Below are 43,440 nucleotides of genomic sequence, written 5' to 3'. Positions count from 1 at the left end.
GGGTTTTACCGCCATTATGAGCCAGAGACTGCATGGCAGCATCGTCCCCGCTTCTTTCCATGGACGGCATCACCAAGAGTTTTGGCGGTGTCAAAGTCCTGCATGGTGCGACCCTCGACATCGCCCCCGCCGAGGTTATGGCCCTGGTCGGCCAGAACGGGGCCGGCAAGTCGACCATGATCAAGATCCTCAACGGTGCCCATTCGCATGATGGCGGCACCATCACCTTCGGGGGAGCGCCCTGGCAGGCGAGCTCTCCGCAGCAGGCCCAGCGCCTGGGGGTGAGCACCATCTTTCAGGAACTCAATCTGATCGGCTATCGCTCGGTCGCCGAGAACATCTATCTCGGGCGCGAGCCCAAGCGTGCCGGTCTGTTCATCGACTGGAAGGCGATGAATGCCGGTGCACGGGAACTCCTGGCCCGTTTCGACGTGAATATCGACGTCACCCAGCCCCTGGGAGGATTCCCCACCGCCATCCAGCAGATGGTGGCGATCGCCCGCGCGGTATCCTTCAAGGCCCGCCTGGTTATCATGGACGAGCCGACCTCCTCCCTGGATGAGGCCGAGGTGGCGGTGCTGCTGCGCACCATCCGGCAATTGAAGAGCGATGGGGTCTCGGTGCTGTTCGTCACCCACAAGCTCGACGAGCTCTATGCGGTCTGCGACCGCGTGACCATCATGCGGGACGGGCGTACGGTCGCCGTCTCGACCATGCAGGAGATGCCCAAGCTCACTTTGGTCACCACCATGCTCGGCAAGGCTCTGGCCGAGGTGATGGCAGGCCCCACCGCCGCCGAGCGTGACGAAGCGCCGTCACGCCGGGAGGAACTGCTCGGCGTGCGTTCGCTCGCAATCGGCCGCCGGGTCAGCGACGCCACGCTTTCGATCGACAAGGGCGAGATTGTCGGACTTGCCGGCCTGCTCGGTTCGGGCCGAACCGAAACCGCCCGCGCCATCTTTGCCGCCGATCGCCGGGCCAAGGGAGAGATCGCCTTCGGTGGCGCCAGGACGGATTTCCGTTCACCTGCCGAGGCGATCAAGGCCGGCATGGGGTTCTGCTCCGAGGATCGTAAGGTCGAAGGCATCATCCCCGACATGTCGGTTGCCGACAATCTCACTCTTGCACTGATGCCGGCCCTCTCGCGTTCCGGCCGCTTCGACCTCGCGGAGCAGAGGCGGATCGTCGAGCGCTTCATCAAGGAAATCGGCATCAAATGCTCGAGCCCGGATCAGAAGATCCGCGAGTTGTCCGGTGGCAACCAGCAAAAGGTCCTGCTCGCCCGCTGGCTGTGCATGAATCCTAAACTTCTCATCCTGGATGAACCCACGCGTGGCATCGATGTCGGTGCCAAGGCGGAAATTCTCAACCTGATCCGGCGCTTTTCTGCCGAGGGACTCGGTGTGCTGGTGATTTCGTCGGAACTTGAGGAAATCATCGAGGCTGCGACCCGCGTCTTCGTGCTGCGCGACGGCTTGAGCGTGGCGGAGCTGCGGCCGCCCGATATCAGCGAGGACAGCATCATGGCCGCGATGGCCCACGGCGCCAGCCCTGTCGCCGACGAGACGGGGACGCCAGCCCACGGAAAACCCGGCCATGCGTGACGTTCCTGCGTTCCTGCAGCGCTACGGTGTCTTCATCGCGCTGCTGCTTCTGATCGGCTTCAATTTCGCCGTCACACCCAATTTCGCCACCACCCAGACCCTGCTGCTCAACCTCACGCAGGTCTGCACCATCGTGATTGTCGGCATCGGCATGACGCTGGTGATCGCAACCGGCGGCATCGACCTGTCGGTCGGTTCCTTGATGGCGATCGCCGGTGCGTTGTCGCCGATGATCTTCACCGGCAAGCTGGTGGATTTTCCCAACCTCTATGTCGCGATCGCCTTCGGCATCGTCATCCCGGTGCTGGTGGCCGGTCTGTTCGGCCTGTTCAACGGCTGGCTGATCACGCGCTACAACATCCAGCCGATCATCGCGACGCTGATCCTGTTCATCGCGGGCAGGGGACTTGCCCAGGTCTCCACCAATGGCGACCTGCAGGTCTTCAAGGTCCCCGAGTTCCAGGCGATCGCGCTCGGCAAGGTGCTGGGATTGCCGTTCCAGGTCTGGATCATGGCGGTCTTGGTGATCGCGGCCGCCTATGTGCTCAAGGGTACCGTCTTCGGCCGCCAGGTTCTGGCAGTCGGCGGCAATGAGTCGGCTGCCCGGCTCGCCGGCGTGCCGGCCGCCCGCGTCAAGGTGCTGGTCTATTTCATCTGCGGGCTGTGCGCCGGCATTGCGGGTCTCATCGAGATCGCCATGAACTCGGCGGCCGATGCCAATCTGATCGGCATGGGCAAGGAACTCGATGCCATCGCTGCGGTGGCCGTGGGTGGCACGCTGCTTTCGGGCGGCAGGGCCACCATCGTCGGCACCCTGTTCGGAGCCCTGATCATCCAGCTGGTGCGCTATACCTTGCTTGCCAACGGCGTGCCGGATGCGGCGGCCCTCATTGCCAAGGCGGTGCTGATCGTGCTCGCCGTCTGGCTCCAGCGGCAGGGAACGGCGTGATGAAGAAATTCCAGTTCACGCCGGTGATCGGCGTCCTGCTCGCCCTCGTGCTGCTCGCGGCCTTCGGTGCCTGGCGCTATGACGGTTTCCTCGGCACCTACAACATCCAGACCGTGCTGCGTTACAACTCGATGTTCATGCTGGTGGCCCTCGGCATGTGTTTCGTGATCATGACCGGCGGCATCGATTTGTCGGTCGGCACCACCGCCGCGCTGGCGAGCGTCGTGTCCGCCTATCTCAGCTCCTATGGCTTGCTTGCCGGTGTGGCCGGCGGGCTTGCGGCGGGGGCAATTGTCGGCCTCATCAATGCGCTGATCATCACCCGGTTGAAGATCCTGCCCTTCATCGCCACGCTTGCCACCATGCTGGCGGCGCAGGGCACCGCCCTGCTGCTCGCCAACAACCAGTCGGTGTCGGCCTCCTATGACACCGCCTTTACCGTGCTCGGGCAAGGTGATCTTCTCAGCTTCCTCAGGCCCGAATGGGTGGATGCCGAAAATGCCGGTATCGCGGCGACCATTCTCGGTTTCATCCTGAGCTTTCCGACACCGGCCTGGATCGCCCTGGCTGCCTATATCATTGGTGGCGTCACGCTGAATTCCACCTCTTTTGGGCGCCATGTGCTTGCCGTCGGCGGCGGTGCGGAAGCCTCCCGGCTGATGGGATTGCCAGTGAATCGCACCATCTTCGCCGTCTATGTGATCTCGGGCGTGACGGCCGGGATGTCGGGTGTGATCCTGGCTTCGCAATTCGGCGCGGGGCAACCGATCGAAGGCATTGGCTGGGAGCTGATCGCCATCGCCTCGGTGGTGGTGGGCGGCACGCTGCTGACGGGCGGCAAGGGCTCCATTGGCGGCACGCTGGCCGGCGCCTTGCTGCTCGGCCTGATCTACACCATCCTCAATTTCGAGAACGGCATGGGCTGGATCTCGCTCTCGGCCTATTGGCAGTCGGTGGTGCGCGGCGCCTTCCTGCTGGTCGTCGTCATCCTGCAGGCCAAACTCATGCAGACCAAGCCTGCGCAGATCGCAAAATAGGAAAGTATCATGCTCAAGAACATCGATCCGTTGCTGAATGCCGATGTGCTCTATGCCCTCCGGGCCATGGGCCATGGCGATACGCTGGTGATCTGCGACACCAATTTCCCGGCCGATTCGGTTGCCCGCGAAACGGTGCTGGGCGATCTCCTGCGTATCGACGGCGTAACGGCCGCGCGGGCGGTCGAGGCCGTGCTCTCGGTCGTGCCGCTCGACACCTTCGTCGACGACTCGGCCCGCCGCATGGAGATCGTCGGCTCGCCTGACGAGATCCCGGCGGTCCAGCAGGAGGTGCAGGCGGCCATTGACCGCGCGGAAGGCAAGTCCTGGCCGATGACCTCGATCGAGCGCATGGAATTCTACGAACACGCCAAGAAAGCCTATTGCGTCATCGCCACCGGCGAGCGCCGCTTCTATGGCTGCTTCATCTTCCGCAAGGGCGTGATCGCGCCGTAGGAGGTGTTGCACCCCTCATCCCCCTGCCGGTACCTCTCGTCAACTCAAGGGAGTTGACGGCACCCGCAAGGGGAGAAGGAGCCTTTGTGGGATGGGCCGCGCGATGTTGAAGCGGCCGGATGTGGCAAAAGCGAGCCCGATGAAATCCCTTCTCCCCTTGCGGGAGAAGGTGGCGGCAGCCGGATGAGGGGCGCGCGCTGTCCCTCCTCTTCAAACCCGATAAGCCTTGAGCCTGCCGAATGTCAGGCGATGGTGCGGGCAGGGGCCATGCGTGTCGATGGCGGCGGTATGTTCGGCTGTGCCGTAGCCCATATGGCGCTCGAAGCCATAGAGCGGATAGGTGACCGCCAGCTTGATCATCAGGCGGTCGCGGGTGACCTTGGCGATGATCGAGGCAGCGGAAATAGCCGGCACCAGGGCATCGCCGTCGATGATGGCGCGGGCCGGAAGCTGCAGGCCGTGCGGCACGTCCTTGCCGTCGATCTCCACCGACGAAGGGCGCAGGGACAGGCCCCTGACGGCTCGCCGCATGGCGTCGAGCGTGGCGCCGCGGATGTTGAGCCGGTCGATCAGGGCAGGGCTCGAAAAGGCAACCGACACCGAAAGCGCCGACGCCATGATCTCCTGATAGAGCTCTTCGCGTCGTGCCGCCGTGATGACCTTGGAATCGGCCAGGCCGACGGGCACTCTGTCAGGATCAAGGATGACGGCGGCTGCCGAAACCGGGCCCGCCAGCGGTCCCCGGCCAGCCTCGTCGACGCCAGCGAGAAGAAGTTTTGTCATGAACTGGCGTTAGAAGATTCCTGCCGACAGGTCCAGCGTGGAAGATGGCCCGAAACTGTACCGATACAAATCGTGACTTGCTTTGTGCCCCTGCCGTGTCAAGTTGAGCCGCAATATTTCACGGCATGTTGCCGACAACGGTAGCTAGCATCTGGGCAGATAGCGTTTGTTGCAGGGCAGGGTGGAATGCAAAAGAACGTGACCGATATCGAGGCAGTTGCGCCTTCTCAGGACCATCAATCCAAGAGCGAAGTGGCATCCGCCCCAAACCCGGCTCCGGCCAAGGCCGGCCTGCACTCCGACAATGTGTTCGATCGTCTGGTGCATGACGAGGAGGATGTCGTCGGCCTCCTCGCTTTCTCCCTTTCCATGCAGAACAAGCGTGACTGGCTGGCGGCGTTCAAGAAGGAGGTCGGTCGTGACCCGACGCCCCAGGAACTTGCCGCCTATGACATTGGCGAGCGGATCGATCGTCGCCTGGCGACCTATCGCAAGCTTGCCGAGCACGCCTTGGCCGGCAATTCCTTCTGGGCGTCGGCGACGCTCACACCGGTGAGCGAATTGCCCGGCCCGTCCGTGAGCGAGTCTTCCTCGGTGCCGGCCAAGCCTCAACGCTCATCCTGGTTCAGCGGTAGCAAGGGGTGATTGCCGGCAGTTCTTGAGATGGCGGAGTGGACAAGGACCGTTTCTTGGGCAATTTGACCGAGGGACGGAATATCCGCCCGCTCAGAACAGCGCCAACTGCTCGCCCATCCGCACCGGGCGGGTGAACAGGTCGGTGCGCAACTTCAGCCGCCTTGCGTTGATGCCGAGCCGCGCGGCGGCCAGTTCGAAGCGCCGGCCGATCATCCAGGCATAGGGTCCGGTTCCCGACATGCGCAGGCCCCAGCGTGAATCATAGTCCTTGCCGTCGCGGCTCGACCGCATCAGCGAGAAGACATGGTTCATGGCATCGGGGCGATGCTCGTTGAGCCAATCGCGCATCAGGCCCGAAATCTCCAGCGGCAGGCGCAGCATGACGTAACCTGCCTCGCGTGCGCCCGCCGCATGGGCCGCATCGAGGATGCGCTCGATTTCGGCATCGTTGATCTTGGGGATGATCGGCGCCACCATCACCGTCACGGGAATGCCGGCATCGGCTAGCTGGCGCATGGCCTTCAGGCGCAGGGACGGCGTCGCCGCGCGCGGTTCGAGCGAGCGCGAAAGCTTGGCGTCGAGGGTGGTCACCGACAAGGCGACCTTGACGAGACCGCGCCTGGCGAGGCGTGCGAGAATGTCGATGTCGCGCGTGATCAGGCCCGATTTGGTGACGATACCGACCGGATGGCTGGTTCTATCAAGGACTTCCAGAATGGAGCGGGTGATGCCGCGCTGGCGCTCGATCGGCTGGTAGGGATCGGTGTTGGTGCCCATCGCGATGGTGCGCGGCTGGTAGTTCTTCGCCGACAATTCCCTTTCCAGCAGTGCAGCGGCATTCGGCTTGGCGAACAGCTTGGTCTCGAAATCGAGTCCCGGCGAGAGGCCCATATGCGCGTGGGTCGGCCTGGCGAAGCAATAGACGCAGCCATGCTCGCAACCGCGATAGGGGTTGATCGAGCGGTCGAAGGAGATGTCCGGCGAGTCGTTGAAGGTGATGATCTTGCGGGCATGTTCCTCCTGGATCTCGGTGCGCAGGGTCGGCAGTTCCTCGATCGAGTTCCAGCCGTCATCCTCGATGAAGCGCGAGAGCCCCTCGAAGCGCCCGCTGGCATTGGAGCCGGCACCGCGCCCCCGTCGTCGCTCGATGTCGACCACGGTCGTGCCCACCGGCACCGCATCGGTAAGAGAGACCTTGCTTATCGGCACGCCCATGGCCGCCTCCGCGAATCAAATTTCTCTGTTCTCATTAGAACAAAAAGGGAACATTTGAGCAAGGGAAACGAAAATGCCAATCATTTGAGCAGGATCGCGCATTCGCGCCCCTCACGCCCGGCGGTGGCGCGTGATATGCGGACGCTTGAGAAAAGTGACCGTTCCAGACGGACCAGACCTGCCATGATCAGTGTCGTCATTGCCGCAAACGGCCAGGAAATCGCGCTGGCGGAAACGCTGGCTGCCCTCGTTCCGGCGGCGGCGGACGGTTTCGTGCGTGAGGTGGTGGTGGCGGAAGCCGGACCGTCGCAGGGCACACGGCTGGTGGCCGACGCGGTCGGTTGCGTCATCGTCGAAGGCGATGCCAGGGCCGGTCTGGAGGCCGCCCGCAGCGACTGGGTGCTCATGATGGCGCCAGGCGTCCGGCTGGAAAGCGATTGGTTCCGCGAAGCCGGCGCGATGATGCAGCGATTGCAAAGAGCCGACGACCACCCGGTCGCCATGCTGTTTCGGGGCGCGGTCGACGATTACGGCTGGCGGGCAAGGCTCCGCGAGATCGTGCTCAAGCTGTCACGCGGCCGCAGACGGAGGCAGGCCATGCTGGCACCGCGCAAGGCGTTGCTGGCGGGCGGGCGTTTGGGAACCCATGCCTTGCGCGCCCGCGCCTTTACAGGCGGGGTAGGGGCGGAGAGCTGAAATCCGGGATCGCAGGCTTCCAACCTGCTCTTGAGCGGTTCGTGTTTCCAAGAGCAGGCTGGAAGCCTGCGATCCCGGAGGAATTATCGCCGCAGCGAAGCGCCTTCCCGGTCGAAGACATGGCAGAGGGCAGGGTCGGCACGCAGAGGCACGGTTTCGCCATGGCGGACCCGCAACTGGCCGGGGGCCGAAATGGTCAGGTTCTCGCCACCTGCGGTGGCAGCGTAGAGCACCGTCTCTCCGCCGAGATGCTCCACCAGATGGACCTTGACCTCCCCGAGCGCCTCGCCGGCCTCGCCGCCGACCAGGATATGCTCGGGGCGGACGCCGAAGGTGACCGGGGTCGCCGCGTTGGCACCCGGCAGCGGCGTGCCGAGGCGAACGGATTGCCCGGCGACCTCGATGGCATCGCCAGTCCCGGCCAGGCGGCCGGCCAGGAAGTTCATCTTGGGCGAGCCGATGAAGCCGGCCACGAACTGGTTGGCCGGTGCATTGTAGAGGTCGAGCGGCGCGCCGACCTGCATCACCACGCCGTCGCGCAGCACCACGATCTTGTCGGCCATGGTCATCGCCTCGACCTGGTCATGGGTGACATAGATCATGGTGTTGCCGAGGTCCTGGTGCAGCTTGGCGATCTCGACGCGCATCTGCACGCGCAGTTCCGCGTCGAGATTGGAGAGCGGCTCGTCGAACAGGAAGATGCGGGGCTCGCGCACGATCGCCCGCCCGATGGCGACGCGCTGGCGCTGGCCGCCGGACAGGGCCTTGGGGCGGCGCTGCAGATAATCCTCGATCTTGAGGATCCTGGCCGCATGACGCACCCGTTTCTCGATTTCGGCACGCTTGTAGCCGGCTGTTTCCAGGCCGAAGGCGAGGTTCTTGTACACTGTCATGTGGGGGTAGAGGGCATAGGACTGGAACACCATGGCGATGCCCCGGCGCGAAGCAGGGACATTGTTCATGCGCTCGCCGTCGATGGTGAGGTCGCCGGCCGAAATCGGCTCGAGCCCAGCGATCATGCGCAGGAGGGTAGACTTGCCGCAGCCCGATGGGCCAACGAACACCGTGAACTCGCCCGGTTCGATGACGAGATCCACGCCATGAATGACGTCCAGAGATCCGTAGCGCTTCACCACCTTGTCGAGCCTGATGCTGGTCGCCATGTCGTCCTCCTTACGGCCGCCAACCGCGATATTTCGGGTGATCCGGTCCGATCGGCAGAACCACGTCACTGCCGGTCTGGGCCGAGTGGTAGAAGGCAGTCGCCAGTTCCAGCGCCCGACGTGCATCATCGACCGTGACCGGGACCGGCCCGCGTCCGTGCAAGGCCTCGTGAAAGGCATCCATCTGCCCGAGGAAGCGGCGGCCGACCGGCGGCAGGTCGGCGACGAGATCCTGGATGCGTGCGGCCACGGCCTCGTTGGCGGGCAGGATCGTCCAGGGCTCGTCGCCCGGCGAATAGGCCTCGCCGCCGCTCTCGAAGGTGACGTTCTCGAAGCACAGGCGCAGCCGGCTGATCTCGTTCTGCGAGCCCAGAGTGGCGCTGGCGGCCACCAGCGCGCCATTGGCCATTTCCCAGGAGGAAGAGACGCAGTCCTCCACCTCGATGGCGTTGACGCGGGTCGTCGCCCGCGCGAACAGGCGCCGAACCGGGCCCATCAGATAGGTCATCATGTCGTGCTGGTGAATGGCGTGGGTCATCAGCACGCCGCCGAGCTCGGTCTCCCATTTGCCGCGCCAGTAGACGGCATAATAGTCGGGCGTGCGCTTCCAATGGGTTTCGACCGTGCCGAGATAGGGCTTGCCGGCCAGCCCTGCTTCGATGATGCGCTTGGCTTTCTGTACTCCCTCGCCGAAGCGATACTGGAAGATCGGCATCAGGATCTGGCCGCTCTGGGCCTGGGCATTGGCCAGCAGATCGGCGTCGTGCAGCGAGCCGACCAGCGGTTTTTCGCAGACGACGTGCTTGCCGGCTGCCAGGGCCCGGCTGACCAGCTCGAAATGGGTGGCTGGCGGGGTGGCGATGTCGATCACGTCGATATCGTCGCGGGCAAGAAGCTCGTCGAAATGAAGGGTACGGTTCTCGGCCGAGAATTCGTTGGCCACCGCATCGAGGCGCTCCTGGTTGCGGTCGCAGACGGCGGCGAGGCGCCAGCGTTCGGGGCGCGGGGCATAGGCCTCGGCGATATGCGAGCGGCCGATGTTCAGCCCGACCACGGCGACGGATTTGATCTCGCCCATCACGCGGCCTCCTCGGCGCGCTGCTGGGCCTTGAGGGCGAGTTCCATCGCCTTGAAGCAACGGGCCTGCGGCATGGCCGTTTCGGTGCGCTCGAAGACGTCGGCGATGAACTGCCGGCCGAAGGGAAGCTCGACCGAAGAACAGTCGATATGCTGCATGCCCTTCCGGTCGGTGAGGAAAAGATGGTCGCCGCCGTCGCGGCCAGCGACGTCGACATATTTGCGCAGCTCGATCGTGCCTTGCGTACCGGTGATGAAGAGCCGCCCGTCGCCCCATACCGGCAGGCCGTCCGGCGTGAACCAGTCGACGCGGATATAGCCGGTGACGCCCTCAGGCGTGCGCAGATGGACATCGCCGACATCCTGCAGGCCCGGCCTGTCGGCATTGGCGCGATTGCCGACGGAGGCCGAGAGAATATCGGCATCCTCGGCGCCGGTGAAGAACAGGAACTGCTCGAACTGGTGGGCGCCGATATCGACGAGGATGCCGCCATAACGTTCGCGCTCGAAGAACCAGCCCGGCCGCTGCGGCTTGCGCAGGCGATGGGGCCCGAGCCCGGCCATGGTCACGACGTCGCCGATGGCGCCCGAGGCCACCAGTTCGCCCGCCTTCACCGTAGCGGGTACCTCGAAATGCTCCGAATAGAGGATGGAGAGGATGCGCCCGGTCTCCGCCTGCACCAGGCGCACGCTTTCGAGCTGATCGAGGCTGGTCATGCCAGGCTTGTCGAGCAGCACGTCCTTGCCGTGGCGCATGGCCTTGACGGCGATGTCGGCGCGATCGCCTGGAATGGCGGCGCTGACGATCACGTCGATCGCAGGATCCTCATAGAGCCTTGCCGCCTCCGCGACGCGCGGGACCTCGGGATAGGCGGCGGCAAAGGCGGCCGAAAGATCGTTCTCGACGGCATGAAAGCCGGTGCAGACGGCGCCTGCCTGCCGGAGCGCCCGGATCTGGCCATGGATATGGTCGTGATTGATGCCGATGACGGCGAATTTCAAAGGTTTCATATCAATGATCCGGGAAATTTTCAGCGTTTCATGCCCGTGGTGGCGATGCCTTCGATCAGAAGGCGCTGGAAGAACAGGAAGACCAGGAAGATCGGGATCAGGGAGAGCACCGACATGGCAAACAACGCACCCCAGTCGGAGGTGCCGCTGGCATCGACGAGGGAGCGCAGGCCGAGCTGCACGGTGTAGGTGTGGATGTCGCTCAGATAGATCAGCGGCCCGAAGAAATCCTCCCAGGTCCAGATGAAGGAGAAGATCGCGGCCGTGGCGAGCACGGGTGTCGAAAGCGGCAGCACGATCTTCCAGTAGATGCGCCAGGCGCTGCAGCCATCCATCATGGCGGCCTCGTCGAGCTCGCGCGGCAGGCCGCGGAAGAACTGCACCATCAGGAAGATGAAGAAGGCGTCGACGGCCAGGAATTTGGGCACCACCAGCGGCAGCCAGGTGTTGACCCAGCCCATGCTCAGAAACAGCACATATTGGGGAATGAGCGTGACGTGATAAGGCAGCATCAGCGTGCCCAGCATCAGGGCGAACCAGAAATTCTTGCCGAAGAACTGCAGCCGCGCGAAGGCATAGGCCGTCAGCGAGGCCGCCATGACGTTGCCGATGGTCGCCAGCACGGAAATCGCCAGCGAGTTGAGGAAGAAGGTGCCGAAGCTCACCTGCAGGCCGAACCAGCCGGTCTGATAGGCCCGGATCGAGATCTGGGAAGGGATCAGCGAGGTCTGGCCGCCGAAAATGTCGTCGGCCGGGCGCACCGAGCCGGCCAGCATCCAGAGCAGGGGATAGAGCATCACGAAGGAGGCGCCGATCAGGGCGGCGTGGATCAGGGCGGAACGCAGGATCGAGCGCTCCGGCGCGTGCACGGCGGCATCAGTCGTCATAATGCACCCAATAACGCGCGGTGAGGAAGGAGAAGGCGGTGAAGAAGGCGATGATCAGCACCAGGATCCAGGCCAGCGCCGAGGCATAGCCCATGCGGAAATAGCCAAAAGCCTCCTGGTAGAGATAGAGCGTGTAGAACAGGGTCGAGTTGATCGGGCCGCCATTGCCTTCGGAGATGATGAAGGCGGGCGTGAAGGCCTTGAAAGCCTCGATGGTCTGGATGACGAAATTGAAGAACACCACCGGGGTGAGCAGCGGCAAGGTGATCCTGAAGAACTGCCGGGCCTTGGAGGCGCCGTCCAGGCTTGCGGCCTCGTACATGTCCTGCGGAATTTGGCGCAGGCCCGCCAGGAAGATGATCATGGGCGAGCCGAACTGCCAGACCGAGAGCGCCACCAGCGTGTAGAGCGAATAGCGTGGATTGGAGATCCAGCTCGGCCCATCGATGCCGACGAGCGCAAGCAGCGAATTGACGAGGCCGTCGGCGGCGAAGAGCTGGCGCCAGAGCACCGCAATCGCCACGGAGGCACCGAGCAGCGAGGGCAGGTAGAAGATGGCGCGATAGAACGGCAATCCGCGAATGCCGCGATTGAAGGCCATGGCCAGGGCCAGGGCGAAGATCAGCTTGAGCGGCACCGACAGGAGCACATAGGTGAAAGTGACCTTCATTGCCGCCGCGAATTTCGGATCGGCGGTGGCGATGCGCACATAATTGGCAGTGCCGGCGAATTGCGGGCTCTGCAGCAGGTCGTAATTGGTGAAGGACAGATAGAGCGAGGCCAAGGCCGGCCCCAGCGTCAGGCCGAGAAAGCCGAGCAGCCAGGGGGCGAGGAACAGATAGCCGGCGGCGTTGCGGCGCAGGGCCTGCCGCAACCGGCTTTCGGAGATCTCGCTCGGACGGGCCAGAGTGGTCGAGGCCAGGGTCGTCGGGGCCATGGCGGTCAGCCCCGCTTCAGGATCGACTCGGCTTCCGTGACGAATTGTTCGCCCCCTTGCTCGGCTGTCGTGCCGAAGGCGACCTCCTGGCTGATGCGCAGCAGCACGAAGGAGATCTCGCCGGCGCCCTTGGGCGGGGCGGGGGGAAGGGGGCCGACATAGGGGTCGAGCTTGCCGACATAATCGACCATCTGCCTGCTGACCTCGTCGAGCGAGGCGGCCGCGAGGTCGCGCATGGCGGGCGAGGCAGGCACGCCCCGTTCCACGCCGAGGATCTTGACGCCGGCCGGATCATGTACCGTGAAGTTGGCCAGCTTGACGGCAAGCTCCGGCGCCTTGGTATCCGAGGAGACCGACCACATCTGCGAGGGCTTGAGATAGTGGCCGGGCTTGCCGCCGGTCGTGACGGGATAGGCCGTGATCGAGAGCTTGGCCTTGCTGAGCTGCTGGGCGCCGATGAACTGGTTGGAATGCAGGAAACTGGCAGCGGCATAGCCGAGGGCCAGCGGCGAAGTCTCCAGCGTCAGCTTGTCGAGAGCCTGGATGTCGGCGGTGACACAACCGCCGGAATCCCGCAGGGCGCCCCACAGCTTGAACCAGTCGGCCGCGTCCTTGGCATCGAAAGCAAGCGCGCCCTTGTCGTCATAGAGAGCCTTGCCCCGCTGCCGCAACCAGAGCTCGAAGGCCGGCTCGAGGCCGCTGGCATCGACGGAAGCGTAGAACTTCTTGCGCTTGTTGGCCTTGCCGAAGGCCTCGCATTTGCTGGCGAATTCTTCCCAGCTCGTCCCGAATTTCGGCGGCTCTACGCCCGTCTGCTGCCAGGCGGCCCCGTCAAGGGCCATGGCGGAGGAATTGACGCCGAGATTGATGCCGTAAAGCTTGCCGTCGACGCTGCAGGATCCCAGATTGGTCTTGCCGAAATCGGCGATGTCGAGAAGATTGCCCAGATATTGATCGAGCGGCACGATCGCGCCGCGGCGGGCATATTCGAACATATAGCGGTAATCCATCTGCACCAGGTCCGGTGCATTGCGCCCGGCGACCCGCGTGGCGAGGCGGGGCCAGTAGTCGCTCCATCCGGTGAATTCGGTCTTGGTGTCGATGCCGGCATTGGCGGCCCGGAAGGCGTCTACCGCCTTGTTGGTGCGATCGGCCCGCTCCTGCGAACCCCACCAGAACACCCTGAGCTGCTTGTCCTCGGCGCGGGCCGGGTTGCCTAGCATGGCGGAGGCGGCAAATCCGCAGCCTGCTCCGAGCAGGGCACGACGACTGACGAGATGGGCACTCATGGCTTCCCCCTTTTCCGGCCCGTTTGGCTGGTCGAAAGGCCGGTTCTTGCGCGTTCTTGTCTTTGTACTCGTGCGTTTCGATATCGATATGACGTTACGTGACACTGCACACCGCGGCGGTAGGCGATGTCAGAGCTTGTAGGCCCGCTTGGCGAGATTGTAGGCGAGGTCGACGGCGATCTCGGCTGCCTCCTCCTCCTCGAGGCGATGGTCGGCCACCAGGCGGGCAAGGCAGGCGCAGTCGACGCGGCGGGCCATGTCGTGCCGTGCCGGGATGGAGAGATAGGCCCGGGTATCGTCGTTGAAGCCGACCGTGTTGTAGAAGCCGGCCGTCTCCGTCGCGAGCTCGCGGAAGCGGCGCATGCCTTCCGGACTGTCGAGGAACCACCAGGGTGGCCCGAGCCTGAGCGCCGGGTAATGGCCCGCGAGGGGCGCAAGTTCGCGGCTGAAGGCCGTCTCGTCCAGGGTGAAGAGCACGAGGGTGAGGCCGGGCTCGTTGCCGACGGCGTCCAGGAGCGGCTTCAGTGCCTCGACATAGCCGGTTGGCCTGGGAATATCGGCGCCGACATCCGGGCCGAAACGGGTGAACAGGGCCGGATTATGGTTGCGGTGGGAACCTGGATGGATCTGCATGGTCAGCCCATCCGTGAGGCTCATCCGTGCCATTTCGGTCAGCATCTGGGCCCGGAACAGCTCGGCATCCGCCGGCGTGGCGGGGCCGGCAAGCAGGCGGGCGAACAGCCCCGCAGCATCGGCCCTGTCGAGATTGGCCGTGCGGGCGCTGGGGTGGCCATGATCGGTCGAGGTCGCGCCCAGAGACTTGAAGAAGGCGCGCCGCTCGCGATGCGCCGCCAGATAACCGTCCCAGCTCGTCGGTTGCCCGGTCATATCGAGGAGGCGGCGAACCTCGACTTGGAAATCGGCCCTGTCGGCATCGACGACCGCATCGGGGCGATAGGCCGGCAGGACGCGTCCCTTCCAGCCTGACGCGCGGATGGCCTGATGGGCTTTCAAGGCATCGGTGGCGGCGTCGGTTGTGGAAATCGCCTCGATGTTGAAGCGGTCATAGAGGGCGCGGGGGCGGAATTCAGGCCGTTCCAGCGCGGCGGCGATTTCGTCGTAAAGACGGTCGGCATTGGCCGGCGCCAGACGCTCGGTGATGCCGAAGCCGCTTTCCAGCGAATGCTCGAACCACAAGCGGCTCGGCGTGCCCCGGAAGAGATACCAGTGTTCTGCGAACAGCCGCCAGATCTTGCGGCCGTCGGTTTCGACATCGGTTCCATCCCGGCTGGGAATGCCGAGCGCCTCCAGCCGCACGCCCTGCGAATAGAGCATGCGGGTGATGTAGTGGTCGGGCTTGACGAACAGCGTGGCGGGGTCGGGAAAGGGCGCGTCCTCGGCGTACCAGCGCGGATCGGTATGGCCGTGCGGGGAGAGGATCGGCAGGCCTGCCACCTGCCCGTAGAGGCGGCGCGCGATGGTCCTGGCGTCCGGTTCGATCGGCAAAAGCCTGTCTGGATGAAGTGCCATGCGGGGCTCGGCCCTGTTCTGGTTGGCGTCTCCTCTTGACGTTGGCTTTAACACTAAGATACTAGTGTGTCAAAATCTGATCATCGTGATGCCGCAGGGCACATCAGGCCAGGGCCATGGAGAGCCAGGATACGAGCCATTCGCTGGAAATCCTGACGGCGCGAGGCAAGGCGGCGCAGTCCGGCGTTCGCCCCAGGCGGCCGCGCGTCACTACGGCAACCCTGATCTATGACGATCTGCGCGAGGCGATCCTCGGCATGCGCCTGGTGCCCGGCACTCCCTTGCAGGAAAAGGCGCTGACTCAGCGCTTCGGCGTGAGCAAGACGCCGGTGCGCGAGGCCCTGATCCGCCTGGCCGAGGACGGCCTGGTCGACATCTTCCCGCAATCGGGAACCTTCGTGTCGCGCGTGCCGGTGGCTGCCATTCCCGAGGCGGTGGTGATCCGCCAGTCCCTGGAGGATACGGCGGTGCGGCGCCTGATCGAGATCGCCACGGTTGCCGACATCGCCAGCATCGATGCCATCCTGGCGCGCCAGCGCCTTCTGGCCGATCTTGGCGACAAGGATGCCTTTCACGAGGCGGATGAAGCCTTTCACCAGGCCATTGCCCAGATCGCCGGCTATCCCAGCATTCCGCGCCTGCTGCGCCAGATCAAGGTCCAGATGGACCGGGCACGGCGGCTGACCCTGCCGGTGGCGGGGCGCATGCATCAGGTCATCGCCGAGCACAGCTTCATCCGCGATGCCATCGCCCGCCGCGATGTCGAGGTGGCCAGCAAGGCCATGAAGGCGCATCTGAGCGCCGTGGTTCCCGACATCGACAGGCTGAGGGTGCAGTATCCCGATTATTTCGTCTGAGCGTCCTGGAGAAAGATCCCGTTCCCGGGCGCCTCAACAGCCAGAACCGCATGAGGAAACGCTATGACGATGCAAGCGACGAGACATGAGGAGGGCGCCGAGCGGCATCGGGTGGCCCTGGTCGGCACCGGCCATCGCGGCGCGGGCATGTGGGGCAAGGAATTGCTGCAAGGCTGGCGGGACCGGGCCGAGTTCGTGGCAATCTGCGACATCAACGAGATGCGGGCCACGGCGGCGCGCACCGCGATCGGCACCAACGCGCCCGTCTATACCGATGTCGACGAGATGCTGGCGAGCGTGAAGCCGGAGATCGTCATCGTCTGCAGCCGTGACGACACCCATGACGAGATCATCGTCAAGGCGCTGGAGGCGGGTTGCCGGGTGATTACCGAGAAGCCGATGACCACCACGCCGGAAAAGTGCCGCCGCATCCTTGAAGCCGAGGCGCGCACCGGCCGGCCCGTCGACGTGACCTTCAACTACCGCTTCGCCCCCACGGCCGCTCGTATCAAGCAGCTGCTGCGCGAGGAAGCGGTGGGCACCGTGACCTCGGTCGACTTCCACTGGTATCTCGACACCCAGCATGGCGCCGACTACTTCCGGCGCTGGCACGCCAAGGAGGCCCATTCGGGCAGCCTGTTCGTGCACAAGGCCACCCATCATTTCGACCTGCTCAACTGGTATCTGGACTCGGTGCCGCGCGAGGTCTCGGCCTTCGGTACCCAGCGCAATTACGGCCGCAACGGGCCGTTTCGCGGCGAACGCTGCCAGACCTGCAGCCACGCCCAGGATTGCGATTTCTATTTCGACATGAGCGGGGATCCCTGGCTGACCCTGCTCTATGAGGACCCGTCGAGCGAGGACGGCTATGTGCGCGATGCTTGCGTCTATCGTGAGGACATCGACATCGCCGACACCATGACGGCGATGCTGCGCTTCGAGAACGAGGTGATCGTGTCCTATTCCCTCAATACCTTCATGCCGATCGAGGGCTACCACCTGGCCTTCAACGGGACCAAGGGACGCATCGAGGTCCGCCAATATGAGCGACAGGCCTTCGAGACACCCGACCATGACGAGATTCTGCTGATGCGCAATTTCGGCGATGTCGAGCGTATCAGCGTGCCGCATGCCGGCGGCGGGCATTTCGGCGGCGACGACCGCCTGCGCGACATGCTGCTGCGCCCCGGCATGACCGACCCGCTCGGCCAGCGTGCCGGCGCGCTGGCCGGCGCGATGTCGATGCTGTGCGGGGCGGCGGCTGTTGCCAGCATGAAATCGGGCCGTCCGGTCAGGTTGGCCGAGCTTGGCGGCTTGCCGGCCTGAACGGGGGGCTGCGACCCCTCATCCCCCTGCCGGGACCTCTAGCCAACTCAAGTGAGTTGGCGACACCCGCAAGGGGAGAAGAGGCCATTTTGAAAGGCGCTGAGCTAACCCGATCCCTTCTCCCCCTGCGGGAGAAGGTGGCGCGAAGCGTCGGATGAGGGGTCGTGATGTCCTATCCGAACTTCGCGATCCGCCCGATGCCGAACCGGCCAATGCGATGCTTCCAGGCGGCTCTGAAGAACCGCCCCCCAATTCCCTCAGATATTACCGGAGGTGTCGCAGGAGCGGATCTGGCCGCTCTTCAGGCCGGCGACGAACCAGCGCTGGCGCTGGGCCGCCGTGCCATGGGTGAAGCTGTCGGGCACGACATAGCCCTGCATCTTCTTCTGCAGCATGTCGTCGCCGATGGCCTGCGCCGTCTGCAGTGCGCCTTCGATGTCGCCCTGCTCGATGAACTTGAAATCCTGCTGGGTGCGGTTGGCCCAAACGCCGGCCAGGCAATCGGCCTGCAGTTCCTGGCGCACCGAGGCGCCGCCGGCACCGGCGCCACCTTCGCGCAGCAGGCCGAGTTCGTCCTGCACGTGGTGGCCGACTTCATGCGCGATCACATAGGCCTGCGCGAAGGCGCAGGCACCCTGGCCCGCCGGGCAGGCATTGAAGCGGTTGCGCATCTCGTCGAAGAAGGCGGTGTCGAGATAGACCTTCTTGTCATTCGGGCAATAGAAGGGACCCATCGCCGATTGGGCCGTGCCGCAGGCCGACCGTGTCACGCCGCTGAACAACACCAGCTCGGTCGGCTGGTAGCTTCTGCCTTTGACCTGTTCCTGAAACAGCTTGGTCCAGGTATCCTCGGTCGACCCCAGGATCTTGCGCACGAAGGTGCCCGAGGCGTCGGTGGCTCCGCCTGTCTGACTGGAGGGACGCGGCTGCTGCTGTTCCTGGATCTGCGGCTCGCCGCCGCCACTGAGGCCCTGCAGGGCATTGAAGGCCGCTTCGGGGCCGACGAGGAAATAGAGCGCGGCCACGATCACCAGGCCGCCCAGGCCGATGCCGCCTCGTCCGCCCGGGAAACCACCGCCGCCGCCACCGCCGCCGAAGCCACCGCCTTCGCCGCGACGATCGTCGACATTGTCGGAGGCGCGCATATCGTCGAGTTTCATCGCCCTGTCTCCTGCTCCCCGGATGCCGGCCGTCCATCGCTGTGAGGGCCGGCATGGTGATTTCAACTGCTCAAGCCATACCCAATAAATATGTCTTCGCAAAGCCCGTTACAGGGGCTCTAGCCGGTGCTTACGTAGGGAAATACAGTTTTGTCAAAATGCGTCGTGATTGCGCTCTCCCCATCTTCAAGGGAGAGGGGCTGCGTCCTCGTGCGCATTCAGGGGGCGTCTTGCTCGAGTGCCGTGCGGATGGCGCGGAAATCACGCCAGGCCAGGCGTTTTTGCACCGGCTGGCGCAACAGATAGGCCGGATGCAGCGTGGCGATCGCCCGGATACGCTGGCCGCCCAGATCGTAGTCCAACCAGCGGCCGCGCAGTTTCAGGATACCGTCGGTAACGCCGAGCAGCGCCTGGGCGCTGCGGGCGCCGAGGCAGACCAGGACCTTGGGCGCGACCAGTTCGATCTGCCTTTCGATGAAGGGACGGCAGATCGTGGTCTCCTGCGGGGTCGGATCGCGATTGCCGGGCGGGCGCCAGGGCACGACATTGGCGATATAGGCCTTGGTGCGGTCGAGCCCGATGGCGGTGAGCATGCGGTCGAGCAGCTGGCCGGAGCGGCCGACGAAGGGCTTGCCTTGGATGTCCTCGTCGCGTCCCGGCGCTTCGCCCACGAACATCACCTTGGCGTCGGGCGCGCCATCGGCAAAGACGAGACGGTTCGCCGTGGCCTTGAGGGCGCAGCCGTCGAAGCGCTCGAGCAGGTCCCGCAATTCGTCCAGCGTGCGGGCACTGCGTGCCTGTTCGCGCGCCGCCAGTTCCACCGCGTCCGGCGAGGTGGTCAACATGGAAGGGGCGGGGGAGGCCATGCGGGGCTGAGCCGTGGCGGTGGGCGTCCGACGTGCCGGTTCCGGTTCGGGAAGGGCGCGCGCGGGGGAGGCAGGCGGCAGGGCGCTTTCGGCGAAACGGTCGACGGGCTCGTCGCCGATCGCAATGTCCACGCCCATGTCGGCATACCATTGCAGCAGCGCGACGATCTGTTCGGGGGGCATTGGCGAGGACATCATGGCGCGAGGATAGAGCAATCCTTCCACGGTTGGAACAGGCTGGCCGCCTCTGTTAACTCCCCATCAAGGTTAATGCATCATCAATGAGTTCATCGGCCAGGCCGAAAATCTCGATACTGCCCACGAATGGGCAGTATCGAGATTGTCTGCAGATGTTTGAAATCTTGCAGGTTCTCCATGATCACGCCACGGGCGCGATCATGGAGAACCTGCATAGGCCGTGTTGGTTGAACCTGTGAGCCTCGTCCATGCTGCTGCGCCGGCCCGTCATCATCGCCCTTCTGCTCTGCGCTGGCGCTACCAGCACGATGATGTATCGCCGCTCGACCGCCGTGCAGGCGAGCCCGGCCGTTGCCGCCAGCATGCATGGCGCCCTGCAGGGCGGTGTGGGTGTGCTGGGTGCACGTCGCGCTTCGGTGATGCGGGCCGGGCTGTTCGCGATGCCGCAGCTCAGCCTTGCCGATATCGGTTCGGCGCCGCAGACGGCCTTCGGAGACGGCTTCACGCTGCGGGCCATGCCCGCCAGCCTGACGCTGACGCCGAGCCGAAGCGATTTCATGCCGCTTCCCGACGATGTCGGTCCGCCCAGCGCGCCGATCCGGGATGCCACCAAGAAGGGCATGACGATCTGGCCCGAGGTGATCCGGACCGCCAAGGGCGATCGCCGGCCAGACCGGGGTGCCGGAGAGAATGTCGCTTATATGGCATCGGGCGATCCGCATGTGCTGATGCCCAAGGTCGGTGCCAGGCCGATGGGGCGCCTGTCGCGCAAGCTCCAGCCGCCTGAGACCGCCGAGAGCCTGCAGCAATTCCAGCCCTCCCGACTCAGCGCCATCGTCGTCACCAAGCTTGCCGAGCGGCTCTCGATTGCTGACGCTGAGCTCGGCGGACATGACGGAGCCGTGCCTCTCGATCATTCGCTGGCCCCGGCTGGCGGCATGTCGCCGGCGGCCAGCCGCCCCGACCTTGCCAGCCTGACCAGCAGCACCACCCGTGCCGACGAGGCGCTACCGGTCGAACTCGCCATGGCCGAGCCGGGTGCTCTCCAGCCGGTGGTGGCTCTGGCGAACGTGCAGCCGGTGATGACGCCGGACGATGCCCAGACCATGCCCGAAATCGGCAGTGACGAGGGCTTGACCGATGCACAGAAGAAATCGCGCATCGCCGGCCTGCCCGGGCTGGACGATGGCAAGGCCCGCCCGCTCGACTTGCCGCCGGCCGCATTCACCAAGGCACAGACCTGCCTGGCGACGGCGATCTATTTCGAGGCGCGCGGCGAGAGCCGGGAAGGGCAGGTAGCCGTCGCCCAGGTCATCATCAACCGCCTGCGCTCCCCCTTCTATCCCAAGAATGTCTGCGACGTGGTCTATCAAGGCGCCAGCAACAAGCGCTATGGCGGTTGCCAGTTCTCCTTCGCCTGCGATCTCGTCGCCGACAAGGTGACCGAGAAGGAGCCCTGGGAACAGGCCCTGGTCCTCGCCGAGCGGGTGATGAACGCCAAGGACTGGATCCCCGAAGTCGGCAACGCCACGCATTATCACGCCAATTATGTCCGTCCGCGCTGGGTGCGCGACATGCGCGAGAAGGACAAGATCGGCAAGCACATCTTCTATCGCGTCAAATGGTGGGCGTGACTGGCAAGTCTCCCGGAGAGGACATCCACAGCTCCTGTATCCGGCGGGATACCCAAGATCCGGATTCCCGCGTATGGCTGGCATCGAAGTTGCGTTTGTGGACGGCATGATTATCGCATCGTCGATGCGAGCGTCGTGAAGCAAACCGAAGCTTACCGGTGCGGCAATTGTTGCTGCTGCATTGGCGCGCTACGCTTGTCGTGACGGCAAAGACCTTGTCCACAATCAAAGCAGCTTCGATTGCCGGGCCGATCGTCGGCGATCATAACCTGACTCCGCGCGGAGCCCGCGCTGTAATGACCTGCCACGGGTGAGCATGTCCGAAGAAAGCGCCTTCCTCCTCATCGGCCTGCTGGTGCTCGCCTTTCCGGTGCTGGCGATCGTCGCCTTTGTGATGACGCTTGGCCTCAGGCGCAGGGTGCAGGAACTGGAGGAAAGGGTTCGCCAGCTGGCGGGCCAGCGCCCGATGCTGGTTGACGCCGCCAGGCCGGTTACGTCGGCGGTAGCGGAAGGGAAAAAGGCCGCGGAACCCGTGCGGGAAGCGGTTGCACCGGTTCCCGCTGCCGTGCCTGTCGAGAAGTCGCCGGCCGTCGAGCCGGCGCCAGCCAGGCCGGAGCCGGTGCCGGCAGTTTCCGCGCAGGCCACACGCCGACCGGTACCCGACAAGCCCAAGGTCAGCCTGGAGGAGAAGCTCGGAACGCGCTGGGCCGTCTGGGTCGGCGGATTGGCGCTGGCACTCGGCGGTGCCTTCCTCGTGCGATATGCCATCGAGGAGGAACTCCTCGGTCCTGGCGCGCGCATCCTGGCCGGCCTCGTCTTCTCGCTGGTGCTCATCGCCGGCGGCGAATATCTGAGGCGTCGGCCCGTGGCGCCTACGACGGCGCAGGCGGCCTATATTCCCGGCGTGGTCACGGCCGCGGGCACGGTGGCCCTCTTCGCCACCGTCTATGCCGCCTATGCACTCTATGATTTCCTCAGCCCGGCCCAGGCTTTCGTGCTTCTCGGCCTGGTTGGCATCGCCACCATGTATGCGGCGGCGCTGCATGGCCCCTGGCTCGCAGGGCTTGGCCTTGTCGGCGCCTATGGCGCTCCGCTGCTGGTTTCCTCGAACCAGCCCAATCCCTGGGCTCTCGCCCTCTATGTCGTGGTGGTGACGGCGGCCGCCTTCATGCTGGCGCGCATTCGGCTCTGGCGCTGGCTCGCCATCGCCGCCGGTATCGGTGCCTTCTGCTATGGCTTCGTCCTGGGCAGCATCATGGGCGAGGACACCGGCGCCATGGTGTTCTACATCCTTGCGCTGTCGGCCTTGGTCGGCGCGGTGCTGATCTATGAGCCTCATCACGGCAAGACCTATCAACGCTTCGACCCCATAGGCCTCGGTGCGGTCGCGGGCCTTGCGGTCCTGGCCGTCTCCTTCGCCGGCGCCGATGTGTTCGGGCATGCCTCGCTTGCCACGCTGCTGATCGTGATGGCGCTGGCGCTGGCGGCCGCGCTCGCCTTCGATGCACTCGCCCCGGCGGCGGGGATCGCCGGCCTGGCGGGCCTGGCCTGCCTGTGGATCTGGCCGATCGATGGGCAGATCGCTGCCGAGCCGCTGGTGGTGGTGCCGGGCCATCTCTATCTGCCCTTCCTGATGCCGGATGCGCTCCAGGCCTATCTTGAGATCGCGATCATTCCGGCTGCCGTGCTGCTGCTGGCCACCACGATCAGCCTGATGCGCCATCCCAGGCCGCAATGGCCGGCATTGGCCCTGGCGCTGGCGGGGACGGGAACCCCGATCTTCGCGCTGGCCATCGCCTATCTGCGCATCGAGAGCCTGCGTGCCAGCCTGCCCTTCGGGGCGGTCGCAGCCGGGCTGGCGGTGCTTTTTGCCGCGACGACCGAGCGTTTCCTGCGGCTGGAGAGACAGGCGGTGGAGGACGGGACACCGGGGGCGGGTTCCTCCCTCCATGCCGTCGCGAGCGCCTCGGCAGTGGCGCTGACGCTCACCTTCCTGATTGCCGATTCCCCGCTCACACTGGCTTTCGGCCTGTCGGCACTCGGCGCGGCCTGGGTCTCGACCCTGCGGCCGCTGCCGGCCCTGCGCTGGTGCGCTGCCGGATTCGTCCTGCTGGTGCTGGCGCGCATGGGAGGAGCCTGGACCTTGGCCGGTGCCAGCCTCGAACGCTTCCCGGATTGGCAGGATATCGTGTTGCGCTATGCCGTGCCGGCGTCGTCGTTCTATTATGGCGGCATCCTCCTGCGCCGACGCAAGATCGATATTCCCGCCGCGATCCTCGATCTCGGCGCCATTCTGCTCGCCTGCGTGGCGGTGGTCTTTGCCATCCGCCTCGGCCTGCGCGGAGCGGAGGAAGCCGCTCATCCCGGCATGTCCCTCGCCGAGGCCGGGCTCTACACGGCGCTCGCCTTTGCCGCCTCGATGGCGTTGGTCTATCGCTCCGGGGCGACAACCAGCGCGGTCTACCGGGCGGCGGCGCCGATCAGCGTCATCATCGCGCTCTGCCTGACAGTCTCGGGGCCACTGATCACGGCCAATCCTGCGGTCAGCGGCGAGATGATCGGCGGCGGTGCCCTGTTCAACGCGTTGCTGCCGGGCTACGCCCTGCCGGCCCTGCTGGCGGGGACAGCGGCGCTGTTCTGGCACTGGTATGGCCGCGGGGCCGGCAAGAACGAACCGAAGAATCTGGGCATGGAGAACGCCCCCTTCGCCCTGCTAAGCGGGATCTGTGCCTTCGCGCTCGGCTTCGTCTATGTCACGCTGGAAGTGCGCAAGATCTTTGCCGACGGCGTGCCCGATTTCGCCTCGATCTCCTCTGCCGAAAACTGGGGCTATACCATCGCCTGGCTGATTTACGGCCTGGTGCTGCTCGCCCTCGGTATCTGGGCAAAGGCGCGGGCCATCCGCCTGGGCTCGGCCATCGTGATCATGCTGGCTGTCGCCAAGGCCTTCCTGTTCGACATGTCGGAGCTGGAAGGGATCTGGCGCGCCTTGTCCTTCATGGGGCTCGGTGTTGCCCTGATCGGCATCGGTCTCGTCTATCAGCGTCTGTTGTTCGGGCCCAAAAGCGGGTCCGCACAGGAACCGCGGCAATAGCAGTGAATGGCTGAAATCGAGTCCTGTCCCAACGATGTCTTGCAGCGCCTCAGGCCGGAAATCGTCCTGCTGAACTTTGCCGCGAACCGGCTCGCCCGACAGCCACAAAGCCATGGCAGGCTGGCCGACGACATCTGGCTCGACCGGACGCAGGGCAACCCGTCATCCGAGGAGGTCGCCCGGTTTGAGGCCGCGCATGAGGCAAGGCGCGCGGCCTGGATGGCCGATCCCGCCTTCGTTACGGCCGTCCGGCGGCTGCAGGGCGCTGGCGTGGATTGGGCGTTCGGCCATGAAAGCGATGTCAGCGGTGAGTTCTCGCTGCTGCGCCTGCGCATCGCCGCCGATGATCTCGGCGCCTTGGAAGCGCTGGCCGCCGAGGATGCGGGTTATGCCACGCCCCAAGCGCGAGCTTCGGCCGCCGAACGCTTCCACATCTTCATGCTGCGCAACTACCACCCTGATTGGCGGCGCAATCGCGAGCTCTATGCCGATGTGGGCGGCTCGCCCTATGCGGCCCCGGCAACCTGGTCGCGCGAAACCTGAAGGCAGAGGCCTTCCGTCCCGGAGGCCGCACATTCCGTGTCATCGGCTCGTCATCGGCGTGCGCCATGGTCGCGGCCATCGAGCTGTCCGTTCCTCGACGGCAATGCGATGTTTGACCTTCCTTTGGCCTGGCTTGACGCCGGGCCTCTTTTTTGGCGGGCTGCCGAGCGGCGCTTTCCTGTCGATACGCCCTACAACTGCAAAGCGAAAGGCACGCCTTCGAAGCAATCCTCGCCGCGGCCGATGGCGTCGATGGCGGCCAGCATGCGGCCATTGCGGCCGAGCCGCACATCCGCCAGCGCCACGATGCGGCGGTTCGGGGTGGCGGTGGGCGACAGCCGGCGGATGGTCTGCGCCAGCTCATGCTCGTCGAGCGTCGGGTTGAGGGCGCAGGCCGCCGTGAAGGCCGCTGCCGTCGAGCGGCTGACCCCGGCATAGCAATGCACCACCAGCGGCGTCGCCTGGTCCCAGGCCCTGACGAAAGCGAGGAGCTGGGAGAGGTGATCCTCGCCAGGCAGGATCTGCCCTTCTTCCGCCAGCTCGACGATATCGTTCATGCTCAGGAACAGGTGGCGGTCTTCCTCGACCGCATCAGGGCGGATCACCTTGGTGCCGGCATTGATCAGGGTCAGGATTTGGCGGGCACCCGTGGCGGCGACGGTGGCGTCGAGGCGAGAGAGCGAACAGACATTGATTTGCATGGCGATTACCGGAAGAGCTGGGCGAAACGGTCGAGAAAGGCCTGCTGGGCCTCGGCGGCCGGCAAGGGTACCAGCCGTGCCTGATCCACCGGCCGGGGCAGGGGGCGTGGATCGCCGAAAATACGGCAGGATTCCTCGATGCCGAAGCCGGCAAGCTGGGTCGCTTCGAGGAAGGCTGCTACGGTATCGGCCTTCTTGGTCAACGCCTTGATCGCCGGCGGAGGAACGGCCGGCAGGCCGAAGCGCAGATGGATGGCACCGAGCAGGCGGGCCTCCACGCTTTTATAGCTTTCGCCGATCACCGCCTTGAAGGGCGAGATCATGTCGCCGATGACATATTCGGGGGCATCGTGCAGCAGCACCATCAATCGCACGGTATCGGGCTGGGCAGGCTCCATCGCATCGAGCACGTCGAGCACGAGTACGCTGTGCTGGGCCACCGAGAAGATGGCGTCGCCGCGGGTCTGGCCGTTCCAGCGCGCGACCCGGGCCAGGCCATGGGCGATATCCTCGATCTCTATGTCGAGCGGGGAGGGGTCGAGTAAATCGAGCCGTCGCCCCGACAGCATGCGTTGCCAGGCCCGGTGGGGAGCCGCTTTCTTCATGCGTGCCATGGTCAGCCCGGATGTCCCGCCTTGCCGAGCTCGGCGCATTCGGCATGGCGGAAGCAGTCGACGAGGTGATCGTTGACCATGCCGACCGCCTGCATGAAGGCGTAGACGATGGTCGGCCCGACGAATTTGAAACCCCGCACCTTCAGGTCCTTGGAGATCTTCTGCGACAGCGCCGTCTCCGCCGGGACGTCGCCATGGGCGCGCGGCGTGTTCTGCAGGGGGCGCCCGTCGAGGAAATCCCATAGATAGCGGGAGAAGCCCTGGCGTTCCTCGATCTCCAGCCAGAGCCGGGCGCCGATGATGGTGCCTTCCACCTTGGCGCGGTTGCGGACGATACCGGGATCGGCCATCAGGGCCTCGACCTTTTCCGGCCCGTAAAGCGCGATCTTGGCCGGTTCGAAATCGTCGAATACCTTCCGGAAATGCTCGCGCTTGCGCAGGATGGTGATCCAGGACAGTCCCGCCTGGAAGCCGTCGAGGATGAGCTTTTCATAGAGGGCGCGACCGTCATATTCGGGCACCCCCCATTCCTCGTCGTGATAGGCGACATAGAAGGGGTCGAGCCCAGGCCAGGGACAGCGTTGCTTGCCGTCGGCGTGCAGAATGACTGTGCGTTCCATGCCGCCTTCTTGCCACGGCGAAAGCCGACTCGGGAAGAGGGAAGAACATTTCGTGATCGTCGAGAAGGTGGCCTGCGCCCTTCCTTGCCAGGGCGGCAAAGGCCCCTATATTAGTTCGATCGTCATCGAATTTTGTCGTGCCCTTTTCATGATCCCGATTTCAGTCCTCGACCTTTCGCCCATCGCCGTCGGCAGCAATGCCGGGCAGGCCCTCCACAATTCGCGGGACCTCGCCCGCCATGTCGAGCGGCTCGGCTATAACAGGCTGTGGCTGGCCGAGCATCACAACATGCCGGGCATTGCCAGCGCCGCCACGGCGGTGGCGCTGGCCCATGTCGCCTCCGGCACGTCCACCATCCGCCTCGGAGCCGGCGGCATCATGCTGCCCAACCATGCGCCGTTGATGGTGGCCGAGGCCTTCGGCACGCTGGCGGCCCTGCATCCCGGGCGCATCGATCTCGGAGTGGGCAGGGCTCCCGGTACCGACCAGATCACCGCCCAGGCGCTGCGCCGCAATCTCAACGCCGAGATCGACGCCTTTCCGCGGGACGTCATCGAACTGATGAACTATTTCAAGCCGGCAGGCCCTGACCAGCGTGTGCAGGCCGTTCCGGGGGCAGGGCTTGAGGTGCCGATCTGGATCCTCGGCTCCAGCCTGTTCGGAGCGCAACTCGCCGCCATGCTCGGCCTGCCTTTCGCGTTCGCCTCGCATTTTGCGGCGGCCGATCTCGAAGGGGCGATCGCGATCTATCGCGGCCGCTTCGAGCCCTCCGAATATCTCGACAAGCCTTATGTCATGTTGGGCATGAACGTGGTCGCCGCCGACACCGACGAGGAGGCCCACTTCCTCCAGAGTTCGCGGCTGCAGGCCTTCGTCAGCCTGCGCACCGGGCGGCCGGGCCTGATCCAGCCGCCGGTCAAGAATTACGAGGAGACCCTCGATGCCATCGGCCGGGCGACGCTGCAGCATATGAACCATGCCTCGGTGGTGGGCTCGCCGGCGACCGTCAAGGCGGGCATCGAGGCATTCGTCGAGCGCACCGGCGCCGACGAGATCATCGCCACCAACATGATCTTCGACCATGAGAAGACCAAGCGTTCCTATGAGATCCTTGCCGAGCAGCTGATCGGTGCTCCGGCTCAGGTCAGCGTGTCGTAGAGGCCGAGGGCCCAGCCGATCTCGGCGACCAGCGCGATGATGGCGAAGGCGAGCTGGAAGCGCTGGTTCGAGACGACGATCGCAGCCGCACTGGTGACGACGAAGAAGGCGATGCGCACCCAATATTCCGGGCCGAGCGATTGGACATAGTCGCCGCCCTTGATGAGGGTGTCGATGATGTCGAGAAAGAAGGTGCCGATCAGGATGCCGAAGAACCATTTCCGGCGGGACATGAAATAGTCCTCGAAACCCTTGTATTCATACATGGTGTCCGGAAAGAGCATCGTGCACATGAAGAAGAACACGCTCGCATAGAAGGCGACGAAGCCATAGAGCGGGAAGGTCCACTGCACATTGACCAGGTGGAATTCCCACCACCAGAACGAGATGATGTGCAGCAGCATGAAAAAGGTCCACGCCAGGTGGACGCTGTAGATCTTGTGCTGGCGCGGATGCTGGACGAAGCGGGCAAGGCCGGTGAGCAGTCGCCCCATGCTGAGGCCGACGATGATGCTGATCACCGTGCGGACATGGCTGAGGACGGTGGGGTCGAAGGCGTGGGGCTGGTTCATGGAGGCATCCTCGCGCTTTTAGGGCGGCAGCATGCCATTGCAACCACGACGCCCGGCACACTCACGAAGAGTCCCGCGCTCGGGCGGGTATGAAACTACTTTCCCAGCATTGCCTGGAATCAGCACAGGAGCAAGACAGGCAGGGCAGGGGGTTGGGGAAGGCCGCCTGGCGGCGTGGGAATACGGCGCCGGCCGAGATTTAGTTTGGTCGGGAGTCACATTCCTGGGTCGCCATCTCGTCTTGAGGGCAGGACCATCAAACGGGAGAGGATGGCGTGCTCGACCTGCCCATTCAGGACACCGACCTGTTCAACGCATTTCGGCCTCGTCTCAAGGGACTGGCCTACAAGATGCTCGGCTCGATCGCGGATGCCGAGGATGTCCTCCAGGACGCGTTCATTCGCTGGTTGCAGGCTGATCGCAGCCTCGTCCGGGAGCCTGAAGCCTATCTCAGGCAGGTGGTGACCCGCCTGTGCCTGGACGAGCTGAAATCGGCGCGGGCACGGCGGGAGGCCTATGTCGGCTCCTGGCTGCCGGAGCCCCTGCTGCAGGAGGAACCCTCCGAGGACATCACCTTGCCGCTTCTGCTGGTGCTGGAACGCTTGTCCCCGTCCGAGCGAGCCGCATTCCTGCTGCATGACGTCTTTGGGGTTGCCTTTGACGAGATCGCGCTGACGATCGGCCGGGATGCCGCGGCCTGCCGGCAGATGGCGCGGCGAGCCCGCCTTCGTATCCGGGCGGAAAGGCCTCGGCTTCCTCCGCAGGATACTAGGGGGCAGGAAATTGCTGCCGCTTTCTTCACCGCCTCGCGCACCGGCGACATCGACGGGCTTCGAGCCCTGCTCGCTCGGGATGTGATGATCCAGGTGGATGGAGGCGGCAAGGTTGCCGCTCCTCCGCACCCGATCATGGGCATCGAAGCCGCGTTGAAGCTGATGGCTGCCTTGGCAAGGCTGTTCTCCGCCCAGATGTCGCAACTCCTGCGCTATGCCAGTGTCAATGGCTTGCCGGGGTTCGTCACGCTCGAACGGGGATGCGAACTCCAGACCACGGCCTTGGATGTCCGGGGAGATCGGATTGCTGCGGTCTATGTCTGTCGCAATCCGGAAAAACTCGGTCACCTCGTGATCGACCGCACCGCCCCGAACCAGGTCCGGCCTGCATCGAAGGGGACCTGCCAGTGACAAAAGCCACCATTGCCATCGTCTATCACAGCGGCTACGGCCATACCGCCCGCCAGGCGCTCGCCGTCGAACAGGGGGCGACACAGCTGCCCGACGTCACCACGCTGCTGCTGACGGCGCAGGAAGCGCCGGAGCATTGGCACAGGCTGGCATTGGTCGAGGCGATCATCTTCGGGGCGCCCACCTATGTCGGCGGGCCATCCGCCGTGTTCAAGGCCTTTCAGGAAGCCAGTTCGAATGCGGTGATGTCAAAAGGCCTCGGCTGGAAGAACAAGATCGCGGCGGGCTTCACCAATTCGGGCTCACGGTCGGGCGACAAGCTTGCAACCCTGATGCAGATGGCCCTGTTTGCCGCCCAGCACGGCATGCACTGGGTCAATCTGGCCCTGCCGCCGGGCAACTGCTCCTCGACGGGCAGGGAAAGCGACCTCAATCGGTTCGGCTTCTTCCTCGGCGCTGCCGCCCAGTCCAACACCGATGAGGGGCCGGAGGTGGCACCGCCCGAAGCGGACCTCGCCACCGCACGGCATCTTGGCCGGCGTGTTGCCGAGACGACCCTGCAATTCGTGCGGGGTTGCAATCCTGGTTGAGGCGGGTGCCAGGCTCAGGCCGTCGCCTTGTGCGCCTCGCTCGGCCCGATCCACCAGGATGGCTTTTCGAGCGCCAGGGCAAGGCCCTCGGCCGCCAGGGTTTCACCGGCAGCCAGCCCCTCTTCCACCCGGTCGAGCCGAAGCAGAGCCAGCCCTTTGATGCCGGCCGAGGAGCCGAGCGTGCCCGCCGGCCGGTCGCCGATGCGGATTTCGGTGCCGACGGCCGGCAGCGGGGCGCTGGCCGTTACCGGTACGATGCGGGTGCGTGCGGTGCCCCGATGCTGCATGCGGCTGACGACTTCCTGGCCAACGAAGCAGCCCTTCTTGAAGTCGACCCCGGCGAGCATGTCCATCAGCACTTCATGGGGAAAGGCCTCGCCGAAGCGAAAATCCTTGCCGCCTTCAGGAATGCCGAGCTCGATGCGGCGGTGGTGATAGGCAGAGGCCGTATCGCCCGCCATGGCGACGACAGGCGCGAGGATGCGGAGCCCGAGTTCGGGGCGCCTGGGATCCGGGAAGGTGAGTGCGTCTTCGATATCGACACTTTCGGGAGGCAAGGCGGCGTAGACGCCCCAGGCAGGTGACAGGATCTCGACCGAGACCTTGGCGCGCAGCCGATAGAAACCGAGCCGCTTGGCAAAGTCCGCCGCCAGCGCGGCATCCGTATCGAGATAGAGCCCATCCTGGCCGATCGTCGCCAGGAAATCGAACAGGATCTTGCCCTGCGGCGTGAGCAAGGCTCCCCATCGTCCCTGGCCGGGCTCGAGATGAGCAATGTCGCAGGTGACGAGATTGGCGAACCAGGATCGCGCATCCTCTCCGCTGAGGCGTAGCACGGCGCGGTCGGGCAGGTAGATCATGGCAAGGCAGTCCCGTTTCAGCCTCTCCTATATGGCAATCCCTGTGCGCGGCGTGAAGAGGCGACGGATTGGCGGTTGAAAGCTGGCGCTCTCTGGGAGAAAAGCGCAGGGTTTCAGCTTCGTCATCGAGGAGAGCGCCATGCCCCAGACCTTCGACCGCATCTTCCGCAATGGCGAAATCGTCAACCAGGACGGCCGGCATGGCGGCGACGTCGGGGTGAAGGACGGGCGCATAGCGGCGCTGGGCGATCTGTCGCAGGCCAGCGCCGGCGAGGTGATCGATTGCACGGGACTCACCATCCTGCCGGGCGTGATCGACAGCCAGGTGCATTTCCGCGAGCCGGGGCCGACGCACAAGGAAGACCTCGAATCGGGCTCGCGGGCGGCGGTGATGGGCGGCGTCACCGCCGTGTTCGAAATGCCGAACACCGATCCGCTCACCACCTCACCGGAGGCTTTGGCCGACAAGGTCCGCCGCGGCACGCATCGCATGCATTGCGACTTCGCCTTCTGGGTTGGCGGCACCCGCGAGAATGCCCCTGAGGTGGCGGAACTAGAGCGCCTGCCGGGTGCGGCCGGCATCAAGGTGTTCATGGGCTCGTCCACCGGTTCGCTGCTGGTCGAGGACGATGAGGGCGTGCGCGAAATCCTCAAGCGCACGCGCCGGCGCGCTGCCTTCCATTCGGAGGACGAATATCGCCTGCGCGAGAGGCGTGACCTGCGCGTCGAGGGGGATGCCTCCTCCCATCCGGTCTGGCGCGATGTCGAAGCCGCCCTCAATTGCACGCGCCGCCTCGTCGCCATCGCCGAGGAGACCGGCGCGCCCATCCATGTCCTGCATATCTCGACGGCGGACGAGATTCCTTTCCTCGGCGCGCATAAGCGCCTGGTGACCTGCGAGGCCACGCCCCACCATCTCACGCTCGCCGGGCCCGAGGCCTATGAGAAGCTGGGCACGCTGGTGCAGATGAACCCGCCCGTGCGCGACGCCGGCCATCGCGACGGCATCTGGCAGGGCATCCGCCAGGGCATCGTCGACGTGCTCGGCTCGGACCATGCGCCCCATACGCTGGAGGAAAAGGCCAAGCCCTATCCCGCTTCGCCCTCCGGCATGACCGGCGTGCAGACGTTGGTGCCGGTGATGCTCGACCATGTGAACCAGGGCCGGCTGTCGCTGGAGCGTTTCGTCGACCTGACCAGCCATGGTCCCTGCCGGATCTTCGGCATGGCCGGCAAGGGCCGCATCGCCGTCGGCTATGACGCAGACCTCACCATCGTCGACCTCAAGCGCAAGGAAACCATCCGCAACGAGTGGATCGCCTCCAAATGCGGCTGGACGCCCTATGACGGCGTCGAGGTCACCGGCTGGCCAGTCGGTACCATCGTGCGCGGCGCGAGGGTGATGTGGGAGGGCTCGCTGGACGAACATTCGCGTGGCGAGGCCGCACGCTTCTGGACGGCGTGAGGCTGGGAGCGCGGACGTCCTGTCCCTAGGCGCTAAGATAAGATTGGAGGCGCGGGTTCTTTACCCTCCCCTCGATGGGGAGGGTCGGCCTGAAAGGCCGGGGTGGGGTGGAGATACGCAGGTCTCAACGGCGAAAGCGATGAATTCTTGCGAAGAAGTCACCCCACCCCGACGCTGCGCGTCGACCCTCCCCATCAAGGGGAGGGTATTGTCGCGCCTGGTTCGCCTTATCTTAGCGCCTATGGACTTCCTGTCCGCGCTCCATTCTACCGCCTGCTGGCGTGCGCCGTGCCAAAGATCCAGGCCAGGGCAATGCCGGCGATGAAGCCGATGCCGTGCGCGGTGAAACTGATCTGAGGCAGTGAAAGGTCGATCGCCGCCTGGATCAGCAGCACGATGACGATCAGGCTCAGATTGTGTCGGTCGGCGATATGGCGCGTCGCCAGGAAGTCGGAGAGGCGACGCAGGGCGATGGCCCCGATCAGGGCGAAGATGGCGCCGGAAGCCCCGACCAGGACATCGGGCTGGGTCAGGCCGGCTTCGGTGAGGGCGAGCACTCCGGCCATGGAGACCAGGCCGCCGATCAGATAGATGAGGCCCATGCGCAGGCTTCCGACCGTAGCCTCGACCATGCGGCCGAGCAGGAAGAGCCCGATCATGTTGCTGATCAGATGTTCGGGGCCGGCATGTAGGAACATGGCGCTGAGCAGGCGCCACCATTCATGATCCCGGACCACCGCGTCGGGCCATAACCCTCCGAGCCGGAACAGGTTTTCGGCATCGGTGGTGTCGCCATGCCACAGCTCGACGCCGAAGATGGCGCAATTGGCCAGGATCAGCAGATAGGTCACGGGGGCGGCCTGCCAGCCGTTTCGGCGCAGGGGGGCGTTGCGCCGGATATGCATCTCCAAATCGTCGAGGAAGGTGGTTGCCTGCGGAGAGAGTTGACCTTCCGCCTGGCTCGCCGGCTTGTCCAGGCGCGCGATCAACGCCTCATTCTGGGCGGGCGTCAGGGAGGCGGAGGCGAAGCCGCGCAGCAGGGGCTCGGCGAGTTCACCCCGTGCAGCCGCCTGGAGGGCGGTCGCCTGCCAGAACGCCTTCACCGAGACCGGCATGGCATGGAACGAGGCCAGCATCGAGTCCGTGGCCTGGACGCGGCCGCAGAAGGCGAGGAGCATCAGGGTCGACAATTGCCCGGCCCCGAGCAGGCCGCGATAACGCATGGCTGTCGCCACCATGGCTTCCAGCTGGCCAGTCTCCCCGAGGGCCCGAATCGGGAAGGCGACCGCATCTGCGCCTGCCGGCACGGGGTTTCGGGCAAGGTAATCGACGATGCCCTGCCAGTTCTGGCGCTGCCGCAGCAATTGCAGGTCGAGGATCACTTCCTGATCCGGCTTGCCGGTCTGGCGCAGTGCTTCGAGGGCGCCGATCCGTTCCTCGCGCGTCGATTCGGAAAGAGCCTTGAACAGATTGGCCGTGAAGCGGATTTGGCTGGTGGGCTGGATGAGGCTGGCCAGGCGGGCGAGCAGGGCGGCGCGTTCGTTGCGGCCGGCCAGCAATTCGCGATTGGCCCGATTCAGCAAGGGTCCCGGCGCGATGATCACCAGCAAGGCGAGGGCTGCCAGGAAACCGTAATAATCAGGCAGAAACCGATATCCTGCGACGGCGATGGCGATCACGGCCGCATGCCCCGCCAGGTAGATCGCGATGCCTGGAAAGCGATAGGTCCGGGTGACGAACACCTGGGCGATGGCTACGGCTGACAGGGAACCGGCGGAGAGCGCGAGGAAGGTCTGCAAATCCATGCGCCGCTTGTGCCGGAAGCGGGCGCGAGCCGCAACCTGTCGATCTCATGTCCCTTATGCACGGTTGGGTCGCGCCACTTGCACGGCTTTTTCTTTCAATACGGCTGGGTTAGGGGCTATAGAGGGGAAAATCGAGAGCGTTTTGCGATTGGGCGGCATCGCCAAGAATCGCAAAGACGCGTCTAACCAAGGAGTTAGAGCAAACAAGCGTTTCCGTCTAAACGCGCTTTGCTCTAGAGATCTGACAGGTTGATAATGGCCGACAAGCCGTCCGACATCGCAACGCTCAGCTTCGAGAAGGCGCTTGCCGAGCTCGAGCAAATCGTGCGCAGCCTCGAAGGCGGCAATGTGCCGCTGGAGGAATCGATCACGCTCTTCGGGCGTGGCGAGCAGCTCAAGGCTCATTGCGACAAGCTTTTGAAGGTCGCGGAGGCCAAGGTCGACAAGATCCGGCTCGATGCCGAGGGCAAGCCCGCCGGGCTCGAGCCTCTCCCTGAAGCCTGATATTCGACAGCCTCGAAGGCGCCCAGCGCTCCACCAGAACGGCCGTCATCACAAAGGCGCGTCGGAACAAAGAGTTAGAGCAAAATGATGTTTCCACTTATGCGTGCTTTGCTCTAGTCTCCCCGGGTGAACAATTTGGCAAACACTTCCGCAACCCCGCTGCTCGACACTATCCATCTGCCGGCCGATCTGCGCCGCCTGCCCGAGGACAAGCTCCAGCAGGTGGCCGACGAACTGCGGCGGGAGACCATTGACGCCGTTTCGGTGACGGGCGGCCATCTCGGTGCCGGCCTCGGCGTGGTCGAGCTCACCGTGGCCATTCATGCGGTGTTCAATACCCCGGACGATCGGCTGATCTGGGATGTCGGCCACCAGGCCTATCCGCACAAGATCCTCACCGGGCGGCGCGACCGCATCCGCACCCTGCGCCAGCCGGATGGCCTCAGCGGTTTCACCAAGCGCAGCGAGAGCGAATACGACCCCTTCGGCGCCGCGCATTCCTCGACCTCGATCTCGGCCGGCCTCGGCATGGCGGCGGCGCGCGATCTCGACGGCCGCGACAACAACGTCATCTGCGTGATCGGCGACGGCTCGATGTCGGCCGGCATGGCCTATGAGGCGATGAACAATGCCGGGGCTCTCGGCTCGCGCCTCGTTGTCATCCTCAATGACAACGACATGTCGATCGCTCCGCCCGTGGGCGCGATGTCGGCCTATCTGGCCCGGCTGGTTTCCGGCGGCACCTACAAGAATTTGCGCGATTTCGGCAAGATGCTGGCCAAGAAGCTGCCGAAATTCTTCTACGACAAGGCCAAGCGAACCGAGGAATATGCCCGCGGTTTCTGGACCGGCGGCACGCTGTTCGAGGAGCTCGGTTTCTACTATATCGGCCCGATCGACGGGCATAATCTCGACCACCTCCTGCCGGTGCTCAAGAATGTGCGTGACCAGGCCGATGGGCCTGTGCTGATCCATGTCGTCACCCAGAAGGGCAAGGGCTACGGCCCGGCCGAGAACGCGCCCGATAAATATCACGGCGTGGTGAAGTTCGATGTCATCACCGGCGCGCAGGTGAAGGCCAAGGCCAATGCGCCTTCCTATACTCGCATCTTCGCCGAAAGCCTGATCAAGGAAGCCCGCAAGGACGACAAGGTGGTGGCGATCACGGCGGCCATGCCGTCCGGCACCGGGCTGGACCTGTTCGAGCAGGCCTTCCCGCAACGGCTTTACGATGTCGGCATCGCAGAGCAGCATGCCGTCACCTTCGCGGCGGGCTTGGCGAGTGAAGGCTACAAGCCGTTCTGCGCCATCTATTCGACCTTCCTGCAGCGTGGCTACGACCAGGTCGTCCACGACGTTGCCATCCAGAACCTGCCCGTGCGCTTCCCGATCGATCGAGCCGGTCTCGTCGGGGCGGATGGCGCCACCCACGCCGGTTCCTTCGACGTCGCCTTTCTTGGCTGCCTGCCCAACATGGTGGTGATGGCTGCCGCCGACGAAGCCGAGCTGGTGCATATGGTCGCAACCGCGGCCGCCTATGACGGCGGTCCGATCGCCTTCCGCTACCCGCGCGGCGAGGGGGTCGGAGTCGAGATGCCCGAAGCCGGCGTGCCCCTGCCGATCGGCAAGGGACGCGTCCTGCGCGAGGGCAGCAACATCGCCTTGCTCTCCTTCGGCACGCGCCTGGCCGAGTGCCTGAAGGCAGCCGAGGACCTGGCGGCGCTCGGCCTGTCGGCGACCGTTGCGGATGCCCGCTTTGCCAAGCCGCTCGACGAGGAACTGGTGCTTAGGCTCGCTCGCGAGCACGAGGTGCTGCTGACCGTCGAGGAAGGCTCCGTAGGAGGCTTCGGCAGTTTCGTGGCCCAGTGCCTGGCCGAGGCGGGCGCTTTCGACAACGGCCTGAAATTCCGCTCCCTTGTGCTGCCCGATATCTTTCTCGACCAGGACAAGCCGGAGGCGATGTATGCCCAGGCCGGGCTCGATGCCGCCGGCATCGTGACCAAGGTTCTGTCGGTGCTCGGGCGCGATGTCGTAACCGGCGCCAAGCGGGCCTGATGCGCAAGCGCGCCGACGTGCTGCTGGTCGAGCGCGGTCATTTCGACAGCCGCGCGAAGGCACAGGCGGCGATCTCCGCCGGCCTTGTGACGGCCAATGGCAAGCCCGTGCGCAAGGCGTCGGAAAGCCTGGAAGCAGAAGCCGCGATCGAGGCGCAGCCGGCCTTTCCCTTCGTGTCGCGTGGCGGGCTCAAGCTCGAACATGCGCTCGATATATTTTCGGTGCCGGTGGAGGGGCGTGTGGCGCTCGATATCGGGGCTTCCACTGGGGGCTTCAGTGACGTGTTGCTGCGGCGCGGGGTGGCACGGGTCTATGCCGTCGATGTCGGTCACGATCAGCTCCATGCCAGCCTGCGCGGGAATGACAGGCTGATCTCGCTCGAAGGGCAGGATGCGCGCAAGCTCGACCGCAGCCTGGTGCCTGACCCGATCGATCTCGTCGTTGCCGATGTCAGTTTCATCTCACTGGCGCTGGTGCTGCCGGCGGCTCTCGCACTTGCCGCACCGGGCGCGGATCTCGCCGTTCTGGTCAAGCCGCAGTTCGAGGCAGGTCGCGAACGGGTCGGTAAGGGTGGCGTGGTCAAGGACGAGGCCGTGCATGTCGAGGTCTGCGAGCGTATCGCCGGCCTCGTCTCGTCGCTTGGCTGGAAGGTGAATGGGGTCGTGCCGTCTCCCATCGAAGGCGGGGATGGCAATAAGGAGTTTCTGCTGTCTGCCCATAGGGTTAGTGTAGCCGAGCTCATAGATTGAATCAGGGGGCTTGCGCGCCTGGATTGAGATTTTGATTCATCTCTTTCAGGTGTCGCTTGATGAAGTTGAGATCGTGAATCAGCACGTTGAGACATCGCTGGAACTCAAGATCGAAAGGCTGGGGCATCGTGGTGACGGCATTGCGCCGGGCCCGGTCTTCGTGCCCTATGCCTTGCCGGGCGAGACGGTCCTGGCCGAGGTGGCCGGGGAGCGGGGGCGGCTGATCGCCCTGCAAGAACCGAGCCCGGATCGGATCGACCCCTTCTGCCCCCATTTCAGCCATTGTGGCGGCTGCGCCATCCAGCATTTGTCGCTTTCCACCTATCAGGCCTGGAAGCGTGGCCTGGTGGTCGAGGCGCTGAGGCAGGCTGGCATCGAGGCGCCGGTCGAGCCGCTCGTCGATGCCCATGGCCGAGGTCGGCGCCGGGCAACCCTGCATGCCCGCAAAGGTAAGGTAGGCTTTGCCGAGGCCCGCTCGCATGCGATCGTCGAACTCGACGCCTGCCCGATCCTGGTGCCGGAACTGAACCGCGGCCTGGAGGCGGCGCGTGCGCTGGAGAAGCAATTGCGCGGTCTCGGCAAGCCGCTCGATCTGGTGCTGACAGCCACGATCACCGGCCTCGACTGCGACATTCGTGGCGCCGGACGCATCGACGACAAGATGCGTTTGAGGCTCGGCGACCTCGCCCAGCAGTTCGATCTGGCCCGGCTTTCCAACCACGGCGACGTGGTGATCGAGCGTCGGGCGCCAGTGGTGCGGTTCGGGGCCGTGGAGGTTTCACCACCGCCGGGTGCCTTTCTGCAGGCTACGGCCGAGGCGGACATCGCTCTGACGAGCCTGGTGCGCGAGGGCTTGTCCGGCGCCAAGCGCATCGCCGATCTCTTCTCCGGCTGCGGCACCTTCGCCCTGGCGCTGGCGGATGCCATGCACGTGCAGGCCTTCGATTCGGACAAGCCGGCCATCGGGGCTCTCGACCGTGCCGCCCGGCGGGCCCAGGGCCTGAAGCCTGTCAGCGCCACCGTGCGCGATCTCTTCCATCGTCCCTTGCTGGCCGAGGAACTCAAGCCCTTCGATGCCGTGGTCTTCGATCCGCCGCGCGCCGGTGCGGAGGCGCAGGCCAAGCGCCTTGCCGCCGCCAAGCTGCGTCGTATCGTCGGGGTATCCTGCAACCCGACGACCTTCGCCCGCGATGCCGCGCTTGTGATTGCCGGCGGCTATCGGCTCGCCAAGGTGACGCCGGTCGATCAGTTCCGTCACTCGGGGCATGTCGAACTGGTCGGCGTGTTCGAGCGAAGATGACGGTGTGCCGGTCTTCAGACCGGCATTTTTCGAACGGTCGAGGACATGCCGGTCTGAAGACCGGCACACCACATACCGCCTGTCATCCCTTGCGTTTCCCTTGGCCTCTCCCTTACCAAGGGAGTGCTTCAATCGCCTGCGGATGAAATGCCATGACTTTAGTCTCGCCTCTTCCCACTGCCCTCATCGTCATGGGCGTTTCCGGTGCCGGCAAGAGCAGCATCGGCGAGCGGCTTGGGTTGCGACTTGGCTGGACCTTCCGCGATGGTGATTCCTTTCATCCGCCGGCCAATGTCGCCAAGATGCATGCAGGTATTCCGCTGACGGACGAGGACCGCTGGCCCTGGCTCGCGGCCATCGCCGCCTGGATCGCCGAGCTGAGAGGGGCGGGGCAGCATGGCGTGGTTGCCTGCTCGGCGCTCAAGCGCGCCTATCGCGATGCCCTGCGGGATGGGTATGCGGATGTCCGCTTCGTCTTTCTCGAAGGCAGTGCCGAAGTGATCGCGGCCCGGTTGGCCAAGCGCAAGGATCATTTCATGCCGCCGAGCCTGCTTGCCAGCCAGTTCGCCACGCTGGAACCACCGGGTGCCGACGAGGCGCCGATTAGTGTTTTAATCGAGGCGGAACCCGACGCGATCGTCGCCAACGCGCTCCACCAGCTTGCCCACTAGGATAAAGCGCGCTCAAGTGTGACCGTGCCTTGCCCCGACTCCTCATTTTGGCGCGTCTTTGTGATTCCAGCTGCGTTCACCCATCGCAAAACGCCTTAGCCAGGATACTCCTTCCATGTCCGCTCAGCTTTCTCCCGAACTCCTTGCACGCTTCGCCGCCCTTGTCGGCGAGCGCTACGCCATTGCCGATGCGGATGCCCAGCAGCCCTTCCTGAAGGAATGGCGCGACCGCTATCACGGTAAGACGCCGCTGGTGCTGCTGCCTGGCACGGTTGGGGAGGTCGCCGCCATCCTCAGGCTTGCCGACGAGACGGATACGCCGATCGTGCCGCAAGGCGGCAATACTGGCTTGGTCGGCGGCCAGGTTCCGCACGCGGAAGGCAATGAGCTGCTGGTTTCACTCAGGCGGCTGGACAAGGTTCGTGCCGTCGATCCCGACAGCAACACCATCGACGTCGAGGCCGGCGTGACGCTGCAGCGGGTGCAGGAGGCGGCGGAGGCGGCCGGGCGTTTCTTCCCGCTCACTTTGCCATCGGAGGGGAGCTGCACCATCGGCGGCAATATCGGCACCAATGCAGGCGGCACCGGCGTGATCGCCTATGGCAATACGCGCGACCTGGTGATGGGCCTGGAGGTCGTGCTGCCGGGCGGGCGGATCTGGCATGGCATGCGCCATCTGCGCAAGGACAACACCGGCTATGATCTGAAGAACCTTTTCATCGGGGCCGAGGGCACGCTCGGCATCGTCACCGCGGCGGTGCTGAAGCTGTTCCCCAGGCCGCGCTCCGTCGGCACGGCCTTCATCGGCGTCGACAATCCGGCCGCGGCGTTGGCGCTCCTCAACGTCGCCCGGGAGAACGGCGGCGGCACCGTGACGGCGTTCGAACTCATGCCGCGCATCGGCATCGATTTCGTCATCCGCCACGTCGCCGATGCCCGTGATCCGATCGAGGGCAGCTATCCCTGGTATGTGCTGCTGGAAGTGTCCAACTCCGCCGAGGGCGGCGTGAACGAGGCGCTGGAGGCGATGCTGATGACGGCCTATGAGCAGGGCTACGCCCGCGATGCCGTGATCGCCGCCTCGCTCGAACAGGCCGCCGATTTCTGGCGCCTGCGCGAATTGCTGTCGGAAAGCCAGCGCTTCGAGGGTGGCTCGATCAAGCATGATGTGTCAGTGCCGATCCGGCTGGTGCCGGCTTTCCTCGACAAGGCCATCGCTGCCGTGGAGGCCTTCATTCCGGGCGCACGTCCGTTGCCCTTCGGCCATCTCGGCGACGGCAACATCCACTTCAACGTTTCGCAGCCCGTGGGCGGTGACAAGCAGGCCTTCCTGGACAAGTGGGAAAAGACCAACGAGATCGTCCACGGCATCGTCGCCGAGTTCCACGGTTCCATCTCGGCCGAGCACGGCATCGGCCAAGCCAAGCGCAAGTTGCTGCCAGGGGTCAAGGACCCGGTGGAACTGGAGATGATGCGCGCCATCAAAGCGACGTTCGATCCCAAAGGCATCATGAATCCCGGCAAGGTGCTCTGACATGCGGGCGATGGTCGTCATCGGCCATCCCGCACCGGCGAGTTTCAACCACGCCTTGGCCGAGGCGGTGCGAGGGGCTTGGCAGGAGGCCGGCTGCAAGGTCGCCTACCGCGACCTGTCCGCCGAGGGCTTCGACCCGCTGCTGACCGCCGAGGAGGCTCGCGGCCATCCGAGCCGGGATGCCCTTGTGCAGGCCCATATCGCCGAGCTGCAGTCGTGTGATCTCATGGCGGTCATCCATCCCAATTGCTGGGGCGCGCCGCCTGCGATCATGAAGGGCTGGATCGACCGGGTCTTCGCGCCGGGCGCCGCCTATGGCTTTGCCAAGGGGGATGATCGGGGTGACGTGCCGCAGGGCCTCCTGCGGGCGCGCGCCGCGTTGGTGCTCAACACCGGCAATACGCCTTTGGACCGCGAGCAGGCCGTTTTCGGCGATCCGCTCGATCGCATGTGGCGGGAAGGTATTTTGCGCTATTGTGGCGTCCGTCACGTCCGGCGTGCGCTCTATGGTGTGATCGCCACCAGCACTGCGGCCGATCGGGCCGGCTGGCTCGCGGATGCGAAGGTCTTGGCGCTGCAGATGCGGGATCTCGCCGTGGAGGTATGATCGGGAAGAGGACGATGCTGCAAGCTTGCCTGAACGGCAGCAGGAGCCGCGATTTCCATCCTGCACTACCCTGCACGCCGGCCGAACTGGCGCGTGATGCCAAGGCGGCCATTGCAGCCGGAGCCGAGGAACTGCATGTCCATCCCCGTGGACAGAATGGCGAGCAGAGCCTGGAGCCGGCCGATGTCGCCGCAGCCCTGCAAGCGATCCGCGCGAGCGTGCCGGGCGTGCCCGTCGGCATCTCGACCCTGTGGACGATTCCGCCGGTCGGGCGCTCGCGCCAGGCGCCGATGCGCGAATGGCGGACCCTGCCGGATTATGTTTCGGTCAATCTCAGCGAGGAAGATGCGCCGGAGATCATGGCGCTGATGATCCAGTTCCGCATCGGCATCGAGGCGGGTTTGGCCACCGTCACCGACGCCTTGCGCCTGGTCGCGCTTCCGTCCGCCGAGCGCTGCCTGCGTGTGCTCGTCGAGATCGAGGAGCAGGAAATGGCGGCCGGTTTGCATGTCGCCCATGAGATCCTGGCCGTCTTGCGCCATGCCAATCTCGGCCTGCCGATCCAACTGCACGGCAGCGACCTGACCCAATGGCCGATGCATGACGAGGCCGTCCGCCTGGGTCTCGACCGCCGCATCGGCCTGGAGGACGGCGCCGATCTGCCCGATGGGACCAGGGCTGCCGACAATGCCGAACTGCTGCAAACCGCGGTGGCGCGTGCCTCGTCGTGAATGCTGCAAAAGAATCGGACGCGAACGTCATAGAAACGCTTCATTGATTGGGCCGTTCGGCGGCCGAAAGGGATATGGATAGGATGTTTTGGAAGAGTCTCGGATGCTTGGCGCTGATTTTGGCGCTTCACGGCCCTGCGCGCGCGTCGGATGCGACGCCCATCCTCGTTGTCGATGTCGCGAATGATCAGGTGCTTCATGCCGAGGAGGCAGGGCGTCCCTGGTTTCCGGCCTCGACGACCAAGCTGATGACGGCCTTCGTCACCTTTGAGGCCATTCGCGCCGGGCGTGTGTCGCTGGAGACGCCGGTGGTGCTTTCCAAGCATGCGGCGAGCCAGAAGTTCCTCGACTCGGGCCTCCACGCCGGCAGCACCATGACGCTGGAGGACGCTCTTTTCGCCGTCATATCGGGCTCCACCAACGATGTCGCCATGGCGATCGCCGAGCAGGTTGCGGGGTCGGAGGAAGCTTTCGTCAAGGCGATGAACGATGCCGCCAGGCGATTGGGGATGACGGGCAGCCGGTTTGTGAATCCGAACGGCTTGTTCGATCGCCGGCAAAAGTCGACCGCGCGCGACATGGCGCTGCTTGGCATCGCCATTGACAGGCAGTTCCCGCAATATCGCCGTTTCTTCGAGACGTCGGCTGTCGTCATCGACGGAAAGACTGTGGAATCCCACAACGCGTTGCTGACCCGCTTTGACGGTGCCAGAGGCCTGAAGACGGGCTATCTGTGCGCATCGGGCAACAATGTGGTCGCTCTCGCCGAAA

Annotated in this window: 41 protein-coding genes (1 of these 41 running past the window's edge); 24 read left to right on the top strand and 17 right to left on the bottom strand. The window is 64.9% G+C overall.

The features are described from left to right. The first annotated feature begins 32 nt into the window (after positions 1–32). The 4 genes from BA190_RS07280 to BA190_RS07265 are packed head-to-tail and all read left to right on the top strand — an operon-like array spanning position 33 to position 4,046. Positions 33–1,604 carry a sugar ABC transporter ATP-binding protein gene (locus BA190_RS07280; RefSeq protein ID WP_068284729.1) on the top strand — a complete coding sequence of 524 codons (1,572 nt, stop codon included), beginning with the start codon at positions 33–35 and terminating at the stop codon, positions 1,602–1,604. Next, the gene (locus BA190_RS07275) at positions 1,597–2,553 is read left to right on the top strand and encodes an ABC transporter permease (protein ID WP_068284727.1); all 957 of its coding nucleotides are present in this window, start codon (positions 1,597–1,599) and stop codon (positions 2,551–2,553) included. The genes BA190_RS07280 and BA190_RS07275 overlap by 8 nt, the downstream gene beginning before the upstream one ends. Beyond that, on the top strand, positions 2,553–3,590 hold the full coding sequence (locus BA190_RS07270) for an ABC transporter permease (RefSeq protein ID WP_068284725.1): 1,038 nt from the start codon (positions 2,553–2,555) through the stop codon (positions 3,588–3,590). Before BA190_RS07275 ends, BA190_RS07270 begins: the two co-directional genes overlap by 1 nt. Positions 3,591–3,599: 9 nt before the next feature. Continuing rightward, the gene (locus tag BA190_RS07265; RefSeq protein ID WP_068284724.1) at positions 3,600–4,046 is read left to right on the top strand and encodes an RbsD/FucU family protein; all 447 of its coding nucleotides are present in this window, start codon (positions 3,600–3,602) and stop codon (positions 4,044–4,046) included. Positions 4,047–4,256: 210 nt separating this feature from the next. On the opposite strand, the gene BA190_RS07260 is transcribed toward BA190_RS07265, so the two are convergent. Beyond that, the gene (locus BA190_RS07260) at positions 4,257–4,829 is read right to left on the bottom strand and encodes a ribonuclease HII (protein WP_068284723.1); all 573 of its coding nucleotides are present in this window, start codon (positions 4,827–4,829) and stop codon (positions 4,257–4,259) included. Between the two features lie 186 nt (positions 4,830–5,015). On the opposite strand from BA190_RS07260, the gene BA190_RS07255 reads away from it, so the two are divergent. Next, entirely contained in the window at positions 5,016–5,474 is a 459-nt protein-coding gene (locus BA190_RS07255; RefSeq protein WP_068284722.1) for a hypothetical protein, read from the top strand. A gap of 81 nt (positions 5,475–5,555) precedes the next feature. Here the strand turns inward: BA190_RS07255 and BA190_RS07250 are convergent, their stop codons facing one another. Beyond that, positions 5,556–6,680 carry a PA0069 family radical SAM protein gene (locus BA190_RS07250; RefSeq protein WP_068284720.1) on the bottom strand — a complete coding sequence of 375 codons (1,125 nt, stop codon included), beginning with the start codon at positions 6,678–6,680 and terminating at the stop codon, positions 5,556–5,558. 183 nt (positions 6,681–6,863) lie between these two features. Here BA190_RS07250 and BA190_RS07245 point away from each other — a divergent pair, with 183 nt between their 5' ends. After that, positions 6,864–7,376, top strand: coding sequence for a hypothetical protein (locus BA190_RS07245; protein ID WP_068284718.1), 513 nt, complete (start codon positions 6,864–6,866; stop codon positions 7,374–7,376). Positions 7,377–7,459: 83 nt separating this feature from the next. On the opposite strand, the gene BA190_RS07240 is transcribed toward BA190_RS07245, so the two are convergent. The 7 genes from BA190_RS07240 to uxaC all read right to left on the bottom strand — a co-directional run bounded on the left by BA190_RS07240 (position 7,460) and on the right by uxaC (position 15,270). After that, positions 7,460–8,539, bottom strand: coding sequence for an ABC transporter ATP-binding protein (locus BA190_RS07240; protein WP_068284716.1), 1,080 nt, complete (start codon positions 8,537–8,539; stop codon positions 7,460–7,462). Positions 8,540–8,549: 10 nt separating this feature from the next. Beyond that, on the bottom strand, positions 8,550–9,617 hold the full coding sequence (locus BA190_RS07235) for a Gfo/Idh/MocA family protein (protein ID WP_068284714.1): 1,068 nt from the start codon (positions 9,615–9,617) through the stop codon (positions 8,550–8,552). Further along, positions 9,617–10,627, bottom strand: a complete 1,011-nt coding sequence (locus tag BA190_RS07230) for a Gfo/Idh/MocA family protein (RefSeq protein ID WP_068284712.1) — start codon at positions 10,625–10,627, stop codon at positions 9,617–9,619. Before BA190_RS07230 ends, BA190_RS07235 begins: the two co-directional genes overlap by 1 nt. 20 nt (positions 10,628–10,647) lie before the next feature. After that, entirely contained in the window at positions 10,648–11,514 is an 867-nt protein-coding gene (locus BA190_RS07225) for a carbohydrate ABC transporter permease (RefSeq protein WP_068284711.1), read from the bottom strand. Further along, positions 11,504–12,451: a carbohydrate ABC transporter permease gene (locus BA190_RS07220; protein ID WP_068284709.1), complete on the bottom strand. Its 948-nt coding sequence runs from the start codon at positions 12,449–12,451 to the stop codon at positions 11,504–11,506. Before BA190_RS07220 ends, BA190_RS07225 begins: the two co-directional genes overlap by 11 nt. A 5-nt stretch (positions 12,452–12,456) precedes the next feature. Next, positions 12,457–13,740: an ABC transporter substrate-binding protein gene (locus BA190_RS07215; RefSeq protein WP_068284707.1), complete on the bottom strand. Its 1,284-nt coding sequence runs from the start codon at positions 13,738–13,740 to the stop codon at positions 12,457–12,459. Positions 13,741–13,869: 129 nt separating this feature from the next. Continuing rightward, complete coding sequence (gene uxaC, locus BA190_RS07210) at positions 13,870–15,270, bottom strand: glucuronate isomerase (protein ID WP_068284705.1); 1,401 nt, start codon at positions 15,268–15,270, stop codon at positions 13,870–13,872. A 116-nt stretch (positions 15,271–15,386) separates the two neighbouring features. Between uxaC and BA190_RS07205 the strand changes: the two genes are divergently transcribed. Together BA190_RS07205 and BA190_RS07200 are read left to right on the top strand one after the other, a co-directional pair. After that, positions 15,387–16,127 carry a GntR family transcriptional regulator gene (locus BA190_RS07205; RefSeq protein ID WP_082979535.1) on the top strand — a complete coding sequence of 247 codons (741 nt, stop codon included), beginning with the start codon at positions 15,387–15,389 and terminating at the stop codon, positions 16,125–16,127. Positions 16,128–16,190: 63 nt separating this feature from the next. Continuing rightward, positions 16,191–17,453: a Gfo/Idh/MocA family protein gene (locus BA190_RS07200; RefSeq protein WP_245314605.1), complete on the top strand. Its 1,263-nt coding sequence runs from the start codon at positions 16,191–16,193 to the stop codon at positions 17,451–17,453. A 257-nt stretch (positions 17,454–17,710) separates the two neighbouring features. Here BA190_RS07200 and BA190_RS07195 read toward each other — a convergent pair whose 3' ends face one another. Together BA190_RS07195 and BA190_RS07190 are read right to left on the bottom strand one after the other, a co-directional pair. Next, positions 17,711–18,613, bottom strand: coding sequence for a neutral zinc metallopeptidase (locus BA190_RS07195; protein WP_068284696.1), 903 nt, complete (start codon positions 18,611–18,613; stop codon positions 17,711–17,713). 218 nt (positions 18,614–18,831) lie between these two features. Continuing rightward, positions 18,832–19,662, bottom strand: a complete 831-nt coding sequence (locus BA190_RS07190; protein WP_156771394.1) for a uracil-DNA glycosylase family protein — start codon at positions 19,660–19,662, stop codon at positions 18,832–18,834. A 263-nt stretch (positions 19,663–19,925) separates the two neighbouring features. On the opposite strand from BA190_RS07190, the gene BA190_RS07185 reads away from it, so the two are divergent. From BA190_RS07185 to BA190_RS07175, 3 genes are all read left to right on the top strand, one after another. After that, complete coding sequence (locus tag BA190_RS07185) at positions 19,926–21,311, top strand: cell wall hydrolase (protein ID WP_068284692.1); 1,386 nt, start codon at positions 19,926–19,928, stop codon at positions 21,309–21,311. Between the two features lie 316 nt (positions 21,312–21,627). Then, entirely contained in the window at positions 21,628–24,405 is a 2,778-nt protein-coding gene (locus tag BA190_RS07180; protein WP_068284690.1) for a DUF2339 domain-containing protein, read from the top strand. Positions 24,406–24,411: 6 nt separating this feature from the next. Beyond that, positions 24,412–24,948, top strand: a complete 537-nt coding sequence (locus tag BA190_RS07175; RefSeq protein ID WP_068284688.1) for a hypothetical protein — start codon at positions 24,412–24,414, stop codon at positions 24,946–24,948. A 191-nt stretch (positions 24,949–25,139) separates the two neighbouring features. Here BA190_RS07175 and BA190_RS07170 read toward each other — a convergent pair whose 3' ends face one another. The 3 genes from BA190_RS07170 to BA190_RS07160 are packed head-to-tail and all read right to left on the bottom strand — an operon-like array spanning position 25,140 to position 26,883. Beyond that, positions 25,140–25,649 (bottom strand): tyrosine phosphatase family protein, encoded by a 510-nt coding sequence (locus BA190_RS07170; RefSeq protein ID WP_068284687.1) that lies wholly within the window; start codon positions 25,647–25,649, stop codon positions 25,140–25,142. A gap of 5 nt (positions 25,650–25,654) precedes the next feature. Further along, positions 25,655–26,263: an HD family hydrolase gene (locus tag BA190_RS07165; RefSeq protein WP_068284684.1), complete on the bottom strand. Its 609-nt coding sequence runs from the start codon at positions 26,261–26,263 to the stop codon at positions 25,655–25,657. A 2-nt stretch (positions 26,264–26,265) separates the two neighbouring features. After that, complete coding sequence (locus tag BA190_RS07160) at positions 26,266–26,883, bottom strand: DNA-3-methyladenine glycosylase I (RefSeq protein WP_068284680.1); 618 nt, start codon at positions 26,881–26,883, stop codon at positions 26,266–26,268. A 148-nt stretch (positions 26,884–27,031) separates the two neighbouring features. Between BA190_RS07160 and BA190_RS07155 the strand changes: the two genes are divergently transcribed. After that, positions 27,032–28,042 (top strand): LLM class flavin-dependent oxidoreductase, encoded by a 1,011-nt coding sequence (locus BA190_RS07155; RefSeq protein ID WP_068284748.1) that lies wholly within the window; start codon positions 27,032–27,034, stop codon positions 28,040–28,042. Here BA190_RS07155 and BA190_RS07150 read toward each other — a convergent pair. Further along, the gene (locus BA190_RS07150; protein WP_068284678.1) at positions 28,024–28,614 is read right to left on the bottom strand and encodes a hypothetical protein; all 591 of its coding nucleotides are present in this window, start codon (positions 28,612–28,614) and stop codon (positions 28,024–28,026) included. The two genes, BA190_RS07155 and BA190_RS07150, sit on opposite strands and share 19 nt — an antisense overlap. 275 nt (positions 28,615–28,889) lie before the next feature. Here BA190_RS07150 and sigJ point away from each other — a divergent pair, with 275 nt between their 5' ends. Both sigJ and BA190_RS07140 read left to right on the top strand, forming a co-directional pair. Then, on the top strand, positions 28,890–29,798 hold the full coding sequence (sigJ, locus tag BA190_RS07145; RefSeq protein ID WP_256390519.1) for an RNA polymerase sigma factor SigJ: 909 nt from the start codon (positions 28,890–28,892) through the stop codon (positions 29,796–29,798). Continuing rightward, positions 29,795–30,388 (top strand): flavodoxin family protein, encoded by a 594-nt coding sequence (locus tag BA190_RS07140; RefSeq protein ID WP_068284673.1) that lies wholly within the window; start codon positions 29,795–29,797, stop codon positions 30,386–30,388. Before sigJ ends, BA190_RS07140 begins: the two co-directional genes overlap by 4 nt. Before the next feature lie 14 nt (positions 30,389–30,402). On the opposite strand, the gene BA190_RS07135 is transcribed toward BA190_RS07140, so the two are convergent. Continuing rightward, a complete protein-coding gene (locus BA190_RS07135; RefSeq protein ID WP_068284671.1) occupies positions 30,403–31,248 on the bottom strand; it encodes a folate-binding protein YgfZ in 846 nt (281 codons plus the stop codon). Between the two features lie 139 nt (positions 31,249–31,387). Here BA190_RS07135 and BA190_RS07130 point away from each other — a divergent pair, with 139 nt between their 5' ends. Continuing rightward, complete coding sequence (locus BA190_RS07130; RefSeq protein WP_068284669.1) at positions 31,388–32,713, top strand: dihydroorotase; 1,326 nt, start codon at positions 31,388–31,390, stop codon at positions 32,711–32,713. Positions 32,714–32,979: 266 nt separating this feature from the next. Here the strand turns inward: BA190_RS07130 and BA190_RS07125 are convergent, their stop codons facing one another. Beyond that, a complete protein-coding gene (locus BA190_RS07125) occupies positions 32,980–34,518 on the bottom strand; it encodes a rhomboid family intramembrane serine protease (RefSeq protein WP_068284666.1) in 1,539 nt (512 codons plus the stop codon). A gap of 255 nt (positions 34,519–34,773) precedes the next feature. Here BA190_RS07125 and BA190_RS07120 point away from each other — a divergent pair, with 255 nt between their 5' ends. From BA190_RS07120 to BA190_RS07080, 9 genes are all read left to right on the top strand, one after another. Next, a complete protein-coding gene (locus tag BA190_RS07120) occupies positions 34,774–35,022 on the top strand; it encodes an exodeoxyribonuclease VII small subunit (protein ID WP_068284665.1) in 249 nt (82 codons plus the stop codon). A 135-nt stretch (positions 35,023–35,157) separates the two neighbouring features. Beyond that, positions 35,158–37,077 carry a 1-deoxy-D-xylulose-5-phosphate synthase gene (dxs, locus tag BA190_RS07115; RefSeq protein ID WP_068284664.1) on the top strand — a complete coding sequence of 640 codons (1,920 nt, stop codon included), beginning with the start codon at positions 35,158–35,160 and terminating at the stop codon, positions 37,075–37,077. Further along, positions 37,077–37,826: a TlyA family RNA methyltransferase gene (locus BA190_RS07110; RefSeq protein WP_068284663.1), complete on the top strand. Its 750-nt coding sequence runs from the start codon at positions 37,077–37,079 to the stop codon at positions 37,824–37,826. The genes dxs and BA190_RS07110 overlap by 1 nt, the downstream gene beginning before the upstream one ends. 73 nt (positions 37,827–37,899) lie before the next feature. After that, a complete protein-coding gene (locus BA190_RS07105; RefSeq protein WP_202908435.1) occupies positions 37,900–39,126 on the top strand; it encodes a class I SAM-dependent RNA methyltransferase in 1,227 nt (408 codons plus the stop codon). A 152-nt stretch (positions 39,127–39,278) separates the two neighbouring features. Beyond that, on the top strand, positions 39,279–39,797 hold the full coding sequence (locus BA190_RS07100; protein WP_068284662.1) for a gluconokinase: 519 nt from the start codon (positions 39,279–39,281) through the stop codon (positions 39,795–39,797). 115 nt (positions 39,798–39,912) lie between these two features. Beyond that, positions 39,913–41,331, top strand: a complete 1,419-nt coding sequence (locus BA190_RS07095; protein ID WP_068284658.1) for an FAD-binding oxidoreductase — start codon at positions 39,913–39,915, stop codon at positions 41,329–41,331. 1 nt (position 41,332) lies between these two features. Beyond that, positions 41,333–41,938: an NAD(P)H-dependent oxidoreductase gene (locus tag BA190_RS07090; protein WP_068284656.1), complete on the top strand. Its 606-nt coding sequence runs from the start codon at positions 41,333–41,335 to the stop codon at positions 41,936–41,938. Positions 41,939–41,952: 14 nt separating this feature from the next. Then, positions 41,953–42,669, top strand: a complete 717-nt coding sequence (locus BA190_RS07085) for a 3-keto-5-aminohexanoate cleavage protein (protein WP_068284648.1) — start codon at positions 41,953–41,955, stop codon at positions 42,667–42,669. 107 nt (positions 42,670–42,776) lie between these two features. Continuing rightward, positions 42,777–43,440, top strand: the 5' portion of a protein-coding gene (locus BA190_RS07080) for a D-alanyl-D-alanine carboxypeptidase family protein (RefSeq protein WP_068284646.1). Its footprint extends 368 nt past the window's final position; only the first 664 of its 1,032 coding nucleotides appear in the window; it begins with the start codon at positions 42,777–42,779; its stop codon lies off the right edge, out of view.

This window comes from Labrys sp. WJW, from assembly GCF_001676615.1.
Taxonomy (GTDB): Bacteria; Pseudomonadota; Alphaproteobacteria; order Rhizobiales; family Labraceae; genus Labrys; species Labrys sedimenti.
Note: the sequence above shows the minus strand (reverse complement) of the source record. Positions and strands in the feature narration are given on the sequence as shown.

Coding starts and splice junctions, on each gene's coding strand:
- BA190_RS07280 (WP_068284729.1), top strand. CDS start 33: ATGGCAGCATCGTCCCCGCTTCTTTCCATGGACGGCATCACCAAGAGT.
- BA190_RS07275 (WP_068284727.1), top strand. CDS start 1,597: ATGCGTGACGTTCCTGCGTTCCTGCAGCGCTACGGTGTCTTCATCGCG.
- BA190_RS07270 (WP_068284725.1), top strand. CDS start 2,553: ATGAAGAAATTCCAGTTCACGCCGGTGATCGGCGTCCTGCTCGCCCTC.
- BA190_RS07265 (WP_068284724.1), top strand. CDS start 3,600: ATGCTCAAGAACATCGATCCGTTGCTGAATGCCGATGTGCTCTATGCC.
- BA190_RS07260 (WP_068284723.1), bottom strand. CDS start 4,829: ATGACAAAACTTCTTCTCGCTGGCGTCGACGAGGCTGGCCGGGGACCG.
- BA190_RS07255 (WP_068284722.1), top strand. CDS start 5,016: ATGCAAAAGAACGTGACCGATATCGAGGCAGTTGCGCCTTCTCAGGAC.
- BA190_RS07250 (WP_068284720.1), bottom strand. CDS start 6,680: ATGGGCGTGCCGATAAGCAAGGTCTCTCTTACCGATGCGGTGCCGGTG.
- BA190_RS07245 (WP_068284718.1), top strand. CDS start 6,864: ATGATCAGTGTCGTCATTGCCGCAAACGGCCAGGAAATCGCGCTGGCG.
- BA190_RS07240 (WP_068284716.1), bottom strand. CDS start 8,539: ATGGCGACCAGCATCAGGCTCGACAAGGTGGTGAAGCGCTACGGATCT.
- BA190_RS07235 (WP_068284714.1), bottom strand. CDS start 9,617: ATGGGCGAGATCAAATCCGTCGCCGTGGTCGGGCTGAACATCGGCCGC.
- BA190_RS07230 (WP_068284712.1), bottom strand. CDS start 10,627: ATGAAACCTTTGAAATTCGCCGTCATCGGCATCAATCACGACCATATC.
- BA190_RS07225 (WP_068284711.1), bottom strand. CDS start 11,514: ATGACGACTGATGCCGCCGTGCACGCGCCGGAGCGCTCGATCCTGCGT.
- BA190_RS07220 (WP_068284709.1), bottom strand. CDS start 12,451: ATGGCCCCGACGACCCTGGCCTCGACCACTCTGGCCCGTCCGAGCGAG.
- BA190_RS07215 (WP_068284707.1), bottom strand. CDS start 13,740: ATGAGTGCCCATCTCGTCAGTCGTCGTGCCCTGCTCGGAGCAGGCTGC.
- uxaC (WP_068284705.1), bottom strand. CDS start 15,270: ATGGCACTTCATCCAGACAGGCTTTTGCCGATCGAACCGGACGCCAGG.
- BA190_RS07205 (WP_082979535.1), top strand. CDS start 15,387: ATGGAGAGCCAGGATACGAGCCATTCGCTGGAAATCCTGACGGCGCGA.
- BA190_RS07200 (WP_245314605.1), top strand. CDS start 16,191: ATGACGATGCAAGCGACGAGACATGAGGAGGGCGCCGAGCGGCATCGG.
- BA190_RS07195 (WP_068284696.1), bottom strand. CDS start 18,613: ATGAAACTCGACGATATGCGCGCCTCCGACAATGTCGACGATCGTCGC.
- BA190_RS07190 (WP_156771394.1), bottom strand. CDS start 19,662: ATGCCCCCCGAACAGATCGTCGCGCTGCTGCAATGGTATGCCGACATG.
- BA190_RS07185 (WP_068284692.1), top strand. CDS start 19,926: ATGCTGCTGCGCCGGCCCGTCATCATCGCCCTTCTGCTCTGCGCTGGC.
- BA190_RS07180 (WP_068284690.1), top strand. CDS start 21,628: ATGTCCGAAGAAAGCGCCTTCCTCCTCATCGGCCTGCTGGTGCTCGCC.
- BA190_RS07175 (WP_068284688.1), top strand. CDS start 24,412: ATGGCTGAAATCGAGTCCTGTCCCAACGATGTCTTGCAGCGCCTCAGG.
- BA190_RS07170 (WP_068284687.1), bottom strand. CDS start 25,649: ATGCAAATCAATGTCTGTTCGCTCTCTCGCCTCGACGCCACCGTCGCC.
- BA190_RS07165 (WP_068284684.1), bottom strand. CDS start 26,263: ATGGCACGCATGAAGAAAGCGGCTCCCCACCGGGCCTGGCAACGCATG.
- BA190_RS07160 (WP_068284680.1), bottom strand. CDS start 26,883: ATGGAACGCACAGTCATTCTGCACGCCGACGGCAAGCAACGCTGTCCC.
- BA190_RS07155 (WP_068284748.1), top strand. CDS start 27,032: ATGATCCCGATTTCAGTCCTCGACCTTTCGCCCATCGCCGTCGGCAGC.
- BA190_RS07150 (WP_068284678.1), bottom strand. CDS start 28,614: ATGAACCAGCCCCACGCCTTCGACCCCACCGTCCTCAGCCATGTCCGC.
- BA190_RS07135 (WP_068284671.1), bottom strand. CDS start 31,248: ATGATCTACCTGCCCGACCGCGCCGTGCTACGCCTCAGCGGAGAGGAT.
- BA190_RS07130 (WP_068284669.1), top strand. CDS start 31,388: ATGCCCCAGACCTTCGACCGCATCTTCCGCAATGGCGAAATCGTCAAC.
- BA190_RS07125 (WP_068284666.1), bottom strand. CDS start 34,518: ATGGATTTGCAGACCTTCCTCGCGCTCTCCGCCGGTTCCCTGTCAGCC.
- BA190_RS07120 (WP_068284665.1), top strand. CDS start 34,774: ATGGCCGACAAGCCGTCCGACATCGCAACGCTCAGCTTCGAGAAGGCG.
- BA190_RS07110 (WP_068284663.1), top strand. CDS start 37,077: ATGCGCAAGCGCGCCGACGTGCTGCTGGTCGAGCGCGGTCATTTCGAC.
- BA190_RS07100 (WP_068284662.1), top strand. CDS start 39,279: ATGACTTTAGTCTCGCCTCTTCCCACTGCCCTCATCGTCATGGGCGTT.
- BA190_RS07095 (WP_068284658.1), top strand. CDS start 39,913: ATGTCCGCTCAGCTTTCTCCCGAACTCCTTGCACGCTTCGCCGCCCTT.
- BA190_RS07090 (WP_068284656.1), top strand. CDS start 41,333: ATGCGGGCGATGGTCGTCATCGGCCATCCCGCACCGGCGAGTTTCAAC.
- BA190_RS07085 (WP_068284648.1), top strand. CDS start 41,953: ATGCTGCAAGCTTGCCTGAACGGCAGCAGGAGCCGCGATTTCCATCCT.